At 42.3% G+C, this 57,671-nt stretch carries 55 protein-coding genes and 1 other annotated feature (2 of these 56 running past the window's edge); of the genes, 51 read left to right on the top strand and 4 right to left on the bottom strand.

All coding sequences use genetic code 11. From position 1 onward, the window contains the following. The 42 genes from ACGLYD_RS12985 to ACGLYD_RS12780 all read left to right on the top strand — a co-directional run. A protein-coding gene (locus tag ACGLYD_RS12985; RefSeq protein ID WP_354312422.1) for a penicillin-binding protein crosses the window boundary here: on the top strand, positions 1-1,300 show its 3' portion. It extends 902 nt beyond the left edge of the window; 1,300 of the gene's 2,202 nt are visible here — the last part of the coding sequence; its start codon lies beyond the left edge, outside the window; its stop codon occupies positions 1,298-1,300. A 132-nt stretch (positions 1,301-1,432) separates the two neighbouring features. Then, complete coding sequence (locus ACGLYD_RS12980; RefSeq protein ID WP_082786648.1) at positions 1,433-3,271, top strand: penicillin-binding transpeptidase domain-containing protein; 1,839 nt, start codon at positions 1,433-1,435, stop codon at positions 3,269-3,271. 70 nt (positions 3,272-3,341) lie between these two features. Continuing rightward, positions 3,342-4,313, top strand: a complete 972-nt coding sequence (mraY, locus tag ACGLYD_RS12975) for a phospho-N-acetylmuramoyl-pentapeptide-transferase (RefSeq protein WP_067211472.1) — start codon at positions 3,342-3,344, stop codon at positions 4,311-4,313. Next, on the top strand, positions 4,314-5,663 hold the full coding sequence (gene murD, locus ACGLYD_RS12970; RefSeq protein WP_082786646.1) for a UDP-N-acetylmuramoyl-L-alanine--D-glutamate ligase: 1,350 nt from the start codon (positions 4,314-4,316) through the stop codon (positions 5,661-5,663). A 199-nt stretch (positions 5,664-5,862) separates the two neighbouring features. Further along, positions 5,863-6,954 (top strand): putative lipid II flippase FtsW, encoded by a 1,092-nt coding sequence (gene ftsW, locus ACGLYD_RS12965; RefSeq protein ID WP_067211470.1) that lies wholly within the window; start codon positions 5,863-5,865, stop codon positions 6,952-6,954. Positions 6,955-6,969: 15 nt separating this feature from the next. After that, the gene (locus ACGLYD_RS12960) at positions 6,970-7,758 is read left to right on the top strand and encodes a cell division protein FtsQ/DivIB (RefSeq protein WP_342538789.1); all 789 of its coding nucleotides are present in this window, start codon (positions 6,970-6,972) and stop codon (positions 7,756-7,758) included. After that, positions 7,742-8,461, top strand: a complete 720-nt coding sequence (locus ACGLYD_RS12955; RefSeq protein ID WP_342538788.1) for a DUF881 domain-containing protein — start codon at positions 7,742-7,744, stop codon at positions 8,459-8,461. The genes ACGLYD_RS12960 and ACGLYD_RS12955 overlap by 17 nt, the downstream gene beginning before the upstream one ends. 24 nt (positions 8,462-8,485) lie before the next feature. Continuing rightward, on the top strand, positions 8,486-9,205 hold the full coding sequence (locus tag ACGLYD_RS12950) for a DUF881 domain-containing protein (protein WP_067211465.1): 720 nt from the start codon (positions 8,486-8,488) through the stop codon (positions 9,203-9,205). Positions 9,206-9,208: 3 nt separating this feature from the next. Continuing rightward, entirely contained in the window at positions 9,209-9,577 is a 369-nt protein-coding gene (locus tag ACGLYD_RS12945) for a small basic family protein (RefSeq protein ID WP_067211463.1), read from the top strand. Between the two features lie 97 nt (positions 9,578-9,674). After that, entirely contained in the window at positions 9,675-10,958 is a 1,284-nt protein-coding gene (gene ftsA, locus ACGLYD_RS12940) for a cell division protein FtsA (protein ID WP_067211461.1), read from the top strand. Positions 10,959-10,999: 41 nt separating this feature from the next. Next, positions 11,000-12,178 (top strand): cell division protein FtsZ, encoded by a 1,179-nt coding sequence (gene ftsZ / locus ACGLYD_RS12935; RefSeq protein ID WP_067211458.1) that lies wholly within the window; start codon positions 11,000-11,002, stop codon positions 12,176-12,178. A 737-nt stretch (positions 12,179-12,915) separates the two neighbouring features. After that, entirely contained in the window at positions 12,916-13,770 is an 855-nt protein-coding gene (locus tag ACGLYD_RS12930) for a sigma-E processing peptidase SpoIIGA (protein ID WP_399628302.1), read from the top strand. Next, entirely contained in the window at positions 13,760-14,470 is a 711-nt protein-coding gene (sigE, locus tag ACGLYD_RS12925) for an RNA polymerase sporulation sigma factor SigE (protein WP_082786644.1), read from the top strand. Before ACGLYD_RS12930 ends, sigE begins: the two co-directional genes overlap by 11 nt. A gap of 94 nt (positions 14,471-14,564) precedes the next feature. After that, positions 14,565-15,344, top strand: a complete 780-nt coding sequence (gene sigG, locus ACGLYD_RS12920; RefSeq protein WP_067211453.1) for an RNA polymerase sporulation sigma factor SigG — start codon at positions 14,565-14,567, stop codon at positions 15,342-15,344. A gap of 82 nt (positions 15,345-15,426) precedes the next feature. After that, positions 15,427-15,672 carry a PRC-barrel domain-containing protein gene (locus tag ACGLYD_RS12915; protein ID WP_067211451.1) on the top strand — a complete coding sequence of 82 codons (246 nt, stop codon included), beginning with the start codon at positions 15,427-15,429 and terminating at the stop codon, positions 15,670-15,672. Between the two features lie 69 nt (positions 15,673-15,741). Continuing rightward, on the top strand, positions 15,742-16,434 hold the full coding sequence (locus ACGLYD_RS12910) for a YggS family pyridoxal phosphate-dependent enzyme (protein WP_399628298.1): 693 nt from the start codon (positions 15,742-15,744) through the stop codon (positions 16,432-16,434). Further along, the gene (locus tag ACGLYD_RS12905; protein ID WP_067211448.1) at positions 16,431-16,880 is read left to right on the top strand and encodes a cell division protein SepF; all 450 of its coding nucleotides are present in this window, start codon (positions 16,431-16,433) and stop codon (positions 16,878-16,880) included. The genes ACGLYD_RS12910 and ACGLYD_RS12905 overlap by 4 nt, the downstream gene beginning before the upstream one ends. A gap of 25 nt (positions 16,881-16,905) precedes the next feature. Next, positions 16,906-17,181 carry a YggT family protein gene (locus ACGLYD_RS12900; protein ID WP_340740442.1) on the top strand — a complete coding sequence of 92 codons (276 nt, stop codon included), beginning with the start codon at positions 16,906-16,908 and terminating at the stop codon, positions 17,179-17,181. Between the two features lie 54 nt (positions 17,182-17,235). Beyond that, entirely contained in the window at positions 17,236-18,012 is a 777-nt protein-coding gene (locus tag ACGLYD_RS12895) for an RNA-binding protein (RefSeq protein WP_342538785.1), read from the top strand. A 357-nt stretch (positions 18,013-18,369) separates the two neighbouring features. After that, a complete protein-coding gene (locus ACGLYD_RS12890; RefSeq protein ID WP_067211441.1) occupies positions 18,370-18,879 on the top strand; it encodes a DivIVA domain-containing protein in 510 nt (169 codons plus the stop codon). 52 nt (positions 18,880-18,931) lie between these two features. After that, positions 18,932-19,149, top strand: a binding site (T-box leader). A gap of 129 nt (positions 19,150-19,278) precedes the next feature. Further along, positions 19,279-22,041 (top strand): isoleucine--tRNA ligase, encoded by a 2,763-nt coding sequence (ileS, locus tag ACGLYD_RS12885; RefSeq protein WP_338655803.1) that lies wholly within the window; start codon positions 19,279-19,281, stop codon positions 22,039-22,041. 368 nt (positions 22,042-22,409) lie between these two features. After that, on the top strand, positions 22,410-22,886 hold the full coding sequence (gene lspA, locus ACGLYD_RS12880) for a signal peptidase II (RefSeq protein ID WP_067211436.1): 477 nt from the start codon (positions 22,410-22,412) through the stop codon (positions 22,884-22,886). After that, positions 22,886-23,812: an RluA family pseudouridine synthase gene (locus ACGLYD_RS12875; RefSeq protein ID WP_067211434.1), complete on the top strand. Its 927-nt coding sequence runs from the start codon at positions 22,886-22,888 to the stop codon at positions 23,810-23,812. Before lspA ends, ACGLYD_RS12875 begins: the two co-directional genes overlap by 1 nt. Before the next feature lie 429 nt (positions 23,813-24,241). Further along, positions 24,242-24,784, top strand: coding sequence for a bifunctional pyr operon transcriptional regulator/uracil phosphoribosyltransferase PyrR (pyrR, locus tag ACGLYD_RS12870; protein WP_067211431.1), 543 nt, complete (start codon positions 24,242-24,244; stop codon positions 24,782-24,784). A gap of 83 nt (positions 24,785-24,867) precedes the next feature. Next, entirely contained in the window at positions 24,868-26,154 is a 1,287-nt protein-coding gene (locus ACGLYD_RS12865) for a uracil-xanthine permease family protein (RefSeq protein ID WP_399628290.1), read from the top strand. Positions 26,155-26,342: 188 nt separating this feature from the next. Next, positions 26,343-27,221, top strand: a complete 879-nt coding sequence (locus ACGLYD_RS12860) for an aspartate carbamoyltransferase catalytic subunit (RefSeq protein ID WP_342538781.1) — start codon at positions 26,343-26,345, stop codon at positions 27,219-27,221. 1 nt (position 27,222) lies between these two features. Continuing rightward, positions 27,223-28,500: a dihydroorotase gene (locus tag ACGLYD_RS12855; protein WP_342538780.1), complete on the top strand. Its 1,278-nt coding sequence runs from the start codon at positions 27,223-27,225 to the stop codon at positions 28,498-28,500. Then, a complete protein-coding gene (locus ACGLYD_RS12850; protein ID WP_067214020.1) occupies positions 28,500-29,600 on the top strand; it encodes a carbamoyl phosphate synthase small subunit in 1,101 nt (366 codons plus the stop codon). Before ACGLYD_RS12855 ends, ACGLYD_RS12850 begins: the two co-directional genes overlap by 1 nt. Then, positions 29,593-32,790, top strand: coding sequence for a carbamoyl-phosphate synthase large subunit (gene carB, locus ACGLYD_RS12845; protein WP_067211414.1), 3,198 nt, complete (start codon positions 29,593-29,595; stop codon positions 32,788-32,790). The genes ACGLYD_RS12850 and carB overlap by 8 nt, the downstream gene beginning before the upstream one ends. After that, complete coding sequence (locus tag ACGLYD_RS12840) at positions 32,787-33,563, top strand: dihydroorotate dehydrogenase electron transfer subunit (RefSeq protein WP_338655806.1); 777 nt, start codon at positions 32,787-32,789, stop codon at positions 33,561-33,563. Before carB ends, ACGLYD_RS12840 begins: the two co-directional genes overlap by 4 nt. Further along, positions 33,560-34,474: a dihydroorotate dehydrogenase gene (locus tag ACGLYD_RS12835; RefSeq protein WP_067211409.1), complete on the top strand. Its 915-nt coding sequence runs from the start codon at positions 33,560-33,562 to the stop codon at positions 34,472-34,474. Before ACGLYD_RS12840 ends, ACGLYD_RS12835 begins: the two co-directional genes overlap by 4 nt. Further along, positions 34,471-35,181 (top strand): orotidine-5'-phosphate decarboxylase, encoded by a 711-nt coding sequence (gene pyrF, locus ACGLYD_RS12830; protein ID WP_399628285.1) that lies wholly within the window; start codon positions 34,471-34,473, stop codon positions 35,179-35,181. The genes ACGLYD_RS12835 and pyrF overlap by 4 nt, the downstream gene beginning before the upstream one ends. 2 nt (positions 35,182-35,183) lie before the next feature. Beyond that, positions 35,184-35,813, top strand: coding sequence for an orotate phosphoribosyltransferase (gene pyrE, locus ACGLYD_RS12825; RefSeq protein WP_399628282.1), 630 nt, complete (start codon positions 35,184-35,186; stop codon positions 35,811-35,813). 807 nt (positions 35,814-36,620) lie between these two features. Then, positions 36,621-38,339: a BglG family transcription antiterminator gene (locus ACGLYD_RS12820; protein WP_399628279.1), complete on the top strand. Its 1,719-nt coding sequence runs from the start codon at positions 36,621-36,623 to the stop codon at positions 38,337-38,339. Between the two features lie 14 nt (positions 38,340-38,353). After that, a complete protein-coding gene (locus ACGLYD_RS12815) occupies positions 38,354-39,508 on the top strand; it encodes an amidohydrolase/deacetylase family metallohydrolase (RefSeq protein ID WP_399628276.1) in 1,155 nt (384 codons plus the stop codon). After that, the gene (locus ACGLYD_RS12810; protein WP_399628273.1) at positions 39,465-39,803 is read left to right on the top strand and encodes a PRD domain-containing protein; all 339 of its coding nucleotides are present in this window, start codon (positions 39,465-39,467) and stop codon (positions 39,801-39,803) included. Before ACGLYD_RS12815 ends, ACGLYD_RS12810 begins: the two co-directional genes overlap by 44 nt. Before the next feature lie 18 nt (positions 39,804-39,821). Then, positions 39,822-40,181 carry an SFCGS family glycine-rich protein gene (locus tag ACGLYD_RS12805; RefSeq protein ID WP_067211393.1) on the top strand — a complete coding sequence of 120 codons (360 nt, stop codon included), beginning with the start codon at positions 39,822-39,824 and terminating at the stop codon, positions 40,179-40,181. Positions 40,182-40,185: 4 nt separating this feature from the next. Beyond that, the gene (locus tag ACGLYD_RS12800; protein ID WP_082786640.1) at positions 40,186-40,536 is read left to right on the top strand and encodes a DUF4312 family protein; all 351 of its coding nucleotides are present in this window, start codon (positions 40,186-40,188) and stop codon (positions 40,534-40,536) included. A gap of 13 nt (positions 40,537-40,549) precedes the next feature. After that, positions 40,550-41,335, top strand: coding sequence for a DUF4311 domain-containing protein (locus tag ACGLYD_RS12795; protein WP_067211390.1), 786 nt, complete (start codon positions 40,550-40,552; stop codon positions 41,333-41,335). 24 nt (positions 41,336-41,359) lie between these two features. Next, complete coding sequence (locus ACGLYD_RS12790) at positions 41,360-41,995, top strand: DUF4310 family protein (RefSeq protein WP_067214019.1); 636 nt, start codon at positions 41,360-41,362, stop codon at positions 41,993-41,995. Positions 41,996-42,005: 10 nt separating this feature from the next. Next, on the top strand, positions 42,006-43,115 hold the full coding sequence (locus tag ACGLYD_RS12785) for a DgaE family pyridoxal phosphate-dependent ammonia lyase (RefSeq protein ID WP_067211387.1): 1,110 nt from the start codon (positions 42,006-42,008) through the stop codon (positions 43,113-43,115). Then, positions 43,115-43,834 (top strand): KDGP aldolase, encoded by a 720-nt coding sequence (locus tag ACGLYD_RS12780; protein ID WP_067211384.1) that lies wholly within the window; start codon positions 43,115-43,117, stop codon positions 43,832-43,834. Before ACGLYD_RS12785 ends, ACGLYD_RS12780 begins: the two co-directional genes overlap by 1 nt. A gap of 705 nt (positions 43,835-44,539) precedes the next feature. Here the strand turns inward: ACGLYD_RS12780 and ACGLYD_RS12775 are convergent. Both ACGLYD_RS12775 and ACGLYD_RS12770 read right to left on the bottom strand, forming a co-directional pair. Beyond that, positions 44,540-45,217, bottom strand: a complete 678-nt coding sequence (locus ACGLYD_RS12775; RefSeq protein ID WP_399628267.1) for an MOSC domain-containing protein — start codon at positions 45,215-45,217, stop codon at positions 44,540-44,542. Between the two features lie 144 nt (positions 45,218-45,361). Next, positions 45,362-46,276: a glycine betaine ABC transporter substrate-binding protein gene (locus ACGLYD_RS12770; protein ID WP_187045430.1), complete on the bottom strand. Its 915-nt coding sequence runs from the start codon at positions 46,274-46,276 to the stop codon at positions 45,362-45,364. A gap of 609 nt (positions 46,277-46,885) precedes the next feature. Between ACGLYD_RS12770 and ACGLYD_RS12765 the strand changes: the two genes are divergently transcribed. Continuing rightward, positions 46,886-47,116: a hypothetical protein gene (locus ACGLYD_RS12765; protein ID WP_067211375.1), complete on the top strand. Its 231-nt coding sequence runs from the start codon at positions 46,886-46,888 to the stop codon at positions 47,114-47,116. A 725-nt stretch (positions 47,117-47,841) separates the two neighbouring features. Here the strand turns inward: ACGLYD_RS12765 and ACGLYD_RS12760 are convergent. Further along, positions 47,842-48,102: a helix-turn-helix transcriptional regulator gene (locus ACGLYD_RS12760; protein WP_067211370.1), complete on the bottom strand. Its 261-nt coding sequence runs from the start codon at positions 48,100-48,102 to the stop codon at positions 47,842-47,844. Positions 48,103-48,258: 156 nt separating this feature from the next. On the opposite strand from ACGLYD_RS12760, the gene ACGLYD_RS12755 reads away from it, so the two are divergent. Beyond that, the gene (locus ACGLYD_RS12755) at positions 48,259-48,912 is read left to right on the top strand and encodes an XRE family transcriptional regulator (protein ID WP_399628262.1); all 654 of its coding nucleotides are present in this window, start codon (positions 48,259-48,261) and stop codon (positions 48,910-48,912) included. 636 nt (positions 48,913-49,548) lie between these two features. On the opposite strand, the gene ACGLYD_RS12750 is transcribed toward ACGLYD_RS12755, so the two are convergent. After that, complete coding sequence (locus tag ACGLYD_RS12750) at positions 49,549-51,240, bottom strand: NFACT family protein (protein WP_067211365.1); 1,692 nt, start codon at positions 51,238-51,240, stop codon at positions 49,549-49,551. A gap of 157 nt (positions 51,241-51,397) precedes the next feature. Between ACGLYD_RS12750 and gmk the strand changes: the two genes are divergently transcribed. From gmk to rsmB, 7 genes are all read left to right on the top strand, one after another. Beyond that, a complete protein-coding gene (gmk, locus tag ACGLYD_RS12745) occupies positions 51,398-52,015 on the top strand; it encodes a guanylate kinase (protein WP_067211363.1) in 618 nt (205 codons plus the stop codon). Between the two features lie 3 nt (positions 52,016-52,018). After that, positions 52,019-52,243, top strand: coding sequence for a DNA-directed RNA polymerase subunit omega (rpoZ, locus tag ACGLYD_RS12740; protein ID WP_067211360.1), 225 nt, complete (start codon positions 52,019-52,021; stop codon positions 52,241-52,243). A gap of 114 nt (positions 52,244-52,357) precedes the next feature. Then, positions 52,358-53,575, top strand: coding sequence for a bifunctional phosphopantothenoylcysteine decarboxylase/phosphopantothenate--cysteine ligase CoaBC (gene coaBC, locus ACGLYD_RS12735; protein ID WP_399628258.1), 1,218 nt, complete (start codon positions 52,358-52,360; stop codon positions 53,573-53,575). Further along, positions 53,565-55,976 carry a primosomal protein N' gene (gene priA, locus ACGLYD_RS12730; RefSeq protein WP_354312444.1) on the top strand — a complete coding sequence of 804 codons (2,412 nt, stop codon included), beginning with the start codon at positions 53,565-53,567 and terminating at the stop codon, positions 55,974-55,976. Before coaBC ends, priA begins: the two co-directional genes overlap by 11 nt. 104 nt (positions 55,977-56,080) lie before the next feature. After that, entirely contained in the window at positions 56,081-56,602 is a 522-nt protein-coding gene (def, locus tag ACGLYD_RS12725; RefSeq protein ID WP_067211352.1) for a peptide deformylase, read from the top strand. Beyond that, entirely contained in the window at positions 56,599-57,540 is a 942-nt protein-coding gene (gene fmt / locus ACGLYD_RS12720) for a methionyl-tRNA formyltransferase (RefSeq protein WP_187045425.1), read from the top strand. Before def ends, fmt begins: the two co-directional genes overlap by 4 nt. Next, a protein-coding gene (gene rsmB / locus ACGLYD_RS12715; RefSeq protein WP_399628253.1) for a 16S rRNA (cytosine(967)-C(5))-methyltransferase RsmB crosses the window boundary here: on the top strand, positions 57,537-57,671 show its 5' portion. The gene runs 1,230 nt beyond the window's last position; only the first 135 of its 1,365 coding nucleotides appear in the window; its start codon is at positions 57,537-57,539; the stop codon falls past the right edge of the window. The genes fmt and rsmB overlap by 4 nt, the downstream gene beginning before the upstream one ends.

Genomic DNA, 57,671 nt, shown 5'->3' with positions numbered 1-57,671 from the left:
GAACTGGTTGAATCAGGCTGTAGAAACGACAATCGAACCGGGCTCTACGACTAAAATGTTTACAGTTGCTGCGGCGATTGAAGAAAAAAAGTGGGTTCCAACCGACTTCTTTAAATCGGGACAGTATACACTTTATGATCGAACAATACGCGACCATAATATTACAGGCTGGGGCTACATTTCATTCCTTGAAGGTTTCCAAAGGTCTTCGAACGTCTCGATGGCTTATTTACTGGAACGGATGGGTGATAAAACATATATTGAGTATTTACGGAAGTTTGGATTTGGAGAAAAGACTGGAATTGATTTACCGAATGAAGCACCAGGAAGAATTTTAGATACGTATCCAATCGAAAGATTGACAACTGCTTTTGGCCAAGGATCAACGGTCACGCTAATGCAGATGATGCAAGCAGCAACAGCAATCGCTAATGATGGTGTCATGATGAAACCTTATGTGATCGATAAAATTACCGATCCGAATACGGGGAAAATCATAAAAGATCAGAAGCCGGAGGAACAAGGAAGACCAGTTTCAGCCAAAACAGCAAAAGAAGTAAGGGAATTACTTGCTTCGACAGTTACCTCTAAGTATGGAACCGGTAAAAAATTTGCTCTTAATGGCTATACAGTAGGCGGTAAAACAGGTACTGCCGAAATTCCGAATCCATCGGGTAATGGCTATTTAGCTGGACACGGAAATTATTTGTACTCATTTCTCGGTATGGCACCTGCAGAAGATCCCCAGTTACTAACATATGTGATTGTCCAGCAGCCGAAGCTGAAAGCAGGAGAAATCGGTTCTGATCCGGTTTCGAAACTGTTCACCTCTATTATGGATAACAGTTTGCGCTATATGAATATTGTGCCGAGTGGAGAAGACATAGTTGAGCCGACTGTCATTAGTGACTACACAGGGAAAGATTCGGCAGATGCAATTGTAAAATTGCAAGAAGACGGCTTTGTCCCTGAAATCATTGGTGAGGGTGGGGAAATCGATATACAATATCCATATGCCGGTACGAAACTCGTAGAAGGCTCGGTCGTCCTATTGCATACAAAAGGTGTAACCGCATTGCCTGACTTTACTGGATGGTCGAAAAAAATGGTGCTTTCGTATAAAATGTTATCTGGGCTTGATTTACGGCTTAACGGAGATGGCTATGTAACTGAGCAAAGCCTGTCAAAAGGGTCTGTAATCGGGCTAGAAGAGCCAGTTGTCATTAAGTTGCAGTCGCCATCAGAAATCTATAAACCCGTAGAGGAAGACACCGAGGAAGAGGACGTTGTAGGTGGCTAACGAATAGCCGTCCATGTCACATCATACGTTGATAGAAAAACGAGAGGTGTGTAACCGCTGCGGACGTTTATACAATTGCAATCTAAAAAAAGGTTACGAGCAGTATTTGTCATATTTCTAATCTGTCTAGGGATGGTCGTTGCAAAGTTATTCCATGTACAAATCATTGACCATGAATTGCTGAAAGGTCGCGCGGAAGCGAACTGGGATCGTGAAATCCCATTCGGTGGAGTACGCGGGGATATTGTTGATCGAAATGGGGATTTGATTGTCGGCAATAGATTGGCGCCGACACTTTATTTCATGCCATCTCAAAATCGAGAAGTGAAAAGTGCAGCGACTGCGCTTGCAAGTATTCTAAATGTAGATGCAGCCAAGCTAGAAGAGAAAATGGCAAAAAGAGAAGTTATGGTTAAAATAGCGCCTGAAGGAAAAAATATTACCAAAGAGCAGGCGGATGAAATAGCCCTCCTGCAAATAGATGGATTATATACAGGCGTTGATTTCGCAAGGCATTATCCGAACGGAGAGCTACTATCAAGATTGGTAGGTTTTACGGGTTATGATGGTAATGGATTGGCAGGCATTGAATACGCATACGATGAAATTCTAAAAGGAACGGGCGATAGGATTCGATTATATACGGATGCTAAAGGAATTCCGCTTCCGCATGTGGACGACGGTTTTAAAACCGGGGACAAAGGTGCGTCTGTTGAGTTGACAATCGATTTACGTATGCAGGAGATTGTTGAGCGTGAAATGTTGCAGGCGATGGAAAAGTATGATGCCACTCAAGCACTGGCGATTGTCATGAACCCTAAAACAGGCGAATTGCTGTCGATTGCCTCCGCACCGACTTTTCACCCTGCGGAATATCAAAACGTAGACCCAAGCATTTACAATCGTAACTTACCTGTTTGGATGACTTTCGAGCCGGGTTCGACATTCAAAATTCTAACGCTTGCCGCGGGACTTGAAGAAAAGGTCATTGATCTTCATAAAGAGCATTTTTATGATCCAGGTTATGTAATGATTGGAAAAGCTAGATTACGTTGTTGGAAAAGAGAAGGACATAAGGATCAGACTTTTCTCGAAGTCGTTGAAAATTCATGCAACCCGGGATTTGTTGAAATCGGGCAGCGATTAGGGCCGAAAAAGTTAAGCAAATATATCAAGGACTTCGGTTTTGGAGAATCAACAGGATCAGGAATTGCAGGCGAATCAAAAGGGATTCTTTTTTCTGAAAAAAACTTTGGACCTGTCGAACAAGCGACAACCGCATTTGGTCAAGGGATTTCAGTGACACCGATTCAGCAAGTTCAAGCAGTTGCAGCAGCGATAAATGGCGGTTATCTTTATCGTCCGTATATCGTGAAGGAAATTACAGATGATAAGGGAAAGACACTTCAATCATTTGGTCCGGAAATGCAGCGACAGGTAATCAGTGAGGAAACATCTAAGCAAGTAAGGGAAGCGCTAGAATCGGTTGTTGCAAATGGTTCGGGCCGTAATGCGTTTACAGATGGACTGCGTGTTGGCGGAAAGACTGGTACCGCACAAAAGGTTGTCGATGGTGTTTATAAAGACGGTGATTATATCGTTTCGTTTATCGGGTTTGCACCAGCAGATGATCCCGAGTTACTCGTCTATATTGCAATTGATAGTCCGAAAAACTCCATTCAGTTCGGAGGCGTCATAGCAGCGCCTATAGTAGGTCGAATCATTGAAGAAATTGCCCCGCTAGCTGGCATTACGAGTAGGGAAGGGCAAATTGAAAAAGAATATAGATGGGGCGATTCATTAACACATCGGGTCCCGGATCTGACAGGAATGACAAAAGGGAAAATCACTAGCCAATTGTATACGTATCGTATCGAATGGCACGGTTCCGGGGAACAAGTGAAATACCAGTTACCTGTAGCTGAAACATTAATCACGGTTGATGATGTTATTCACGTTTACACTGAATAACCATTTAAATGCAAAGTCTGGTACAGCGCAAATAAGTTGCTGCATCAGAAGTTAGAAGGAGAAAAATATTATGACACTTGTCACTACATTGACGGCCATTGTGGTCGCGTTTATCATTTCAACATTATTGGGATTTGTTATTATTCCAGCCCTTAGGAGATTGAAGTTTGGGCAGAGTATCCGTGAGGAAGGTCCCAAAGCCCATCAGAAAAAGGCAGGTACACCTACGATGGGCGGGCTTATTTTCATCGGTTCAATTATCATTTCGACGCTTGCCCTTTCGTACATATATGACGTGCTGACGACACAGACGATTGTCTTGTTACTCGTTCTTGTAGGTTTTGGCATCATCGGTTTTCTAGATGATTTTATAATCGTCGTCTTGAAAAGGAATCTTGGGCTGACATCTATTCAAAAGCTGATTGGCCAAATTATCGTTGCGGTTGCTGCATTCTTCCTTTTGAAGTTAGGACCGTTCGATACTGCGGTACAAATTCCTTTCACAGAATTTGAAATTGAGCTTGGTGTATTCTATGTTGCATTCCTCGTTTTTTGGCTTGTCGGATTTTCCAATGCAGTAAATCTATCTGATGGATTGGATGGACTTGTTGCGGGGACATCATCTATCGCTTTTGCCGCATTTGGAGTTCATGCTCTTATATACGGACAACATGATATTGCGGTCTTTGCCTTTGTAGTTACAGGAGCAATGCTTGGTTTTTTAGTTTTCAATGTCAAGCCTGCAAAAGTTTTCATGGGGGATACAGGATCCTTAGCACTAGGTGGGGCACTCGCGATGATTTCGGTTTTGATTAAACAAGAATTCCTACTTGTCATCATTGGAATTGTTTATGTCATTGAAACGCTTTCTGTTATTATCCAAGTCATTAGTTTCAAAACGACGGGTAAACGGGTATTTAAAATGAGTCCGATTCACCATCATTTTGAATTATCGGGTTGGTCCGAGTGGAAAATTGTTATTGTTTTTTGGGGAGTCGCGTTTTTGGCGGCAATAGTCCCTGTCTTGTTGGAGGTGTTGTAAGTGAAAAATGCCAATCAGTTTAACGGAATGAAAATACTTGTTCTGGGTCTGGCGAAGAGTGGCTGCGCTGCATCATCGCTATTACATGCATCTGGTGCTCATGTAACGGTTAATGATGCATCACCTGAAGCAGGTAATGAAGAAGCGGCAGAGCTTCGCTCGAAAGGTATCCGTGTTATATGTGGTGGTCATCCTGCTGATATTCTTGACGCTGGATATGACATCGTTGTGAAAAATCCAGGCATCCCCTACAGTAATTCAGTTATTGTGGAAGCAATCGGCAAAGGAATTCCGGTGTGGACAGAAATTGAACTTGCTTCTAGGATAAGTGAAGCACCAATTGTAGGGATTACAGGATCGAACGGTAAAACAACAACAACAACGTTGCTGTACCATATGCTTAATATTGGCAATAAGCACCCACTAATCGCGGGAAATATTGGGACGGTCTCTTGTACTGTTGCCGAAAAAGCTACGCAAGACAACATCATCGTCCTTGAGGCCTCGTCCTTTCAACTAATGGGGATCGATACGTTCCAACCTAAAATAGCCATTTGGACGAATTTGTATGATGCACATCTCGATTATCATGGAACTTCTGAAGCGTACGCGGTGGCAAAATATGGCATCACAAAAAATCAAACAGCAGAAGATTACTTTATATATAACGATGATCAGCCGAAACTTCGAAAGTATGCTGCTCGTTCATCTGCTGTGAAAGTTCCTTTTTCTTTGACTGGAATGAAAGAAAACGGTATATCGGCTGATGATGAGCAAATATACTGGAATGGGAAACCTTATGTATTGCGATCCGTCATAAAGTTGCCGGGACAACATAATCTTGAAAACATTCTTGCTGCAACTGCGGCAGCAATTCTTTTAGGTTGTGACAAAAAAGCAATTGAGAGCGTGTTAAGTTCCTTTACTGGTGTTCGGCACCGGATGCAATTCGTTAAGGAATTACAAGGCCGGAAGTTTTACAATGACTCAAAAGCAACGAATACGCTAGCTACGAAAAGTGCATTAGCTGCGTTTGATGTACCGACTATTCTAATTGCTGGTGGATTGGATCGAGGCCAGTCATTTGAAGAGTTGCGCCCCTACATGAGTGATGTAAAAGCAGTCGTCGCTGTGGGAGAAACAGCCGGGAAGTTTGCGGAATTTGCAGCGTCATGCGGTATCGAAATCATTATGATGGCAGAAGATGTACAGGACGCTGTGCGAAAAGCTTATCCGCTTACTGTAGCGGGAGATATTATCCTGCTTTCACCCGCCTGTGCCAGTTGGGATCAGTACCCAAGTTTCGAAGCCAGGGGCGATCAGTTTATAGAAGCGGTTATGGAACTATAAGTCTCACCGGTGTTCGTTAAATACGGTATATAAACTAGCTTAGGCGCCTTACAGGGGGAGTCGAAGCAATAAGACTGACAGTGATTTTCGCTCCGGCTTATTGTGGGAGGCATCCCCTAGCGCCAAGCGTTGTAGGTAGGATTCTTGATATCAATATATCTATATAGTTATTTAGTTGATTCAGCAAATTTGCGGAAGGATGCGTTCACTGGAAGCTAAGTTGAAAACGTCATTTATCGTTTCTGCCGTAGCGCTATCATTCATCGGGTTGGCTTTTGTCCATTCCGCCGGTTCGTATTGGGGGGCTGTCCATTATGCCGACTCCTCTCCGTTCATCGTGAAACAAGCAATTTATATGGCGGTATCAATCGGAATTGCACTTGTAATTATGAAAAGCCCTCTGACATCGAGTCCGAAAACATGGACATTTGTATATTGGATGACAATCTTGTTACTCGTTGCTGTCCTTATTCCGGGGGTTGGCGCAATGCGGAACGGATCACAAAGCTGGATTGCACTTGGCCCGTTCAGTATTCAACCAGCCGAGTTCGTCAAAGTTGCACTTATTGGGAAACTGGCGTGCAGCTTGGACAAAATTCAAGGAAAAGGTATTTTTCAGTTTAGCCACTTTGGACTGATTCTGCTACCTGCTGCTCTTATCATGTTGCAACCCGATCTTGGTTCCGCTGTTATTATGATTGTCTCTGCGTTCGTTATTCTATTCATTGCAGGATACCCACTAAAATTTTTCGCATTTCTTGGTTTTGCTGGAATAGGTGCTTTTGTTGCACTAATTGCCGCGGCGCCTTACAGATTGGATCGCATCAAATCGTATATCGACCCATGGAGTGATCCTCTTGGTAAGGGCTTCCAAGGAATTCAGTCGTTGTTTGCGATTGCGCCCGGAGGATTGGTGGGTCATGGTTACGGCAATAGCCGTCAGAAGTATCTCTATTTGCCCGAACCACAAAATGACTTTATTTTTTCGATTATCGCGGAAGAATCAGGATTCATTGGGGCGACGTTGGTATTGTTGCTGTTTACCGTTTTATTGGCATCAACTTTCGGAATTGCAATCAGAACGAAAGGACGATATGCATTTCTGATGGTTGCAGGCATGGGTTCAATGATCATTTTTCAAACGTTTTTGAATGTCGGTGTGGTATCAGGGCTTTTGCCTGTAACGGGTGTCACATTGCCTTTTATAAGCTATGGCGGCTCATCTTTGATGACGACGTGGATAGCGGCAGGGACCATCATGCATTTTACAGTGGGCAAAAAAACGAGTTGATAGAGGAGGGGCAAAATGGACAAAGTCATTGACATCGAAGAGCGAATTCCATCCTTGCGGGAAAAGCGTCGCAGAAAAACAAATAAAAAATTCCTGTTCATGTTGACTGTGTTTGTTGTTGCACTCCTAGCTATCCTTTATTTTCAATCACCCCTTAGTAAGCTAGAGACGATTAAGGTTAGTGGTGCCGTTCTACATGAGCAGGCATTTTATGAAGAAAAAAGTGGTTTAACAATAGACAACTCTCTTTGGAGCTTCAGTACCGGTGACATCGAAGAATCTATGGAGAAAATTGAAGGCGTACAAAAGGTATCGGTGTCACGGGAATGGTTTAGGAATATTGAAATCGTAATTACCGAATGGAAGACGATTGCCTACCTTGAAGACGGGGGACAATATAGTTTACTGTTAGAAAGTGGGGAAACGTTCCCAACCGGTATGTTGTTGCCTGAGGCTGAATCGCCTGTCTTAAATAATTTCAAAAACCCTGATACACTGAAGCGGATAACAGCACAGTTGCTGAAACTGGACGACACTGTCTATCACCTGATTTCAGAAATTATTGTTACAGGGGATGAAAAGGATTCGGATAGTATTACGGTCTATATGGACGATGGATTCGAGGTCCGCGCATTCATCTCAACGTTTGCTGAAAAAATGGCCTATTATCCAGATGTAACAGCCCAATTGAACAGTTATGAAAAAGGTGTAATAGATATGGAAGTTGGGACGTTTTTCACTCCTTTTAGTAAGGTATACGGGTTAGTAGAGGAGGAAGAGCCGATCGATGAAGAAGGTGAATGATGCATACAAAAAGAGGGGCAGAAGTATTCTTTTTTCAGTTGTATTTCTTGTGCTGGGTTTCATCCTCGCGTTTTCATATCGAACCCTCGGCATAAACCAGGAGAACGATAGTACCCAGTCGCCTGCATTTTACAAGGAAGAGGATTACCGAGAAGGACTAATCAGTCAGCAGGAACGAAATAAGGAACTGACCGATGAAATCGCCGCCAAGCAGGAAGAGATACGTGAGTATGAACGTTCTTTCTCCATGGGGGAGAAGGATCATGCCAGTCTCGTTGATGAGGCGAAAAATCTTCGCTTGCTGCTTGGTGCAATCCCTGCTATCGGACAAGGTCTCAAAGTTACTTTGAAAGATGCCGATTATGATCCTGTTGAACAGAACCCGAACGATTATATTGTTCATGAAAGTCATATACTTCGGGTCGTCAATGAATTAAGGATTTCAGGAGCGCAAGGATTAGCGATAAATGGACAACGAATTACATCAAACTCTTATATAAAATGCACAGGACCAGTCATTACGGTTGATGGAAGAACTTATCCGGCGCCATTTGTTATAGAGGCGATTGGTGATATGAACGTTCTTTCTTCAGCCTTACATTTAAAAGGTGGTGTGATCGACAGCCTGATCAGGGATAATATCGTGGTCACTACAGAACAATCAAAGGATATTAGGCTGTCGGCTTTGCGCAATGAGAGTTGAGTAATGGTGTAGGGGGTTGGACGGGTGAGAAAAACAATACATTGGAGATTCACGCTGATCTTGCTCCTTGTCGGGTTTATGACTGCCATCCAATTCAATTCGATGAAAAACCCAGAAGAACGAGATACGAGGGACATTTGGGCAATCCGTCAAGACTTGGCAAGTGAAAAGCAGTTCCACTCTGAATTGCTTTCTGAAATTCGGGAGTTGGACAAGACAATACTCACATACAAATCGTTAAATATAGAAAACACTGGGAGGGCGCTAACCCAAACAGTGGACAAGCTCTATCGGCAAGCGGGTGTTACTGACGTTGAAGGACCGGGCATTATTATCAAAGTTCGGCCAGCTGCTGAAAGTGTGGCCTTCGGTGTACCAATCACCGGAATATCTCCAGATCTACTCACTCGTTTTGTCAATGAGTTGAATCGTTTTAAAGGCCTCATTTTTGAAATTGATGGCAAACGATATACGATACTGAGCTCCATCAGAGATATTAATGGAATGACCACTGTGAATGGGTTGAATGTTTCAACACCGCCCTTTTCCATGAAAATCATTTCTCCGACCTTTGCAGACAGTGAAAAAGTATACAATTATTTAGTAGCCTCGGCGATTCACGATGACTTTTATCTGGATGATTTAATCCTTGAAGTTGGAAAACCAGAAATGGCGGTGGAAATCCGCGGTTATCCAGAAAGGCTGGAAAATCAGTTTTTAGAGGAATTGCCGAAAGGGGAATGACTTATGTGGTTACCATTACTTGGTCTTGTACTCGGAATTTCGATGGGTCTATTATCAGACATTCAAATTCCACAGGTATATGAAAATTACTTATCAATTGCTGTACTGGCTGCCCTTGATACGCTATTCGGGGGCATCAGGGCTCATTTACAGCAAGTATACGATGATAAGGTGTTTGTATCTGGATTCTTCTTTAACATAGTACTGGCGGCCGCACTGGCATTTTTAGGAGTGCATCTAGGAGTCGATTTATATCTTGCGGCAATTTTTGCATTCGGTGTAAGGTTATTCCAAAATATCGCCGTTATTAGAAGGATTTTGCTTGTTAAATGGGCAGAGCGAGGGAAAGTTACCAACACAAATGCACATTAATGAAGGGGTTTGAATAAGAGATGTCGAAAATATTTAGACAATGCACTCCCAATGCAATAGAATGGGAGTTAAGAGTTGATTTGGGAGGTGCCAGTAATTGAGCCAATCAGAATTATATGTATCACTTGATATAGGTTCTTCGTCAGTTAAGGTGTTAGTAGGTGAAGTGGATGGCGGATCCTTGCACGTTATCGGAGTTGGCAATGTTCAATCTGCGGGAATTCGGAAAGGGACAATCATCGATATTGATGCAACTGTCCAATCTATCCGAAAAGCGGTTGACCAGGCCGAAAGAATGATAGGGATGCAAATCCGTGAAGTCATTCTGGGCATTCCTGCAAATGGCGTTTCGTTACAGGACGTCAAAGGAGTTGTTGCAGTTAACTCGGAAAATCGTGAAATTACTGATGACGACCTCGATCGGGTTATGAAATCAGCGCAGGTCATGTCAGTTCCACCTGATCGGGAAATCGTTAACATCATTCCGAAACAATTTATTGTTGACGATTATGATGAAATAACGGATCCAAGGGGAATGATCGGTGTCCGGCTTGAAATGGACGGAACGCTTATTACTACATCAAAAACACTTATTCATAATATACTACGCTGCGTGGAACGAGCAGGTCTTGTAATCCAAGAAATCTACTTGCAACCGCTTGCTGCCGGTACGTTTGCTCTGACGAATGATGAAAAGAATCACGGCAGTGCATTTATTGATATCGGTGGTGGTTCTACCACAGTCTCCATTTTTGGCGAAAACCGATTCATGGCGACAGCAGTCATACCAGTTGGCGGGGATCATATTACAAAAGATCTTTCAATTATTTTGAAAACGCCAACTGAACAGGCAAGAAAAATTAAGCATCAGTATGGACATGCTTTCTCAGATGATGCATCGGATGATGAATTGTTTGAAGTACCTGTCATTGGTGCTGATTCAAAAGATCAGTACAGCCAAAGATACATATCGGAAATTATCGGTGTTCGGCTTGAAGAACTTTTTGATCTCGTTCTGGAAGAGCTGTACCGCATGGGCGTACATGATTTACCAGGTGGAGTCGTATTGACCGGTGGTATAACGAAGATGGATGGTATCCTACAATTAGCAAGACATGTGTTGAAAACAAGGGTCCGTATTCATACACCAGAGTATATCGGGGTAAGAGAACCGATGTATGCAACTGCGGTAGGACTTATACGCTATGCACATATGCAAGATTCTTATTTTGGTCATGTCCCTGAGTCAGCGACAGTTTCGGCTTCTGATAATCATACGCCGGCTCCGGTCAACAAGAAAAAGTCAGTAGACCGGAACAAAGAAAAGAAACCTGGTATTTTAGATAAAGCAAAGAAAGTCTTTGACAATTTCTTCGAATGATTCAATGAACAACTGTATGAAATGGACTAGGAGGAGAGACGATGCTAGAATTCGATACGAATGTTGACGCGTTAGCAGTCATCAAAGTAATTGGTGTAGGCGGTGGCGGTAATAATGCTGTAAATAGAATGATTGAACATGGTGTGCAAGGTGTGGAATTTATCGCAGTTAATACAGATGCTCAGGCACTAAACCTTTCGACTGCTGAAGTGAAGTTACAAATAGGTGGCAAATTGACACGCGGACTTGGGGCAGGTGCGAATCCGGAAGTTGGTAAAAAAGCTGCCGAAGAAAGCAGAGAACAAATCGAAGAAGCATTGCGCGGATCGGATATGGTGTTCGTTACTGCAGGTATGGGCGGTGGAACAGGTACTGGGGCTGCTCCAGTCATCGCACAAATTGCGAAAGATTTGGGTGCACTGACTGTTGGTGTTGTTACTAGGCCGTTCACTTTTGAAGGACGAAAACGCCAGACACAGGCAATCGGCGGTATAACATCTATGAAAGAATCTGTGGATACACTAATCGTCATACCAAATGATAAATTGCTTGAAATTGTAGATAAAAATACGCCAATGCTCGAAGCTTTCCGTGAAGCCGATAATGTGCTACGTCAAGGGGTTCAAGGTATTTCCGACTTGATCGCTGTACCTGGACTTATCAACTTAGACTTTGCAGACGTTAAGACAATCATGTCCAATAAAGGCTCTGCTCTTATGGGAATCGGGATGTCTACGGGAGAAAATCGTGCGGCTGAAGCGGCGAAAAAAGCCATTTCAAGCCCACTACTCGAAACGTCAATCGACGGTGCAAAAGGTGTACTTATGAATATCACAGGCGGTTCAAACTTGAGCCTATTCGAAGTACAGGAGGCTGCAGATATCGTTGCTTCAGCTTCAGATGAAGATGTGAATATGATTTTCGGTTCTGTCATCAATGACAACTTGAAGGATGAAATTATCGTAACAGTCATTGCAACAGGCTTCAGCGAAGAGCAGCTTACCGTATCTCGTCCTGCAAGAAGCCCGGGCTTCGGTGCAAGTCGTACACAACCGCCAACGCGTGAGCAGCAACCGCCAACTCAACAGCCACCAACACGTGAGCGTAGCAGAGAGGAAGCGCCACAGTTCCAACAACCGGAACCAACACGCCAACCTCAAGGTAATCAACAAGATGACACGCTCGATATTCCGACGTTTTTACGCAATCGTCGTCGTTAATAATGATGGAAGACCAAAAGCTTTCCAGAAAGTGCAACCGCACTTTCTGGAAAGCTTTTTTTACGTTTAGTTAGCTATGAAGTGGATTAGGTGATGTCTGATGCTGCCCGATCATATTACGTGCGAAGCGATCAAAAAGCATGACTGCCCGATCATGTAACGAGACGAGCAATCAAAAAGCGTGGCCGACCGATCATATAACAGGTCAAGCAATCAAAAAGCATGTCTAACCGATCATATAACGGGCCAACCAATCAAAAAGCATGTCCCACCGATCGTATACCGTGCCAAGCAATCAAAAAGCATGACTGCCCGATCATATAACAGGTCAAGCAAACAAAAAGCATGTCTAGCCGATCATATAACGGGCCAAGCGATCATAAAACATGCTGACCGATCATATAACAGGCCAAGCAATCAAAAAGCATGTCCCACCGATCATATACCGTGCCGAGCAATCAAAAAAATGCTAACCGATCATATAACGAGCCAAGCGATTATAAAACATGCTGCCCGATCATATATCGTGCCAACCAATCAAAAAGCATGTCTAACCAATCATATAACGAGCCAAGCAATCATATACCCCGATCAACCGATCATATCTCTTCATTCAACTAACTAAAACGCTCGATATCTAAAATCGAATCCTGTCGATTTCTTTTTTTTGTCTGCCCCTAGTTCCGACAAACATTTTACGCCATAGGTGCTATCGTTGTTGTCAGGGAGGGCGGCTTATGTATGGGGAACTAATTGTAGGAGTGAATATGCTATTCAATTATGCAATTCTTTCATTCGCCAACAAAGTAGGAAACGTACAAGCCGCCCGCGGACGATTATTGTTCGCCTCTTTTGCGGGTGCGATGCCTGTCGTTATTTTTCCATCATCGGTGAGTGTTTTGGTTTTATCTTTTATTTGCATGACTGTTTGCGCTTTTGGAAAGGCTTTTGAGCTGTGGAAAAAATCTGCGACAATGGTTTTGATAGGGGCGGTATTTGCTGGTGGTTTACTAACGGCTTTTCAATATCGCATCCATATGTCCAGTTCAGCGTTTACAGTTCTTGCCTATGCAGTTGTCGTATACATTTCTCTTTATTTCATGAGGAAAAAATGGCTTGATGTCAGAACTGTACGCCATGTTTCCGAGCTTCGTGCTTCTTCAGTTCTCTCTATTTGGGATGCTGAAGTAGAGGTTGATGTATTCGTCGATTCGGGTAACGGTTGCACGGAGCCATTGTCTGGTTCTCCAGTCCATTTTGTTTCGTTAAAGGTGCTGGAAAAGCATATACCGGAAGATTTGATGAAGCCTTTGCTTGCTTGGAATCCTCAAGGAACACCTTCAATGTCGGAGTTTCCTGAGGGCTATCACAAACAAATAAGGCTGATTCGGTTAGTAACGGTGCAAGGACAGTCTTGGGCAGTTGGTTTTCGATTCAAGCAATGGGTTTTAGGAGAAGGGAACGTGCTGCAACCTGGTTATATTGTAGTGACAAAGAATGATCGTCGTTATCCGGACGGTGCGGGAGCAATCTTGCATGTATCCGCAATGGAGTCATTAAACGGGGAGAGGGGAACTGCTTATGCTGTATAAATTTAGAAAATGGATGTCGATAATCACTAGCTTTTTTAAAAGGAAAAGCGGCACATACTATATCGGAGGTCATGAGTCCCTTCCAAAGCCGTTGACCCGGGAAGAAGAAGCAATAACAATCCAAGCATTTATGGAAGGCGATATGAACGCGCGTGACAGACTAATTGAAAAAAACCTTCGTCTTGTTGTTTACATTGCACGTCGTTTTGATAACACAAATACACATATTGAAGATCTTATCAGTATAGGTGCAATCGGACTTATAAAGGCAATCGAAACTTTTAAGACCGACAAAAACATCAAGTTAGCCACATATGCATCCCGCTGTATTGAAAATGAGATTCTGATGCATCTTCGAAAAACAAACAAAACACGATCTGAGATTTCTTTTGATGAACCGTTAAATTCAGATGCGGACGGTAATGAATTACTATTATCGGATATTCTTGGCACAGATGAGCATATTATCATTGATGATGTCGAAAGAAAAATCGAGCGCCAGCATATGATTGAAGCAATTACGAGTCTCGATGAACGAGAGCGTTATATTATGGAATGCCGTTTCGGTTTGACGGGACAAGAGGAAATGACACAGAAAGAAGTAGCAGAACTGCTTGGGATTTCTCAATCCTATATTTCACGGCTCGAAAAAAAAATCATCTCGGAACTGCGTGAAAGCTTGAATCATCCGATTGCATAATGGGTGAAATTGGCGATGCGAATTTCCGCATATTCTGGACGACTGCGGACAGACTATCTTGTACAGTCATCTACAGAATGCGGAGGAAAAGCTAATGGTGCGTACAAGAGTTGAAATTTGTGGAATCGATACGTCCGAATTGCCGTTACTCACAAACGACGTGATGAAAGCAACGTTTATCAGGTTACAGAGCGGAGATCATGCAGCAAGGGAAGAGCTCGTCATTGGCAATTTGCGTCTCGTCCTAAGTCTGGTCCAAAGATTCGCATACAGGGGGGAACAAGCGGATGATTTATTTCAAGTCGGATGTATCGGCTTGCTTAAATCAATTGACAACTTCGATTTGAAACATAATGTCAGATTTTCAACATACGCAGTCCCGATGATTATTGGAGAAATTAAAAGACATCTACGTGATCATCATTCAATACGAGTATCAAGATCACTTCGAGATACCGCTTATAAGGCAATAAGAGCGAAAGAGCAGTTCATTAATGATAATCAAAGAGAACCGAGAATATCGGATTTGTCTGAAGCAACAGGTATACCCGCCGATGATATTCTCTTTGCCCTTGATGCAATTCAAGATCCAATGTCCCTTCATGAGCCTATGAACGGTGACGGCGGTGATCCAGTATTTATGATGGATCAAATACAGGACAAAACGGTTTCAGAAGAACGGTGGCTGACGTATGTATCTGTTAAAGAAACTGTATCTAGTATGGATGAAAGACAACAATCAATTCTTTCAAAACGTTTTTATTTGGGACAAACGCAGACCGAAATCGCTAAGGAACTAGGCATTTCACAAGCCCAGATTTCCCGATTGGAGAAGAGTGCAGTTCAAACCATTCGGGAAGGGATGGAACAATAATGATAAATGTAACGCAATGTGCTAACTGCATTGCGTTTTTTCTCGTGCCTATGTGCATATATTCATTGTAAGGAGGGATTTTATGAGGTTTTCAGAAATACAAAAAAAAGAAGTTATCGACGCTACTAAGGGAACGTTCCTTGGATTCGTCCAGGATGCAACAATTGACACTGTAACTGGAAAAGTTGAATCCTTGCACGTAGGTGGTGGAGAACGGAACAGTTTTTTTGATACAAAAGACAAGGATACGAAAAAGGTCAATCTTAAAGAGATTACAACAATCGGTAAAGATATTGTGCTTGTGGGCAAAAAGAATGCAGAAAAATGATTCATTATTGATATGTTCAGCCTAGGTTGGTACAATGAAGTGAAAGATTGAGGAAAAGTAGTGATTATAATGGGAAATCTACAGCAACGAATACAAAAAATCGAACAAGATATACAAGCAACTTGTGACCGAGTAGGTCGAAACAGATTTGAAATTACGGTCGTTGCTGTTACGAAGGAAGTTTCGACAGCAAGAACATCTGCGGTGCTGGAAGAAAACATCCGACATCTTGGCGAAAATCGACCTGAAGGCCTACTAGGGAAACAGGAAACGATACAAAGTGGTGCCATCTGGCATTTCATCGGTAATGTTCAAAGCAGAAAAGTGAAAGAAATCATCAATCGAATTGACTATTTACATTCTGTTGATCGAATGAGTTTGGTTAAGGAAATTCATAAGCGTTCCAATCATGTTGTTGATTGTTTCATTCAAGTGAATGTTTCTGGTGAATCAAGTAAATCAGGTGTAACACCAGCTGAACTTGATAGCTTTATTGAAGATGTGGCGGCTTATGATAAAATTCGAATTATAGGTTTAATGACAATGGCTCCTTTCACAAAGGATATGGATGAGATTCGTTCCGTATTCCGCTCGTTAAGGGAGCTTCGAGACGGCATCTCGGCAAAAAAATTGCCACATGCACCTTGTACTCAATTGTCCATGGGAATGTCAAATGATTTCATTATCGCTATTGAAGAAGGTGCAACTCATGTAAGAATCGGGACTGCACTTGTCGGAGCAGAAAGCGAGGGAGACGTATGAGCATTAAAAACAAGTTTGAGAAATGGTTTTACCTAGACGATGAAGAAAAAGAAGTACAAGAACAGCCACGCCGGGAAGAACAGCGTCCTGCGCAGGAGCAGCCACGCAGCAGAGCACCAATGAGGAAGCAAGTAGCAGGCGAACCACAACAGTCAGCAACGGTTGTCAGCTTGCAAAGTGTCCAAAAGTCTTCCAAAGTTATTCTTATTGAGCCCCGTGTCTATGCGGAGGCGCAAGACATTTCTGAACACTTGAAAAATAAGCGTGCAGTTGTTGTGAATTTACAGCGAATTGAGCGTGATCAAGGAATTCGAATTGTCGATTTCCTAAGCGGTACTGTTTATGCGCTTGGAGGAGACATCCAGCGAATAGGAACTGATATTTTCCTTTGCGTACCGGAGAATGTGGAAGTTGCTGGTGCAATCTCCGATTATTTTGAACGATAGAAATTGAATGAGGTGTACCAACAGAATGGAAAATATTTTAGGGTTAATTTATCAAGGAATAACAGGAGCAATATCGATTTACTCAATACTTCTTATTATCTATATACTAATGTCATGGATACCTGCTTCTCGTGAAACTAAGTTTGGTATAATACTTGGGAAGATTACCGAGCCTTATTTAGGGTTTTTCAGAAAATTCATTCCACCTCTTGGAATGATTGATATTTCACCAATCGTTGGTATATTTGCGTTGAGGTTTATCTCTGATGGCGTTGAAGCAATATTTATGATGTTGTTATAAAATGATTACGTCGTCCTCACTTATGTGAGGATTTTTCTATAAGGAGCCGGAGAAATGGAAACTATACTACAGCATTTCAGAAAAGATGAACAGCCTTTCATCGAAATGGCGATTGGCTGGATACGTGAAGTGGAAGATACTTATTCACCAAAACTAACAGGATTCTTGGATCCTAGGCAGCAGCGCATTGTAGAATCTCTTGCGGGCAGTTCGATGCTATTGGTCGGATTGTACGGAGCTTTTCCGGAAGCGGAAAGACGAAGAGTTCTTATCTATCCAGATTATTATGTACCAGAACCAGTCGATTATCGAATAGCTATTTTTGATGTGAAGTATGCTTCTAAGTTTTTGCAACTTGATCACAAGGACATCCTGGGCTCGATGATGTCATTAGGCATCGACCGTTCGAAATTCGGGGACATCCGAGTGGTTGGTGATCAAGTCCAGTTTGCGGTCGCAGATGAGTTAAAGGATTATATGACGGCTAATTTTTTATCGATTGGGAAAGCGAAAGTGACGGTTGAAGAAAGTAATCGTCCGGAAGACTGGATTGTCACGACAGATACATGGACAGAGGAAATGCATATCGTTAGTTCATTACGACTCGATGTAGTAACAGCGGCATTAGTAACTATTCCACGCCAAAAAGCGGCGACGCTTGTGCATGGGGAAAAAGTGAAAGTGAATTGGGCTGTTAGGGATCAGCCTGCATTTGAACTTCAAGAGTCAGATATGATATCAATTAGAGGTTCTGGCCGTTTTAAAGTGATCGCAATTGAAGGAAGAACGCGTAAAGATAAAATTCGTCTCATTGTTGGGAAATTAGAATGACTTGTCCCGCATTAACGGGCAGGCCGACTAAAATCGCCACGTCCTGTGGCAACGTCGGCATTAGTACATCCTGTACGTCATAAGCCCCCAATTTTAAGACTTATCCTTAGCGCGGAAGCGTAAGTGGGGGCAACTGCCCGTAAAAGCCCGATTGGTTCGGGCCAACAGGATGTTGGTCACTCAGATGTTGCCGCAGGACGCGGCGTTCGTAATCTGAGTTCCTTAACAATCAATGGAATGGAACTTCTCCATTGATTGAAGTTTCACTTTATCAGATTATAGTTTGAAAAAGAACTGTTATCTGATGCCTTAACATGTATAATAGAGAATGAATAAGTTAAAGGGGAGATGCTTTAAATGGCTTTATCACCACTTGATATACATAATAAAGAATTTGCCAATAAGTTTCGTGGATATGATGAAGATGAAGTAAATGAGTTTTTGGAACAAATCATGAAAGATTTTGAAAATATACTTGAAGAAAACAAAACATTGAAAAGCAATTTGAAACAATCAGAAGAACAGGTCTCCCATTTTAACTCAATCGAGCAAACGCTACAAAAATCGATTCTTATCGCTCAGGAAGCTGCGGAAGACGTTCGTCGCAACTCTATGAAAGAATCGAAATTGATTGTCAAGGAAGCAGAAAAAAATGCGGATCGAATTGTCAATGAGGCACTTTCCCGCGCGCGTAGAATTTCTGTGGAAATTGAAGATCTTAAGAAACAGTCGAAGGTTTTCCGTACACGTTTTAAAATGCTCATTGAAGCGCAACTTGATCTGATTCAGTCAGATGATTGGGACGTTTTACTTGAGTATGAAATCGATGCGGAGCGTTTAGAAATGGCAGCCGACCTGGATTCATAAGGAAACTTGACTTTAGTCTTAATTCACACATATACTTATAGGCATATATTTAGAACAGGCGTTGAAAGAGAAAGTACCTTCCAAATCTGAGAATAGCGAGCCGGGGGCGGTGGAAGCCCGGTCAACGGATTGGAAATGAAAATCACTCTCGAGCTGGATTGCGGAATAATTTACGTGATCCCGGAAACACCCCGTTATGGTGTCTGAGTGGTAGCAAATTCGTTTGCTACAAGTAGGGTGGTAACGCGAGAATAATTCTTCGTCCCTTTTTAGGGGTGGGGATTTTTTTATTTTTGCCTGTGCCTTGTGTCTACAGGATGTAGGTATGGGGTCTTAGCCACAGGACGTGGCTAAGGCTGCGATCCTTTTGCGCTTTTCTATTTTAAAGGAGGAAAAAACATGGAGTACAAAGATACATTACTTATGCCGAAAACAGAATTCCCGATGAGAGGTAACTTACCTAACAAAGAGCCATTACTGCAAGAAAAATGGGCAGAGATGGACATTTATAAAAAAGTACAGGAACGAACTGCGGGTCGCCCGTTCTTCGTATTACACGATGGTCCTCCATATGCGAATGGTGATCTTCATATGGGTCACGCCATGAACAAAGTATTGAAAGATATGATTGTCCGCCACAAATCAATGACAGGTTTCCACGCGCCATACGTTCCAGGCTGGGATACACATGGACTGCCGATTGAACAGGCATTAGTGAACAAAGGCGTAAAAAGAAAAGAAATGTCAGTAGCAGAATTCCGTAAAATGTGTGAGGAATATGCGCTTGGCCAGATTGACAATCAGCGTAGCCAGTTCAAACGGATTGGTGTACGTGGCGATTGGGATAATCCATATATCACGCTAAAACCAGCTTTTGAGGCGCGTCAAATTCAAGTGTTTGGTGAAATGGCTAAAAAAGGATATATCTATAAAGGATTGAAACCAGTTTATTGGTCACCATCAAGTGAATCTGCACTTGCTGAGGCGGAAATCGAGTACCAGGATAAGAAATCACCATCTATCTATGTTAGTTTCCCTGTGAAAGATGGACTTGGCGTAATTGATGAAGATGTTAACTTCTTAATCTGGACGACAACTCCATGGACGATTCCTGCAAACCTTGGGATTTCTGTCCATCCGGAATTTGAATACGTTATTGTTAAAGCGGGAGAAGAGAAATTCCTTATCGCTAAAGATTTACTTACGTTTGTCGCAGAAGAACTTGGCTGGGAAGACCATGTTGTTGAGCGTGAACTGAAAGGTTCTGAACTCGACCGTGTTGTAGCGAAGCACCCATTGTATGACCGCGATTCGCTTGTTATGCTCGGTGATCATGTTACAGCCGAAGCGGGTACTGGATGTGTCCATACAGCTCCAGGCCACGGGGAAGACGACTTCTACGTGTCTAAATCATATGGTATTGATGCCCTTTCTCCTATCGATGATCGCGGTGTTATGACTGATGAAGCGCCAGGCTTCGAAGGTCTGTTTTATGAAGATGCAAATAAAGCAGTTACAGAGGCACTCGACAAAGTGGGCGCGCTTAAGAAATTATCATTCATCACCCACTCGTATCCACACGATTGGCGCACGAAAAAACCGGTTATTTACCGCGCGACTGCACAATGGTTCGCTTCAATTGAATCGTTCCGTACCGAATTACTTGATGCTATCAAAAATACGAAATTCACACCTTCATGGGGCGAAACAAGATTGTATAACATGGTTCGAGACCGTGGTGACTGGTGTATTTCACGTCAGCGTGTATGGGGTGTTCCAATTCCAGTGTTTTACGCTGAAAACGGTGAACCAATCATTACAGATGAAACAATTGCCAACGTTTCGGAATTGTTCCGTGAAAACGGATCGAATGTCTGGTTCGAACGAGAAGCAAAAGATTTACTGCCAGAAGGTTTCACCCACGAAGGCAGTCCGAACGGAGAGTTTACAAAAGAGACGGACATCATGGACGTTTGGTTCGATTCAGGCTCAACACACCAAGGTGTGCTAGTAGAACGGGATGATCTCGTTTACCCGGCGGACCTGTATCTTGAAGGATCTGACCAATACCGTGGATGGTTTAACTCATCACTCACGACAAGCGTTGCCATCAATGGCCATGCACCATATAAAGGCTTGCTAAGCCATGGTTTCACTCTTGACGGAGAAGGACGTAAAATGAGTAAATCAATCGGGAACGTAATCATTCCCGCAAAAGTAATGAACCAGCTTGGTGCAGACATTCTTCGCCTGTGGGTATCATCTGTTGATTACACAGCGGATGTACGGGTTTCTGATTCTAACTTCAAGCAAGTTTCTGAAGTATATAGAAAAATTCGTAACACACTGCGTTTCCTACACGGCAATACATCAGATTTCAATCCGGCTACAGATGCTGTGGCATTTGAAAATCTGCGTACAGTAGACAAATTTGTCTATGTGAGACTACAGGATTTGATCAAAGAAGTGCGTGAAGCTTATGAAAACTACGAATTCGCTGGTGTTTATCATGCAGTGAATAACTTCTGTACAGGTGAATTGAGCTCGTTCTACCTAGATATCGCCAAAGACGTTGTCTACATCGAAGGTGCAGATCATCCACATCGTCGTGCGATGCAAACAGTGATGTATGAAACGCTGATTGCGCTGTTGAAATTGTTAACACCTATTGTGCCGCATACGACAGATGAAATGTGGGCATTTATCGAGCACAAGACCGAAGAAAGTATTCAGCTGACAGATATGCCAGAAGCACAAGATCTTGGACAAGAAGCACAGGCATTGCGTGAGCGTTTCGCAACATTGATGCTTGTTCGTGACGATGTTTTGAAGGCACTGGAAGAAGCGCGTAATAGTAAAATTATCGGGAAATCGCTTGAAGCGAAAGTAACGGTTGCTGTCCCTGAAAAACTGGCAGATGTATTCGCAGCGGATGATATTGACTTCGCACAATTCTTTATCGTATCGAAGTTTGCTGAAGGAGATATCGCTAACATGCCGGAAGGTACTTTGAAACTGGATGCTGTAAGTGTTCTTGTTGAAAATGCAGATGGCGAAAAATGTGAGCGTTGCTGGACGATTTCTGAAACAATCGGCTCAGACGAAACACACCCTACTCTATGTACACGTTGTGCAGAAGTTGTAAAAGTGCATTATTCGTAAAATCATCAAACTGTAAGCCGCTGCTGCTGTCTTTATATAAGACTGGTTGCAGCGGTTTTTTAAAAGGTAAGAAAGCATAAGTTTTTTTACATGGATCGGTGTCTAGACTCCAGACGCCAGCCCCTGGGCCCCCACGAAGGGGGTCATGCAGTCTTTGCGACAGGAAGTCGCGACTTTAGACTGCCTTCCTTTCGCTTCATTCTTGCTGAAAAGGCATAGTACGCCTTTATCATCAAGACTTCCAGCGCTTGTCGGGGCTAAACGGCGCCTTGCGCTTTTCTTATATTACTCATTTAGCGTTGAAACGCGCTCATATAGGTGTCGATGTGGTAAAATGGAACGTAATCTGTCGGACGGGGGTATTTGGATTGTTCATTTATTACGGATTAGCGGCATTCGTCATTATTTTGGATCAGTTTACGAAATGGCTAGTCGTTAAAAACATGGAGCTCGGCGAAAAAATTAGCATTGCAGATCCTTATTTAGGGCTTCTTTCTCATCGCAACAAGGGAGCCGCTTGGGGTATGCTTGAAGGACAAATGTGGTTATTTTATATTGTCACAGTTGCCGTTGCAATTGGTATTATTTATTTCTTCCATAAAGAAGCGAAAGGGCAACCGCTCTTTGGATTCAGTTTAATGTTTCTTCTTGGTGGTGCGATTGGTAATTTTATCGATCGTCTGTGGCGCAAGGAAGTTGTCGATTTTGTCGATGTCACAATCCCGGTTATCAACTACGATTTTCCAATCTTTAATGTTGCAGATGCAGCGTTAACGGTCGGTGTGATTATGATCATCATTCATATTATTATGGATGAAAAAAAGAACAAGAAAAAGGTGTCGTAATGGAAAAAATAGAAATTGAAATAACTGAAGAACACAAAGGAAGCCGAATAGACAAAGCTTTGTCTGCAGTCAATCCTGAATGGTCACGTACGCAAATTCAATCATGGCTGAAAGACAGCCTTGTTCTAGTAAGCGGAATTCAAGTGAAACCTAATTATAAAGTAAGACTGGGAGATATAGTGACGGTGGAAGAACCTGAACTGGAAGTGCTTGACATGGTTGCTGAGGAATTAAATCTCGATATCGTCTATGAAGATAAGGACGTACTCGTTGTCAATAAAGCGCGTGGCATGGTTGTTCATCCTGCGCCAGGTCATCCATCAGGAACGGTCGTAAATGGTCTTATGCACCACTGCACGGACCTTTCAGGTATTAACGGAGTGGTGCGCCCAGGGATTGTCCATCGTATTGATAAAGATACGTCAGGGCTTTTGATGGTCGCGAAAAATGATAAGGCACATGTATCGTTAGTAGACCAGCTTGTGAACAGGTCAGTAACGCGTGTTTATACTGCACTTGTCCATGGCCATATACCACATGATAATGGAACAATTGACGCGCCAATCGGCCGTGATCAACGGGAACGACAAAATATGGCTATCGTTGATAAAGGAAGGCATGCGGTAACGCACTTCAAAGTAATCGAACGGTTCGGGGATTATACGCTTGTCGAATGCAGATTAGAAACAGGCAGAACGCATCAAATTCGGGTGCATATGAAATATATTGGTTATCCACTTGTTGGAGATCCGAAATATGGACCGAAAAAAACACTTCAATTTAATGGACAAGTATTGCATGCAGGTACGCTCGGTTTTGATCATCCCGTAACAGGTGAGTACTTGGAATTCAACAGTCCTCTACCTGAAGACTTTAAAGACTTGGTTGATGAAGTTAGGAAAAGCGTTGACAAAACAGAAGAGTAAATTGTATACTGAACGAAGCAATTGAATAGCGATACCTTTAACATCAGTCCAGAGAGGCTGGGAAGGTTGCACGGAAGTACAGTCAAACTGCTGCGCGCAGTTTCTATGTACATTTATTTCTGCACGTATACCCTCCCGCCATCCTAGGCCGGGAGGGTTTTTTATGTCTAGCAACAGGCGCCAGACTCTCGGGTCATAAGTCAGACCAGCTACACGGCAAAGAACGCCGCTTCGCCGATCCGTCTTATGCCTGTCGCGGGCCTACAGGATGTAGGTCACGCAGACGTTGCCACACGATGTGGCGAACTTAGGCTGTGTTCACTTGACGGCGCCTTACGCTTTTCATATAGGAGAATATCCAAGCCAATCGGCTCCTGGAAGGCATTTGACCGAAAGACAGAAGTAAACAAGGAAATGGAGGATGTTGAAATGACGGAAAAAGCAAATATTCTAGATGAACAGGCAATTGGCAGGGCGGTTACCCGAATTGCACACGAAATAATTGAACGCAACAAAGGAATTGACGCTTGTATTCTTGTCGGCATCAAAACACGCGGTGCTTTCTTAGCGAAAAGACTTGCTGAAAAGATTGAACTTATCGAAGGAAAACCGATTAAAGCCGGTGAACTTGATATCACACTATATAGGGATGACCTCACGTTGAAACATAGTAACAATGAACCGCTTGTTCAGCAGGTAGACATCAAGCATGACGTGACAGATATGAAAGTAATTTTGGTAGACGACGTTCTCTATACAGGTAGAACAGTTCGGGCAGCGATGGATGCAGTTATGGACCTTGGAAGACCAGCATCAATCCAACTAGCAGTACTTGTTGACCGTGGTCACCGTGAATTGCCAATACGACCAGACTTCGTCGGTAAAAACATCCCAACTTCAAGTGATGAGCGAGTCGTCGTGAGTGTAGAAGAAACAGATGGCAAAGATAGCGTGTCGATTCATTCTAAATAGTAGCGAAGGTGCCTTATAAGGGGATTCTTTATCTCAACATAATATGAATACAAAATAAAGTAATCCGCACGGGGGTATTGGCAATGGATGAAAAAGTGTTAGATGTGCATGAAAAACCGGCACCAGCTAGGTGGATTATCCTTAGTTTACAACATATGTTTGCCATGTTTGGAGCAACAATATTAGTACCTCAGCTCGTCGGATTAAGTCCGGCAATCGCCCTTCTGACAAGTGGTATTGCAACAATCGTCTTTATCCTTGTTACACGATTCCAAGTGCCGGCGTACTTAGGCTCATCTTTCGCCTTCATTATCCCGATACAAGTCGCAACTCAAACGGGTGGAATTGGCAGTGCGATGATAGGAAGCATGTTTGTGGCACTTGTCTACGGAATTATTTCATTGCTCATTTGGAAAACGGGCTACAATTGGATCATGAAAGTTTTGCCACCGATTGTTGTAGCGCCTGTCATCATCGTAATTGGACTGGCACTTTCACCAACTGCAATCAGCATGGCAAGTACCATCCAAGTTGGAGATGAAAAGGTATATAACCTGCTTCATTTCTCGGCTGCACTTGTTACGCTAGCAGCTGCTATCATCTGCCTCATGTTTTTCAAGGGAATCATTAGCTTAATGCCAATCCTAATCGGCATCATCGTCGGTTACATTTACTCGGCTTTCATCGGGATCTTAGATTTTACAAAAGTTACGGAAGCAAAGTGGTTTGAATTTCCGGAAATGTTAATTCCAGGTGTGGATTATGATTTCGTCATTACACCTACACTGCTCTTTCTTATGGTGCCAATAGCAATTGTCACAATATCGGAGCATATCGGCCATCAACTTGTCCTTGGACGAATCGTTGGAAGAGATTACATAAAAAATCCAGGATTGAACCGCTCATTACTAGGTGATGGACTTGGAACACTCATAAGTGGTCTTGTAGGAGGTCCACCTAAAACGACATACGGTGAAAATATCGGTGTTCTTGCGCTTACTCGAGTTTACAGTGTCTATGTCATTTTAGGAGCTGCTGTTTTCGCCATAGCCTTCTCCTTCTTAGGAAAAGTGATGGCATTGATTGCGACGATTCCGACGGCAGTGCTCGGCGGGGTTTCAATTCTCTTGTTCGGAATTATTGCTTCATCTGGTTTGCGCATGCTCGTGGATCACAAAATTGATTTTGGCAGCCAGCGTAATCTTGTCATCGCCTCAGTCATTCTAGTCATTGGAATCGGGGGGGCGAGCATCGAATTTAGTGATACTTTCCAAATTGAAGGAATGGCCCTAGCGGCAATTATCGGTGTGATACTCAACTTGGTCCTGCCGGGGAGAACAAATGAAAGTCTAGTTGACGAAAAAGAATAGAAAACCTTTTAACACTGTTCCGAGAGTCAGGGAAAGGTTCGTTTGACACCCATTCTGCACAATAAGTGTAGGGTTTGGATTGTCATACCTAACGAGCCTTTCCGTTTATCGGGAAGGCTCGTTTTTCAATATGTCTAGGCTTCAGCACCCAGGCCATTAAGCTTTTCAATAAAAGGAGGACAAACCAGATGCAGCATCTTGTTTCGATGAAACACCTGACTGAAGAAGAAATTATGGCAATCCTTGATCGTGCTGATACATTCAAAAAACGTGGAGTCCGAGAATTGCCCGGGAAATATAGTGTCAGTAACTTATTTTTTGAACCGAGCACACGAACAAAAATGAGTTTTGAAATGGCACAACGGAAACTCGGACTTGATGTATTGCCATTCGAATCCAGCTTCTCTAGTACATTAAAAGGAGAAACGCTTTATGACACAGTCAAAACGCTCGAAGCAATAGGTGTCGATGCACTTGTTATCCGTCATCCCGAAGATGGTTACTATGAGCAGTTGATTGGTAGAACGTCAGTTTCTATCATTAATGGAGGAGACGGTTCAGGTCAGCATCCGACTCAATCACTGCTGGATTTATTCACAATTAAAGAAGAGTTTGGTTCATTTCAAGGATTGAACGTACTGATTACAGGGGATATCACACATAGCCGAGTTGCACGGTCCAATGCCGATGCTCTGACGAAGCTTGGCGCAAACGTGACATTCCTTTGCCCGGCTGAATGGGCAGGCGAATTCAACAGTGTGGATTCGTGGGATGAAGTGATTAAAAACAGTGATGTGGTTATGCTGCTACGGGTTCAACATGAAAGACACGAGGCAGAAATAACTTTTGCTGGTGAAAGTTATCATGAAAGATACGGCCTGACAGAAGCCCGCGAGCAGCTAATGAAAGAAAATGCAATCATCATGCATCCCGGACCATTTAACCGAGGTGTGGAAATAGCAGATACCTTAATCGAATGTCCGAAATCACGGATTTTCAAACAAATGGAAAATGGTGTATACATACGGATGGCCGTATTAGAAACAGTATTGAAAGGGAGGAATTGACATGCAGAAACTAATTCAAGGGGTTCAGATGCTAAACGGTGATGGGGAACTTGTCACAGCAGATGTAAAAGTAACGGGTGATAAAATTACGGAAATCGGTAAGCAGTTACCAGTAGAACACGCTGAAGTAATCGACGGCAAAGGACTTTTACTAGCACCGGGCTTCATAGATGTCCACGTGCATCTTCGTGAACCGGGCGGAGAGCATAAAGAGACAATCGAAAGCGGAACATTGGCAGCAGCAAAAGGCGGTTACACAACTATCTGTGCAATGCCAAATACACGGCCTGTACCGGATACAAAAGAAAATCTGACATTTGTCAATGACTTAATCGCACAGAAGTCCTTAATCCGTGTCCTTCCATACGCATCTATTACAATTCGGGAAGCCGGTAAAGAACGGACGAATCTCGCAGAACTAAAAGAACACGGAGCTTTCGCATTTACGGATGATGGTGTTGGTATACAACAGGCTGGAATGATGTATGAAGCAATGCAGGAAGCAGCTAAAATCGGTATGCCGATTGTAGCACACTGTGAAGATAATACGCTTATCTACGGTGGTGCTATGCATGAAGGCAAACGTAATAAGGAACTGGGACTTCCAGGAATTCCTTCTATAGCAGAATCGGTCCATATCGCTCGGGATATTTTATTAGCTGAAGCGGCAGGCGCTCATTATCATGTTTGCCACGTCAGCACGAAAGAGTCGGTTCGGGTGATTCGTGACGCGAAGAAAGCGGGGGTCCATGTGACTGCTGAAGTAAGTCCGCATCATCTTCTACTGTCGGAAGATGATATTCCAGGCGATGATGCCGATTGGAAAATGAATCCGCCACTTCGCGGAACAGAAGATCTCGCAGCACTACGCGAAGGATTGCTCGACGGCACACTGGATTTCATAGCAACAGATCACGCACCGCATACTGCGGAAGAGAAGGCAGTCGGTTTTGCAAAAGCACCATTCGGCATTACTGGTTTTGAAACAGCATTCCCGCTTCTTTATACGAACTTTGTTAAAAAAGGAACATGGACATTGCAGCAACTCATCGATTGGATGACGAAAAAACCAGCGGATGTATTCGGCTTACCATACGGTAAAATTGAAGTTGGAGCCACTGCGGATTTAGTATTACTTGATTTGAACAAAGAAGCAAAAATAGATCGCACAACATTTGTATCTAAAGGTAAGAACACACCATTTGACGGTTTGACATGCACAGGATGGCCAGTTAAAACGATTTTCGGTGGAAAAGTAGTTTGGGAGGATGGACAATGATGAAAAAAAGAATGCTTATTTTAGAAGACGGCACAATTTTTGAAGGAATCGCTTTTGGTTCCGACGAGGCTTCAATCGGTGAAACAGTATTCACAACTGGGATGACGGGCTATCAGGAAACCATTTCCAATCCTTCGGGAGCTGGACAAATCATTGTGATGACCTACCCGCTTATCGGTAACTATGGCATTAACCGAGACGATTACGAATCAATTGAACCAGCAGCAAGCGGCTTAGTCGTTCGTGAACTAGCGGACGAGCCATCGAACTTCCGAAGCGGCATGACGCTTTGCGAACTGTTGACGATGAAGGGCATTCCTGGAATTCAAGGAATCGATACACGTAAACTAACACGGTTGCTACGCGACAAAGGGGCACTAAAAGGGATTTTGACTGCTGCAGGAGAAGAAGTAAACGTGCAAGAAACGGTTGCGCATGTCGCTTCTTACGTCTTACCGACAGATCTTGTTGCACGCGTTTCGACACAAAAACCTTATCCAAGTCCAGGTCGCGGAGAGCGAATCATCCTTATCGACTATGGTATGAAACATGGTATTTTACGTGAATTAAATGAGAGAGATTGTGACGTTATCGTCGTTCCATATAATACAACAACGAAAGAAATTCTTTCTTTATCACCAGATGGCATTGTGTTGTCAAATGGACCGGGCAATCCGATGGATGTTGAAGGTACAGTTGAAGTGATTAAAGAGTTGCTAGGAAAAGCCCCAATGTTCGGGATAGGGCTTGGCCATCAGCTGTTTGCCCTTGCTTGTGGAGCACGCACAGTGAAATTGAAAAATAGTCATATGGGTGGCAATCATCCCGTAAAAGATTTGGCTACAGGTAGGACGGAATTAACTTCACAATGCCATGGCTACTCAGTAGATGAAGAATCACTTGCAGGTACAAATCTTGAAGTGACACACAAAGCACTTAATGACGGCTCAGTTGAAGGTGTGAAAAGCACGAAATACGAAGCTTTTTCTGTACAGTTTCATCCGGAAGCATCACCAGGACCAGAAGATTCGAAACATCTGTTTGACCGATTCATGGATATAATGAAAACAAGCAGCCGAGAGGGGAATTTCAATGCCTAAACGTACAGATATTGAAACTATATTAGTTATCGGGTCAGGCCCGATTGTCATTGGCCAGGCGGCAGAGTTCGACTATGCCGGAACACAAGCGTGTCTTTCGTTGAGAGAAGAAGGCTATCGCGTCATTCTCATTAACTCCAACCCAGCAACCATTATGACGGATACGGAAATTGCAGACAAAGTATACATTGAACCACTTACACTCGAGTTTATTAGCCGCATTATCCGAAAAGAGCGCCCGGATGCACTCCTTCCTACACTGGGTGGTCAAACGGGTCTGAACATGGCGATTGAACTGCACGAATCAGGTATTTTGGATGAACTTGGCGTTGAAATTCTTGGAACAAAGCTCAATGCAATTCACCAAGCGGAAGACCGTGACCTATTTCGCACGCTGATGAATGAACTAGGTGAACCTGTTCCAGATAGCGATATTATCCACAACCTTGAAGAGGCCTATACACTTGTCGAAAGAATCGGTTACCCAGTTATCGTTCGTCCTGCATTTACAATGGGTGGAACTGGCGGAGGAATTTGCTATAACGATAAAGACCTTGATGAAATCGTCACAGGTGGCTTGAAATACAGCCCCGTCACACAATGTCTGTTAGAAAAGTCGATTGCTGGCTACAAGGAAATTGAATATGAAGTGATACGAGATTCAGCGGACAACGCAATTATAGTTTGTAATATGGAAAACGTTGATGCTGTTGGAATCCATACAGGTGATTCAATCGTCGCGGCCCCATGTCAAACGATGACAGACCGAGAAAATCAGATGCTGAGGAATGTGTCATTGAAAATTGTTCGTGCACTGAAAATCGAAGGCGGATGTAATGTCCAACTTGCGCTCGATCCATACAGCTTTAACTATTACATCATTGAAGTGAATCCACGTGTGAGTCGGTCATCTGCACTTGCGTCGAAAGCGACGGGATATCCAATTGCAAAAATCGCTGCAAAAATAGCGGTCGGACTCACGCTTGATGAAATGATGAACCCGGTCACAGGTACAACATATGCTTGTTTCGAACCGACACTCGATTACATCGTGACGAAAATCCCGCGCTGGCCATTTGATAAATTCGAATCTGCTAAACGGAACTTGGGTACACAAATGAAAGCGACAGGCGAAGTAATGGCAATCGGTCGTACATTTGAAGAGTCCATTTTGAAAGCAGTTCGCTCACTTGAAACAGGACAATTTGGCTTATCGTTGAAAAATGGTTCGACAATGACAGACGAATGGATTGAAAAACGTATCCGTCGTGCAGGCGATGAGCGTTTGTTCTTCATCGGCGAAGCATTCCGTAGAGGCGCGACAGTTGAGACGATTCACGAATGGAGTCAAATCGACGCCTTTTTCTTACGCAAGTTCCAGAAAATCGTTCAGTTTGAACTAGTCTTAAAAGCGAATCCGTTTGACTATGAAACGTTGCGCACTGCAAAACGTATGGGCTTCTCTGACGTAACAGTTGCAGAACTATGGAGTACAGATGAGCGTGTGATTTACGATTGGCGAAAAGAGCATGGCCTTATTCCAGTCTATAAAAAGGTGGATACATGTGCAGGCGAATTTGAATCGGATACACCGTACTTTTACGGCACGTATGAAGATGAAAATGAATCCATTAAAACAGAGAAGAAAAGTGTTATCGTTCTAGGTTCTGGCCCGATTCGTATCGGACAGGGCGTCGAGTTCGACTATGCGACGGTCCACTCTGTATGGGCAATTCAAGAAGCTGGTTACGAAGCGATCATCATCAACAACAACCCTGAAACGGTGTCAACAGACTTCTCGATTTCGGACAAATTATACTTTGAACCTCTGACAATCGAAGATGTTATGCACATTGTTGACCTAGAACAGCCTGAAGGCGTTATCGTTCAATTCGGTGGACAAACAGCCATCAACCTAGCGGCTGGCCTCGAAGCGCGCGGCGTGAAAATTTTAGGAACATCTCTAGAAGATATTGACCGTGCGGAAAACCGTAATAAGTTTGAAAGTGCATTGCGTGAAATCGGAATTCCTCAGCCTTTAGGAAAAACAGCTGTTTCAGTACCAGAAGCTGTCGCGATTGCCAATGAAATCGGTTATCCTGTACTCGTTAGACCTTCTTATGTACTTGGTGGACGTGCGATGGAAATTGTCTACCATGAAGAAGAACTTCTTTATTACATGGAGCACGCAGTTGAAGCAAGCCCAGATCATCCTATACTTGTCGATCGCTACCTGACAGGAACTGAAATCGAAGTCGATGGCATATGCGATGGAGAAAATGTATTGATCCCAGGCATTATGGAACATATTGAACGTGCAGGCGTTCACTCGGGTGACTCGATTGCCGTGTTCCCTCCACAAAATTTATCGGCTTCTCAGATGGAAACAATCGCTGATTATACGACACGCCTTGCAAAAGGACTTGGAATTGTAGGTCTTCTCAATATCCAGTTCGTCATTTCAGAAGGGCAAGTCTACGTCATCGAAGTAAATCCACGATCAAGTCGTACGGTACCATTCTTAAGTAAAATCACGAACATTCCGATGGCAAACATAGCGACAAAAGCCATTCTAGGTCAATCAATTATCGAACAAGGGTATAAAAATGGACTTGCTCAGGCTCCATCAGGCGTCTACGTTAAAGTACCAGTCTTCTCATTTGCGAAATTGCGTCGAGTAGATATAACGCTTGGACCTGAAATGAAATCGACAGGAGAAGTAATGGGGAAAGATACTACGCTCGAAAAAGCATTGTATAAAGGCCTTGTTGCAGCGGGTATGGAAATAAAAGAATACGGTTCTGTGATAATGACTGTTTCTGACAAAGATAAAGAAGAGATGGTCAGCATCGCTAAACGCTTTACAGCTATTGGTTACCGCATTTTAGCGACTGGAGGCACGGCTTCTGTTCTAGAGGACGCAGGTATCCGCGTGAAGACAATCGGTAAAATTGGTTCTGAAGGGCCAACGCTTCTGGATGTTATTCAAAAAGGGGAAGCACAAATTGTTATCAATACACTGACAAAAGGAAAACAACCTGAACGTGACGGCTTTAGAATCCGCCGCGAATCAGTTGAAAATGGCATTCCTTGCTTCACTTCCCTTGATACGGCAGATGCAATGCTACGCGTTATCGAATCAATGACATTCCAAACTGAGGAAATGGGGAAAGTGGAGGAAACTATATGATCATCCAAGATCGAATGACGGTTACTTCACAACAGCAAATTGCCCATAATATTTTCGAAATGAAGTTAAACGGTAAATTGGTCGGGGAAATTACTTCCCCAGGCCAGTTTGTCCATATTCGTGTGTCAGACTCGTTTGAACCACTATTAAGACGTCCAATTTCAATCGCTTCGATTGATCAAGAGGCTGGCGAAATGACCATTATTTATCGCGCGGAAGGTCGGGGGACTACCATCCTTTCACAGAAACGTGCGGGCGATGAAGTTGATGTACTTGGTCCGCTAGGGAATGGTTTTCCTGTTGAAGAAACGGCAACTGGAGAAACGGCCATTTTAATTGGCGGAGGAATCGGTGTACCACCATTGTATGAGCTGTCGAAGCAATTGACGGCGAAGGGCGTGAAATGCACGCATGTCTTAGGATTCCAATCAAAGGATGTCGTGTTTTACGAAGAAGAGTTCAGTAAACTCGGTGAAACACATATCGTAACTGTTGACGGCTCGCGGGGAACGGCAGGTTTCGTGACTACTGTCATGGCGGAACTTGGCAATGACTTTGCAGCGTATTACAGCTGCGGTCCAATGCCTATGCTTGAAGCGATTGAAAAAATGTACGCAGGGAAAAAAGGCTTTCTGTCATTCGAACAACGGATGGGCTGCGGTATTGGCGCTTGTTTCGCATGTGTTTGTCAAACAACGGAAGGATCGGAAAAAGCCTATATTAAAGTATGCTCAGATGGTCCAGTATTCCCAGCAGGGGTGGTGGCAATATGAATAGACTATCGATTGAATTACCAGGTTTATCATTAAAAAACCCAATTATGCCTGCGTCCGGTTGTTTCGGATTTGGTAAAGAATATGGCCAACTGTATGATTTGTCACTGCTTGGCGCAATTATGATCAAAGCGACAACACTTGAAACGAGGCTCGGCAATCCGACACCGCGTGTTGCAGAAACGGCATCCGGTATGCTAAATGCAATTGGCCTGCAAAATCCGGGTCTAAAAGGCGTATTGGAAGGCGAGTTGCCTTGGCTTGAACAGTTTGATGTGCCAATCATTGCAAACGTTGCTGGTACTGAAACAGCTGACTACGTGGAAGTGGCGAAAGCCGTATCTCAAGCACCAAATGTTAAAGCACTTGAGCTGAATATTTCTTGTCCGAACGTCAAAGCGGGAGGCATTACTTTTGGAACAGATCCTGAAATCGCCAAAGAGCTGACGAGAGCGGTAAAAGAAGTGTCTTCAGTTCCGGTGTATGTCAAACTATCTCCAAATGTCACTGACATCGTGGCAATTGCACAGGCGGTTGAAGCAGGCGGAGCAGATGGCATAACGATGATAAACACACTGATTGGTATGCGTCTTGATCAGAAAACCGGCCGACCCGTTATTGCAAATGGGACAGGCGGCTTGTCTGGTCCTGCTGTTAAACCAGTTGCGATTCGGATGGTCTATGAAGTAAGTAAAGCGGTCAATATTCCGATTATTGGAATGGGTGGCGTGACAGAAACGGCTGACATTATCGACTTTATATCTGCGGGTGCAAGTGCTGTCGCGGTAGGAACAGCGAACTTCGTCAATCCATTTATTTGTCCGCAAATCATTGAACAATTGCCAGCTAAGTTGGACGAGCTTGGCATTCATCATATTTCTGAACTGATAGGGAGGAGTCATCGTCTATGAAAACATCCCCGATTATAGCACTCGATTTTGATTCGGCTGAAAAGACATTCGACTTCCTGCGTGCTTTTGATGGAGACGTCAATGTCAAAGTGGGCATGCAACTTTATTATAAAGCAGGGCCCGCGATTGTGGCTCGGTTAAAAGAACAAGGTTATGATGTATTCCTAGATTTGAAATTGCATGATATTCCAAACACAGTGAAATCTGCGATGGAAGTGCTTGCGGGATTCGGTGTTGACCTTGTGAATGTTCATGCAGCTGGAGGAAAGACAATGATGGAGGCGGCTCTTGAAGGATTGGATAAAGGGACACCAACCGGATTATCACGGCCGTCACTCATCGGTGTTACACAACTGACGTCTACAGACGAGCGTCAAGTTCGTGAAGAGCAGTTGATCGGTGTTGGGCTACAAGAATCTGTCCTTCATTATGCTAAGCTGACGAAAGAAGCGGGTCTTGATGGTGTCGTTTGTTCTGTCCATGAAGCAACTGCGATCGCAGATGTTTGCGGAAAACCCTTCTTCAAAGTGACACCTGGTATACGCCTTGCAGATGGCGGAGCACATGATCAGAAACGGATTGCAACACCTGAAGAAGCGCGTCTAGCAGGTTCGACACATATCGTAGTCGGGCGAGCAATTACGGGGGCAACGGATCCGCGAGCAGCGTACGAACACATTCATGCACGTTGGAAGGGGACGGAATAACAATGGTGAAAAAAGAAGTTGCTGAAATCCTGTTACATGTTGGTGCAGTTGAATTAAGTCCTGAAGAACCGTTTACATGGGCATCAGGCATTGAGTCCCCTATCTACTGCGATAACCGATTGACGATGTCAGATCCGGTTGGACGGAAGAAGATTGCGGAAGGCCTAGCAGGATTGATTCGTGAAAATTATCCTGAAACAACGGTCATAGCTGGTACTGCTACAGCTGGAATTCCCCATGCAGCTTGGGTTGCGGACATTCTTGGGTTACCGATGGTGTATATCCGTTCAAAAGCAAAAGGCCACGGTCGAAGCCGTCAAATCGAGGGGAAAATACTTGATACTGATAAAGCGGTAATTATCGAAGATTTGATCTCAACGGGCGGTAGTAGCTTGAATGCGGCAGAAGCACTGCGTTCTGAAGGAATTGACGTGACTGGTATTGTTTCTATCTTTACATATGAACTGCAAAGTGCAGATGAAACATTCGCGTCTGCAGGACTGACTTACAAAAGCCTGACTGATTTCGGTGCACTTGCTGAAGTCGCACAAGAAAAAGGGGCTATCAATGAAGAGTCAATGGCTAGTTTACTTGAGTGGCACGGGAAATTGAAGGCTGGTTTGTTGAAATAAACTACAAAAGGGCAAGCGTCTGTTATAAATGAATGCTGCCTAAATGCGGCACTTCCTGTGGCAACAAGGAGGGATGAAGTCCAATCCCTCCCGAACTGCATGACCCATATCCTGTCGACCCCGAGCCTCTAGGCGCTGGAGTTTGGATGTGAAATCTCTATGTTGCAGTTTACTCACAATGCATGATTAAATAGTTTCCTAAGCCAACAAAAAAGCTATTCCACGGTGAAATCCATGTGGAATAGCTTTTTTTAATTATCGTACCCATTAACATTTAACGCGATTAGAACAGCTTGTCGCGAATAGCGCAAACTACAGAAATCATTTATATTTGTTACGGATGAGGAGATTTTGACGTTTAGCAGCTAGTATTGTGTAGGTTGGAGGTGCATGACTTACTAAGGCTCCAAAATCCTTCCCTATTTAGGTGGAAAGGATTTTGTCTTTATCTGAATTGATAAAAAGTTTAAAGTTGGATTAGTAAAGAATTATTGATTCAAGACCCTCTCCGGAGTCGGATCAAACGAAATTATTTTGTGTCTGGTTAGAGAGCTATAAAGTCTTGCGCTGTGGAAACCCTTTAAAAGAAGCGATTCCTCGTCTAGACTTCAGCGCTTTTGTTTCATTGTCGGTTTCTGTATTAGAAAAACCTAAATGCTCCGGAGATACAGAAGAAACCCGAACAACTATAGGGTGGTGTTGGGATTGCTTAACATAAGAGCGTTTCGGTTATTGGTGAAGCTTCTAGAAACTAGTGGTTCTGTCTATCTAAAGGATTTGTCAGAAGAATTTAATGTGAGTACACGAATGATTAAATATGACCTAGAAGATGTGAAAGGTTGGCTCAATACCCGGGAGATAGAGTTATTTTCACAGTCAAATAAAGGGATTTGGATTGATTGTAGTGAGGAAAAACGATTGGCCATCATCCATACCCTGCCGGAAATTGAGAGAAATGATGTCTATCTGAATCAGGAGGCTAGAGTAGGAAAAATGATTTTATATATGCTGGTGAACACTGACTACATAACTGCATCTACTTTTTCCGAGCGGCTTGATGTAAGTAGAAATACATCTTTGAATGATATTAAACAAATAGATGAATTGCTCCAACCTTGGAAAATAGAATTAGAAAGAAAGCACGGAACGGGTTATAAATTAATAGGAGACGAACTATCGCTAAGGTTGCTATTTGAGCATTTGATCCATGCTGATTTGACAAATAATGAAATCTATAAAATTATGAGTGGCGTAACCTGTCGAGATTTATTAATTGAAGGACCTATGCTATTTGCCGACATACTTCCTTTGTATAAAGTCGTTGAGAAGCAGATGGCTCGGTTATTTGCTTCACAACCTAAACACGTACTTCATGAATCAGATGTACTAAGGATTTTGTTTAGAATGACAATCTCGATTACTCGAATGAACGCTGGATTTACGATGAAAGACTATCGGATTATAAAGAAAGCTGATTATCCTAATTTAACGGTTCAGCTAATGGAGAAGGTGTATGAACAAATGCAGTATCCTTTGTTTGAAGAGGAATACCGCTATATTACAGGAGATAGGGTTAACGCGCTTAATCAAATCGACATCGTCAAGGTCACAAAAGAAATAATCCAATATGTCAGTGATATACAAGGGATTCATTATCATAAGGATCCAAAACTATATAATAATCTTTTTGCTCACCTTTCTCTACGTTTTCAAAAAGGGGAAATCAATTTCACAGAAATTAATCCATTCACCAAAGAATTAAAGAAAAACTATTCAGTTCTATTCTCAACTATCAGAAAAGCGTGCCAAATATACCTTGCGCCTCTAAAAATTTCAGTGCCGGATTCGTTTGTATCGTTAATCGTGCTCCATTTCATTGTCTCTTTTGAAAAGAAGTTTAATCAAAAAGGTAAAATTCGTACTTTATATGTATGTTCTACTGGAAGAGGCGTGGCGCGTCTTATTAAAAATCGAGTCGAAAGAGAAATTTATGATATTGAAATCGTTAAAAATTGTTCGATTATGGAAGTGGATGAAATTTGCATCCAGCAAAAAGTCGATTTGATTATTAGTGTCTTTCCAATTGAAACTGATCTTCCATTAGTAATTGTGGATCCGCTGCCAAGTAAAAGGGATATCGAAACCATCAAACGTAAGGTGCAGGAGTTACTGCGTTATAAAAACTTTCAATTTAATAACTTGTTGGAAAGTACCGAGGAAACAATCGGTAGTCAAGATACTGAATTCATCAGTCAAGAAATAATCTTAAAGGGTTTTGAGATTAATCAAGAAATCCAGTTAGCTTTTACCGATGAAATAGGAGCTACCAAGAAGCAGGCACTCATGCTGCATATTTTTTTAATGGTTCATCGCTTTTATTTCGATAAACAATACGACAATTATTCAAGTTCTAGCAATCATGCTTATGACAAAGAGGATATTCAAAAGATCAAAGAAATTTTAGATGTGCATGATTTGCAAACACACAAAGCTGAAATCATTGCAATCCTGCATTATTTAAAATAGCTGGGGGTGTTTTTGTGCCAGAAGAAATCATCATAAAAAATGGTTATGTCATTGATCCTCAACAAGACACGATTGAAATAAAGGAAATTGCAGTACGAAATGGATTACTCGGAGTTCCACAACACAGTAGTTCTGCAAATGTAACATATATCGATGCAGAAGGATGCTATGTTTCACCAGGCTTCATCGATATGCATGTTCATATTTTTACTGGACACACCGAACTTGGAATCGATGCTGATTTAGTGGGCATTGAGCAAGGCGTTACAACAGTAGTCGATGCAGGTAGTGCCGGATATTCAGATTATGCGGCTTTTAAGGAGAAGGTGGTTGAACCTAGTCAAACGAAGGTTCTCTCATTCCTTAATATTGCGAGAAAGGGCTTAACTAGCGGTCTTGCTGAACTTGCAAATATGGAGGATTTAATGAGTATAGAAGAAGCAGAAGAAATTTTTGAAAAGGAACCAAGCATTGTTGGATTGAAGGCAAGAATGAGTGGGAGTGTTGTTAAAAATAGTGGAATTAAACCTCTTCAACATGCGCGTATGCTAGCGGACCGTTTAAGTGTTCCAATCATGGTCCACATTGGGAACCCACCTCCCCATTTACAAGACATTTTCCCTCTCTTAAGTAAAGGAGACATCGTGACACATGCATTTCATGGAAAAAAACATGGGATTATGAATGCAGAAGGTGAACTAATTCCAGAAGCGTTGGATGCTTTAAAGAGGGGCGTATTATTCGATGTCGGACATGGTACCTCTAGCTTTAGCTATGAAACTTTAATGAAATTCAGAGAGCAATATGACGATTCGTTTACGACCAGTACCGATATATATATTAAAAACTATCAAAGCCCCGTTTGTAGCTTGATGACTACGATGACCAAGCTATTGGAACTTGGAATCCCCTTAATTGAGGTAGTGAAGTCGGTCACGTTGGGAGCAGCAAATGCACTTGGGGCAAGTGATATAGGTACGCTAGCACTAGGAACCAAAGCCGATATTACGATTTTCAAGATTATTGAACAACGAACGATTTTAATAGATTCAGAGGGAGTAGAACTAGAAGCAAAGCAAATACTTAAACCATATATGGTGTTGAGAAATGGGAAGGTAGTGTACCATGATGAATCAACAAATTCCAAAAGAGCGCGAGATAATCAGTAAAAGCGGGAATTCAGAATTATGTATAGAAGTATTAAATTATTCAAAAAAAGTTTTAACGACTAAAAAAATTATTATGACAGAAACGCAGTGGCTTTCATTTGTTTCACACATTTCCGGTATGGTTTATCGCTCAATAAATATGGAAGCGATTCCAGCGCTTGAAAAAGAAATATTTAATGAGGTTTCACAAGATTCCATTGGAATGGCAGATGACATTTGCAAACAACTTAGCAATTTGCATGATGATGAAAAGTATCTTTTATCAATCCACTTTGAATCTGCAAAATTAAATTGAAAATAGGGGGAATAAGTTATGAGTGAAATTATTGTTGTGATTGGCGATCGTTTAGGAAAAGGGCAAAATGTAGGAAAAGGCGTGGAGGCAGCAGGGGGCAAGGCAATCGTTATTAGTGGAATGGCTGCCGATATGAAACTGGGCGATATGATGAATGAAGTGAAGGCGGATATGGGTATCTCTTTTTGTGGTAGTGGGGGAGCAGGGGCTATTACGGCACAGTCAAAATATGGATATTCAGCACGCTATGGCATGCGTTCTGTTGAAGAAGGACTAACAGCGTTAAGAGAGGGAAAGACAGTTCTTGGTTTTGGCTTTAATGATTCGGAAGAATTGGGAAGAAGACTTACAGAAGAATTCATAAAACTAAGGAGCTGATTTTATGAAAAAAATTATTGAAACAAAGGTCCGTATTGAGGGCAAAGGGGATTCGAAAGAAAGAGCACTGAATACGGCACTAGGGAATATTCAGAAAAAAGTAATGAAAGACTATAAGGGAAATATGATTATTCGGATTGAGCCTGTAAATGTTGATGTAGTAGAAGCGATGGAAACGTCGTATATTGAGCGCTTTTTATTCGTTTTTGCACCACGAAAAAGAAGTAAATACAGGGTTGTGCTAGATGTAGATGTGGAATTATTCCTGTTGGATGTAGAAGAAATTCGATTTGAAACAGTTGAACAAGGAAACAGTTTGAAGGGTCAAATCATGGGTAATAATTTCTTGAAATAAAGGGGGATAAACTATGGAATTACTTACGATTATTTTTAAGTCTATCATCATTGGAGGATTTGTAGGTTTCGGCGTAGGCGCCGGTGCGGCTCGGATGTTTCACGCTCCCAAATCACAAGGAATGGGTGCATTTCGAACGTTGGGAGAGTTAAATGCTTGTGCAGGGGACGCAGCATCACACTTTTCATTCGGTTTAGGATTCTTCTTTAATGCATGGGCATCTTCTGTAGGCGCTGGTGCATTCACGCAAGACGTCGACCACCGGATTATTCCAAACTGGGCGGCAGCTGTGTTAATGAGAAAAGGAAAACGTCCAGAGGATACACTGCATAATCCAAAGAAAATGGCAATTGCGGGAGCAATTATCGGGGTACTTGTTGTAACATTCTTGAATTCGACGGCCTCTGCAATTCCAGAGTCATTGCAAGCAATTGCGTTAAAAGTATTGGTTCCAGCAGCAAATTTGCTCATCAATCCTGTCATGCCGGTTATCTTCTGGTTGGCAGCTTTGGATTCTGGTAAGCGATCAGGAATCTGGGGAACGATTTTCGGCGGAGCTGCACATATGGTCATGGGAAATGCCGTGCCTGGTGTCGTGCTGGGAATTTTAATCGGAAAAGGCGTAGATGACGGTGGTTGGAATAAAGTTACAAAGACACTTATGGTTTCTGTAATTTTATTGTTTATATTTAGTGGGTTTTTCCGTGGATTCGATATTCAGTTCCTTCAAGGATTTAATCTTGAAGCGCCTGAATGGTTAATCAATCTACACAAACTAATTGGATATGAGGTGAAGTAAGTGGGGGATAACAATGAAATTAATATGAAAAGTTTTTGGTATGCCGATTGGTCATTTCCGATTTTTGTAGCCCTATTGTCATCCGGAGTATTTGCGGGCACCCATATGTACTACGTTTATAAAATTGGGGCGTTTAATGATGTTGCGATTGTTGCGATGCTTGAAGTAGGAATGCAAGGTGGTGGCTATGGTGTAGCGGCAGCATTTGGGGCAAGTTTTCTATTTGCACGCATTTTGGAGGGTTCGCTTGTTGGGATTTTAGATATAGGTGGTGCAATTCAAACGGGACTTGGAATTGGTGTACCTGCATTACTTCTGGCTTCCGGAATTACCGCACCAATTGAAAATTTTGGGTTAGCTTTGCTTACTGGCGCTATTTTAGGGCTTGCAATCGGGTATGTTGTCATTATGGTTCGTAAACTTACAGTAGGGCAATCTAACTCCACTTTTGGAGCAGATGTCATGATGGGAGCGGGGAATGCTTCAGGAAGATTCTTAGGACCATTGATTATCATTTCCGCTGCATCTGCATCTATTCCAATTGGTGTTGGTGCCGTTGTTGGAGCAGCAATTTTTTACGCGGGAAAGAAGCCTATTGTAGGCGGAGCAATTTTAGGAGCAATGCTTTTAGGGGCATTTTTCCCAATACCATTAGACTGAGGTGAACAAGATGAGTGTTTTTAAGCGATTAGGATTAAAACAAGTTATTAATGCAAGCGGAAAAATGACAGCTCTTGGTGCATCAGCTGTAAGTGAGGAAGTTGCGCAAACACTTAAAGAAGCCTCTCAAGATTATGTAGACATTGATGAAATCATGGAGCTTACAGGGACTGTTATTGCTGAAGTAACAGGTGCTGAGGATGGCTGTCCAACGAGCGGTGCAGCGGCTGGGATTGCGATTAGTACTGCAGCCGTTATCGCGGGTAAAAATCTGACACATATTGAAAGACTACCAAATTCAGATGGGTTGAAAAACCAAGTCATCGTTCAAAAAGGACAGCAAATTCATTTTGGGGCCAGCATTGCACAAATGATCAGTTTGGGCGGCGGGCAGGTGGTTGAAGTCGGTCAAGCAAACAAAGTGGAAGCACAGCATATTGAGGAAGCAATCAATGAAAATACTGCTGCACTGATGTACATTAAATCTCATCATGCTATTCAAAAAGGGATGCAACCAATTGAAACTATGATAGAAATTGCGAAGAAGCATCACATTCCATTTATTATCGATGCTGCAGCTGAAGAGGATTTCAAACTATATATTGCGATGGGTGCAGACATCGTGATATATAGTGGTGGTAAAGCATTGGAAGGGCCAACATCAGGATTCATTTGTGGGAGAAAAGAATTAATGGAAGCATGCCGGAAGCAATATAAAGGAATTGGTCGTCCGATGAAAATTGGAAAAGAAGGAATGGCCGGTTTGATCGTAGCACTTAAGCAATATGCCGATAAAGCTACAGATGTAGAGGGGCAGCTTAGTAGAATGAAGAAACTCTGTAATGATTTAAATGGTGTTTCTGGATTGACATGCTCAGTCAAACAGGATGAAGCAGGCAGGGATATTTACCGTGCAACTATTGAAGTGGATAGTAAAGAAGCGGGCATGGATGCAGAGGATTTGCTACACGCACTCGAGTCAGGAAATCCGGCTATTTTTTTACGCCATCATTATGTGAACATCGGAATATTATCTGTCGATCCAAGACCCTTGCTTAAAGGGCAAGAAGATATCATAGTAAAAACAATCAAACTAGTTCTAGCTCAAGGAGTGGAATAATGTCATTTAAACATCAAGTCGTTTTTAACGTGCTAGCCAAGGATTTGAATAATGCACTGGAGCTTGTGGAAATTGCGGGTGATCGCGTATTAGTAGGAGTCATGGTCAAGAACTTCCCGACAGAAGAGGCTGCTATCGAGTTAGTAAAAGAATTCAAGGATAATAATATCCGTGTTTCAGTGGGATTAGGTGCGGGTGATCCTAATATGTGGAGAAAAGTTGCGAATGTATCTGTGGCAACTTTACCAGATCATATTAACCAAGTATTCCCGGCATCGGGTTATACGCTTGGAAGAATGGAACAAACTACAGAAAATGTTCCCGTGATCAACTCTTTGGTCGAACCAACTGGCATGCCTGGTCAAGTGTATATTTCCACGGGTCCAGCTAGTTCGGCATACCGAGAGAAGGTATCATGTGAACTTGTGGCAGCTATGATTGCTGAGCTCGGGATTCCTTCTATCAAATTATATCCAATCGAAGGTGAAAAGGGTCTTGAGGAATTAGCAGCAATGACGCAAGCAGCAGTAAAAGCGGGCATTAAAATCATTGAACCAACAGGTGGTATTACGTTAGACAACGTCCATGTAATCGTACAAACATGTCTGGACAATGGTGCAGAAACCGTAATTCCACATTTATACACATCTATAATCGATAAAGAAACTGGCGATACCAAACCTTCTGCGATGAAGCAATTGATTGAGATGACTTGGTGACAATGCCGGCATCAATCCGAGTCTCTCTACTAGACTGGTCGAGAACACTGAAGAAGCAATCAGAAAATTATTTGATTGACATGGAGAATTAAGAGTTGGATTAATGAAATGAAAAACAGCTATTCCACGTTGGTGAAATCCAAGTGGAATAGCTGTTTTGCTAGTAACCTATATAAGAATATGCAAAAAATTTTAGACTATATATATTGAATTAAAGAATCCCACTAAATTTACTGTGGCGCTCAATAAGGAGAGAGTATTAATTCGGGGGGTGGATTGTAGAACGCTTAGCGCTTTGGGAATGCCTTACAGCTTCGGCGACCCCTTTTCCGCGCTTGCGCTAGGTTGTTTCATTATCGAGAGAAATGTGATTTTGAGATGTATATGCAGAGATTATAATGTGATTACTTTTTGATACTAATTCTATTCAAGAAAGACACACTCTAGGTTGCAGATTTCATCGTAGATAATGAAAAGCTCTTTCTCACATAGACAATCTAGCGCAGGCGCGTCTTCGTGGTAGCCGGAGCGATAAGAACAAGGAGAGATACAGTTCAATCCCTCCCAAGTGGTCTTCTTTCTGGCTTATCGCGGGAGGCATCCACAAAGCGTCGAAGCGGTATTAGTGGGAGTCCTAATTTATTCCAATTACAAGGGCTTTTTCAGTGGCCTTTCAAAAGCCCTTGTAAAGCGCATACGCCGTATTCATTTGTTCAACATATATGGATTTGTTAATTGCTCCAATCGTTTGGTCAATCGCTCACGCCAATCGTGTGCCAATTCTTGAACGTCCAACACTTTTTTGATGCCTTCAATATCCTTTGGATGATGAAAAAAAATCTGGTTCGCAAAAAGGATGGACACTTGTTTTGGATGAGATTCTACTAATGTAATTGTCGAATCTTTTCGTACAGAGCCTTCTTCTAAAACACGACATAAATAACCTGTGAACCCGGTTTCCACCATTCTTTTAAGAAGGGGAGGCATATCGGTTCTCTTTGTAATCGTGCTACATGGAATTCTGCCTTGCGTTATTTGAATAACAGCATCTCCGAGACGGAAAATGTCACCAATATGAACGTTTTGCTCCAACATATTGGTGACTGTTATATTCTCCCCGAAAGCCGAACTTGGTAGGGGCTTGTTAAACTCCTGTTCCCAGAGCGAATAATGCTCATGCGGATAGACACAAACTGCGCGGTCAAGCCCCCCATGATGTCGAAGGTCTGCTACACCATCTCCTCTAAAGCCATCTTTTGTTAAAAAGACCTCCTCAATCGTTTCTTTGCAGATGCCAGTATCCATTTCTTTATCAGTACCATATTTCATTTTTTTCGGTAATCCGATTGATAAGTTTTTTAATTCAGCACTAAAAGTTGTCATTTAGGTATATACCTACTTTCTACAAGGAGTGAAAACAAGTTTAATTGCCCATCTATTCTACAATCAAACCACAGCAAAAATCAGTTGTCAAAACATTTTATGAAAACAGCCCATCGCTAAAAGCAATGGGCTGTTTTTCTGGAATTATTTCTTTAAATCATCAATGGAATTGATATCTTCCATATAGGTTGGTACAGCTAGTCCCTGTTTGACGTTCACCATATTAATACCAACATCTTCGAATTTACCATCAAATTTATCTAGATAGGTTTTGTGGGTGATAGGTAACCAAGCAGCGAATGTTGCATCTGCACTTCCATCAGCGATAGCTGAGAACATTGGACCTGGTTCTACCATCGATAATTCGACTTTATAACCCTTATCTTCAAGAACAAGTTTCATCATATTATGACTTGCGATTTCACTATCCCAGGGCGCATAGACGAGCTTGAGGGTATCTCCATCCACGTTAGCCACGCCATCTGTCCACTCTGCTACTTTGTCTTGATTGTCGTCAATCCATGTTTGGGCTGCTTCTTCAGGCTTTACCCCATCTTCAATCGCGACCATAATTTCGCTCATATCCTCTATGTCCCAGTTGAAGCGTTGGAAAATCGTGTAAGCTTCAGGGAAGTCATCTTTCATTCCCATTCGAGTAATTGAATGAATTTCTTCAGAATCACCATAGACTAGTTTAGGATCCTCTAAATATTTTAAGTCGAATTTTAGAAACATCCAGTGCGGACTCCAAGCTGTTATGATAATTGGTTCTTCTTTATCATAAGCTCTTTTCAAAGCAGCTGTCATCGCGGCACCAGAGCCCGAAGTGAGATTCCAATCTGTCAGATCATATTCTTTAAGTGCTCTCGCCGTTAATTCCATATGTCCTGAACCGGGATCAATCCCTGTAATTGTGTGGTCAACAGAGTCACCGGCCGTTGTTTTTGTTCCTGATGTTTGCTCATCGTCGTTTTTTGCATCATCACTGTTGCATGCTGCAAGTCCGAATGCCAAAAGTGCAGCTGTTCCAAATCCAGTTATCTTTTTTAAAAGTGTCATGTTCTTAGTTCCTCCTCAATTTTTCCGATTATCCGGATTAAAAATGAATAGGGCATAAATAAGCACAATGGATATATGTATGAATAGCCAGAAGTGGGGGGCGTTACGCCCTCATTAAAGAAGAATGACAGAGAAAGCAATTCTTTATAAAAGCATAGGATAAAGAATTCGCTAGTATATGGGGAATTTTACTAGAGTCTGATGATGTTTGCTTCATTCAATTTAATTACTGTCATATAAGCCCGCATTTCATGTCCGATAAATCTATAACTCCTCTCATATCAGGCAGTTTATACTGCTTTGTAATAGGTCTATTTATAGTAAGTGATAACCCTCCCCGAAAAATAGAAATATGTATAGACCGCAGATAAACGTAAGTGCTGACCTTCCCTAATGATCTGGATTGTTTATCATCAGCCATTTAGTACCCAAATTAAGTGTAACATAGTTTTGTGTACACTTTTTTGAAGATTGCCTTTCTGAGGTTGAAGAATAGGTGCGAAAGGAAATGGATAGGCTGAGTTTTTAGAATGAAAGGAGAATATTAACGGAAGAATGATGTGGCCATTAGAGAACTAGAGCGCTTACGCATTTCAGGAGGTTTATGGCATGAAAGAATTCAAAATAACTTACTTTTTTGATGAAGAGCATTATATCAGAAGGTTTATTTATATGGAGTCCCAAGAAAGAGCAGAAGAACTAATCCAAAGCGAGCGAGATCGCTACATTTCGTTCCGGGATAGCAGAGGGATTTACCACGAGTTGAATACCCGCGATGTTCGAGTGATTCAACTGTCTGATTACAACCGAATCGATAAAAGTAAAAAAGCACCAGAGTAAATTGGTGGGAGTTCTTATGGGGGATTACCCCAGAAAAAATATGTGTTGATTAACCAAAGTTAGCCTGAAATGTACAAGTGCAAATTTAGATTGGTATGTTTTTCTTACAGGTGCTTCGTGTAAGAAAATGGTTAATCAATAGTCGTGCCGAAAAGTAGTCGTCTATAATGTAAAAGATGCTATTCCGTGATGGATGTCACCATCGTGGAATAGCATCTTTTACATAGGTCTATAACTAAGACATCATCTGGATTAATTAAAAGCATTGTTCTATTTTGATAGCAAGTCTTGGCAATTCAAGACTTACTTATACGTATATTATTTGCGTTTATATCTTTCGCAAGTAGGACAATATTAATTAAGGATTTAGTACGTTGGTTGAATTCTCGTCTATGAATTTTCTTTTCTTTATGTAATTTTTCTAATACATAATAAATAGAGGAGACATTTTTCAGAATAGAATCTTCTAATTTATCTTCATTTAATAACGTCTGGAAATCCTTTAAAGTCGTTTGAAACGACTTTGATTGGTCGGACGAAATTTTTGAAATGACTAACTCAATGTCAAGTGTAGAATCTAAATTGGTCATCCTATCAGAACAACACCTCTCTGAAATGTGTAACGATTTTTGTATTCAATGAAAACTAGTATAAAGTAACTTCTTTTACAGTTATCTTTGAACATAGGACAATGGAATATGTTACAGTTGGTAATATAATTTGCTTTACTTTCTATTCGTTCTTTCAGGATTACTTAAAGTTATATCTTTACCGAAATAAATATACTTCGAGGGCATTTGAAATACTTCTTCTAGCTTCAACATATGATTAAACGAGATGGCAGAAGAATCTTTTTCCCACTCTTCGTATGTAGTTAGGCTGACTCCTATTCTTTCGGCGAGATCAATAGAATTCATCCCATATTTCAATCGTAAAGAATGAAGTGTTTGGATGAGGTAAAATGGCACTCCATTTTCAGATATCACATAATTCACCCCTTATTCACATAATTATATATTACTAAAAGTGATATAACAAGAGAACTTGCATGGGGATAGTTACCACATGCTTTTTTTGTATTAAAACAGATTACTTCCGAAATGATGTACAATCAGTATGAGAAGTAAATGGAGGTTCTATTCATGACCAATCTGGTACAAGGCTTATTTTCCAGACGTTTGAAGCGATTGAGGGAAAGAAATAAAATAACGATGGTGGAACTTGCCGAAGCGATTGGGATGAGCCAAGCAACAATCTCAGAATGGGAAAAGGGAAATAAATTTCCAAGGGCTGGGGCTTTACAACAATTGGCGCATTACTTTGATGTCCCAATGGAATATTTCTTTAAAGAAAACGCTTATCCTATTGCAGAGACGGTAAATATTCCGTGCTTACCAAGCATTTCGGCAGGTGTTCTCTCACTTACAGATGGTATCGAATGTGATGAGATTGAATTTATAAAGCTACCTGTCAGTTTCTTAGGGGAGCACTCGAAAGACGAAGATCTAATAGCATTTAAAGTAAATGGAGAAAGTATGAATTTGTTATTTCCTGATGGGTCTCCCATCGTTGCTTTACAAATTGGACGAGATAAACTGGAAAATGGTGATATAGCCGTTTACTGTTTTGGGAATGAATATGCCGTCAGGCGCTATAGAAGAATTGAACAGCAAAAAGTGATTGTATTAAGTCCAGAATCAACAAATAAAAACTTTCATGATTGTATAGTCCCGTTCAATGCGGAGAGTGGCTTAGAGATAATTGCTAAAATAATTTGGTATGGTGTATCCGTTTAGTGTGGATGCAATTTTTTAAAAGAATACTAGAAAAGTGCTGGAGACTAGAAAATACATAATGTTGAAAAACGTATACTTACTTAATTTGGGTATAATAAAAAGTTGAAATAACTTTCTTGAAACAAAAAAATGCTATTCCACAATTATGATATCCATGTGGAATAGCATTTTATATTAGAGGGGCATCTACCTGGATAAAAGCCGCCAAAGATACAATTTTGGCGGCTGAAACATTCTTTAGGGTTTCTCTTTTTACTAGTAAAGAAGTGCCGCTTTCTATAAGGTATCACATGATTACATGTATACTCTTTGCTAAAGGTAAGCAAGGAGCGCATTGTACAAAGTACTAGAGTGCCCGAAATTGCATCTTCGGGCACTTACACTCTCTATAGAAAGTCATCTATTCGTTTCTTTCAAGCATAACCGCATTTTTCGCTCGAACTATTGTAGGGACGCGACAGGCAACTAGCCACACATGTCTCTCGTTAAGAGTGTCGTGATTAGTTCGCCGAAATCGAACTGAAAATGATCCAGTGAAAACGGGTTTTCCAAAGCCTTACTCACCCATATTTCATGTGAATAAATGGTTAATCAACAGAAGTCAGCTGGATTTTAAGCAAGAGACGCCGTTAGAAGTTATTTTCGTAGTTTCATAACAATATCCTCATCTGGTGTAACTAATATAGTCCTTTGTTCAAAATAAATAACAAATCCAGGCTTAGATCCGTTCGGCTTTTTCACATGCCTGACTTCTGTGTAGTCAACAGGTACTGCTGATGATCCGCGGGCTTTGCTGAAATAAGCAGAAAGGATAGCCGCTTCACGAATTGTCTCTTCGTCTGGATCCGCCTCGTGTATGACAACGTGTGATCCAGGGATATCCTTAGTATGGAGCCAAGTTTGTTCCCGGGATGCAATTTTAAATGTTAAATAGTCATTTTGCTTATTGTTCTTGCCCACTGAAATTTTCACACCAGTAGATGATACATATGTTTCAGGTACTGGTTTTTTCGGTTTCAGTTTCTTTTTCGACTTGCGGGCCTTCAGAAAACCAAGTTCCGCCAACTCTTCACGTATTTCTGCGATGTCTATAGGGGATGCTTGTAACACTTGCTGTTTAATCATTTCAAAGTAGGCGATATCTTCTGCCGTTTTTTCAAGCTGTTCAGCAATCATGATAAGTGCTGTTTTCGCTTTGGAATACCTAGAATAAAACCGTTGCGCGTTATCAATTGGTGATTTTCTAGGATCAAGCGGTATGGTTACAGTTGTCCCTTCCTCGTAATAGTTGGCGACAATTGCTTCCGTTGCACCTTTTTCAATGGCATAACTATTGGCAGTAAGTAATTCTCCATAAAGTTGGAATGTATCTAGCTTTCCAGCGGCTTCTCTTTCTTTTACGAGTTTCTTTACTTTCAAATTCAGTTTAGCAACTTCATTGTCGAGCCAACGCTCTAAGTCCGCGGCTTGTGACTTCACACGTTCTCTTTCAGCACGAGCGAAATACACTTTATCCAGCAAATCACCCAGCGTCTTGTATTCCGCAATCGTCTTATCGGAATGTGTTAGCGCTGTCGCTGAAAATACGGTTTTTGTACCAATTTCCGAAATATTTGGTGTGCTAGCTATTCCTTTGAATGATCCAAGGAGTGATGTGAAAACGATGAATTTATTCGCTTCTGGAGCATTTTTTAAGCGGTATAATAATTCCTCCGCATTAACTGGTGAAAAGCCTGAAAATCGTTGGACGACTTCACGGGCACTTTCTAACTCTGGTAGCAACCCGTTAAATTGTTCTTCAGTTACCGCAAATGGATCTGTTTTATCCTGCGGAGGAGCTGGTATGAAAGGTTGACCCGGTAATATTGTTCGGTAACTATTTACCGATGGTGGCAAGTGTTTCATACTATCAACGATGATGTCGCGGTCGGGATCTACAAGCAGCAAGTTACTGTGCCTGCCCATGATTTCGACATACAATCGTCTGTTAATATCATCACCAATTTCATTTTTCGCCTTCACGTCAATCGTGATAATCCTATCCGTCCCGAATTGGCCGATGGAAGTAATCGACCCACCTTCTAAGTGTTTACGAAGAACCATGCAAAACATAGGCGGTTCAGAAGGATTTGTAATCGCTTCTTCTGTCAACTGAATACGTGAATACGCCGAGTGAATTGAAATAAGTAGTTTTTGATTTTTACCGTCTGCACGGATTAGAAATACGACTTCTTGTGCGTTCGGCTGATGGATTTTGGAGATACGTCCATTTTTCAAGACTTGTAGCTCCTGCACCATAGCCGTTGTGAATAAACCATCAAATGCCATTAGGATTCCTCTTTCAAATCGTTTTTCCCTATTTTAGCACTACAACAAGCATATATGGTATAATATGAACAGATTGTTTCGATCAATAACGATCGGAGCCGGCATGATTGTGCTGAAGCTCCACTGTAAAATTAGATTAGATAAGAAGAGGGATTGCATGTACAAACAACGTGGGCTTCTAATTGTTCTATCTGGACCTTCGGGTGTGGGCAAAGGGACGGTTCGAAAAGAGCTTTTTACACAACCTGATACGAATTATGAATACTCGATTTCAATGACGACGAGAAGTCCACGCGAAGGTGAAGTGGATGGCTCCGATTATTTTTTCAAATCGCGGGCTGAATTCGAACAGTTGGTTGAAGAAGATAGACTTCTTGAATATGCTGAATACGTAGGCAATTATTACGGTACTCCGCTTGATTATGTTAATGCAACGCTTGACGCTGGGAGAGACGTATTCCTCGAAATCGAGGTTGTCGGAGCGGCACAAGTGCGTGCCAAAGTTCCAGACGGATTATTCATTTTCCTTGCACCGCCAAGTTTATCTGAACTCGAAGACAGACTTGTAGGAAGAGGTACTGAAGAAGCGGATGTCATTGCAACACGTATTTTGAAAGCGCGTGAAGAACTTGAAATGATGAACTTGTACGATTATGTCGTAGAAAACGACGAAGTGACAAACGCTTGCGATCGCATCAATGCCATTGTCACTGCCGAACATTGCCGCAGAGAACGTGTAGAAAAAATCTATCTAGGTATGCTGAAAGGGGAATAATCAATGTTAACTCCATCAATCGATTCTCTAAAAGAAAAAATCGACTCGAAATACACACTTGTAACACTCGCTTCAAAACGTGCGCGTCAAATGCAAGAAGAGGGCAATAAGCTTCTTACTTCTTATGTCTCTAACAAGAATGTCGGTAAAGCACTTGAAGAAGTGGCAGCCGGTGTACTTTCTAAAAAGAAATCGGACGATTCAATCGTCTACGAAGACGAAGTTTAATAAGGCTTCATTTTGTGGAGCTTATTTTAAATTATCATCATAATAAATAAACGTGATACTCCCTTAGAAACGAGTTTTTCTTTGGGAGTTTGTCATTTTAGAAGGGATGAGATCATGTTGTTGAATAAAAAAATCCTCCTTTGTGTAACTGGCGGAATCGCGGTCTATAAAGCTGTTGCACTTGTAAGTAAGTTGTCTCAGGCAGGAGCGGACGTAAAGGTCATAATGACTGAATCAGCAAAGGAATTTGTCACACCACTTACATTTCAGGCGATGTCACGAAACGATGTTTTTTTCGATACGTTCGATGAAAAAAAATCCAGTGTGATTGCACATATTGATTTGGCAGATTGGGCTGATCTTGTCGTAGTTGCTCCAGCCACAGCAAATGTAATTGGTAAACTCGCGAATGGGATTGCTGACGATATGGTAACGACTACACTCTTAGCTACTCAGGCTGAGGTCTGGATTGCACCTGCAATGAATGTCCATATGTATGAGAATAAAGCAGTTATACGAAATGTTACTACGCTGCACGAAGATGGCTATAAATTCATCGAGCCCTCTGAAGGCTTTTTGGCATGCGGTTATGTAGGAAAAGGTCGATTGGAAGAACCCGAAAAGATTGTAGAACTGATAACAGAACGGTTCACAACGTCCAAATATCTTCCGCTTTCAGGAAAGAAAGTTGTGATCACGGCAGGTCCGACACGTGAACGGATTGATCCGGTACGATATGTATCGAATTTTTCAAGTGGCAAGATGGGCTATGCGATGGCAGAAGCAGCAGTTAAACTCGGCGCTGAGACTGTCCTTATTTCGGGACCTGTTGGATTGGACAAGCCAGCGGGAGTAACAGTCATTGATATTGAAAGTGCGGCAGAGATGTTTGAAGCCGTCCGAACACAATTCGATGATGCGGCAATCGTTATCAAAGCAGCTGCTGTAGCGGATTATCGCCCGAGAGAGATTCAGCCCCAAAAGATGAAGAAACAAGTAGGGGACTCTGTTATTGAACTTGAACGAACAACTGATATCTTGAAAACAATCGGTTCAATGAAAACGAAACAAATCCTTGTTGGCTTTGCTGCTGAAACTGAAAATGCAGTTGGTTATGGCATAGGCAAACTAGAAAGTAAAAACCTTGATTATATTATCGTCAATGACGTGACTGATCCGGATGCTGGATTCGGGAAGGATACAAACGTTGTCACACTTCTTTCGAAAAACGGAACACATAAGCCATTCCGAGCAATGCCGAAAAAAGAACTCGCCATTCTATTGCTGGAAACAATTATTAAAGAAGAAAGTGATCAACTAAATGATCGCTGAAGTCATTGTAGATGTAGCGGCTTATCCAATCGACAGGCCGTTTGATTACCTCGTTCCAGAAGCATTGGAATCTGTGATTGAGCCTGGAACCAGAGTGAAAGTTCCGTTTGGACCCAGGAAAGTGCTTGGTTACGTAACAATGTTGAAGGACGAAAGTGAGCTTGCACTCGGCAAAATTAAACCGATTGATGAACTTATTGATTTGGATCCGGTCATTTCTAGTGAACTGCTCGAATTATCGCGCTGGCTCGCGGTTGAGACGTTGTCATATGAAATTGATGCCCTCCAAGTGATGTTACCTGCTGCGATGCGTGCAAAATATGAAAAGTTCATCATTGTCGAAGAACCGGAACGAATTGAAGACGCTGATTTTAAAGCTTTTCTTGCGGGCAGGAAACGGATTCAGTTGAAAGAAGTAGATTCAGCAGAATTGATGAAAATGTTAAAAAAGTATGTTTCAGAAGGAATTGTCACGGTCGATACGGCCGTAGGGCAGCAAACTGCTGTGAAAAAAGTGCGGATGATTCGAATGGCAGATGAGGTAACACTGCAAACTTTGCTTGACTCCAGTCACTCCAATGCGAAAAAACAAGCTGAATTACTTCGCTGGATGTTGGAGTATGCAGGGAAAACGATCAGTGCAAAACAACTGATGGAACAGTCGGGAATTCAACCGGCTGTGCTGAAAACTGTCATTGAAAGAGGCGCAGCCTTCGAAGAACTTGCTGAAGTGTACCGTGAACCTGATGCGCCTCAATTGAAAGATACAGCGATACCCGAAATCTTGACAGACGAACAGCAAATTGCACTTGATCATATAGCAACATCCGAAGACAATCAAAAAGCAGAAACATTCCTACTTCATGGCGTTACAGGAAGTGGAAAAACAGAAGTGTATTTACGTGCCATTAAACGCGTTTTGGATAAAGGCAAAGAAGCAATCGTCCTTGTCCCAGAGATATCATTAACCCCGCAAATGACGTCGCGCTTCAAAGAGCGTTTTGGTTCGCTCGTTGCAGTTATGCACAGCGCCTTGTCTGCCGGTGAGAAATACGATGAATGGCGGAAGATAAAACGGGGGGAAGTAAAAGTCGTCATTGGTGCAAGGTCGGCGATATTTGCCCCGTTTGAAAATATTGGTATTATCATTCTCGATGAAGAGCATGAATCGACGTACAAGCAAGATGATACACCGCGCTATCATGCAAGGGACGTTGCGATTAAACGCGCGGAGTATTACAATTGTCCTGTTATTTTAGGAAGTGCAACGCCGTCACTGGAATCATATGCACGTGCATCAAAAGGTGTATATACCATGCTTACACTAACGAAACGACCAAAAGATCAGGCCCTGCCAACAGTAACAGTCGTTGATATGCGAGAGGAATTGAAAACCGGAAATCGTTCGATGTTTTCATTGCCGCTTGCGGAAGCGGTCCGTATCCGATTGGAAAAAAGAGAGCAAATCGTGCTGTTTCTGAATAAGCGAGGCTTTTCATCTTTTGTACTCTGCCGGGATTGCGGTACTGTCGTTGAATGCCCAAATTGTGATATTTCGTTGACCTATCATCGTGCACACGAACAGTTAAAATGCCATTATTGCGGTCATGAAGAACGAGTGCCGCTCGTTTGTCCGGAATGTAAAAGTGAACATATCCGGTTTTTCGGAACAGGGACCCAAAAAGCGCAAGAAGAAATTGCGAAACTGTTTCCTACAGCACGTGTCCTTCGAATGGATGTCGATACAACGAGGCAAAAAGGTTCACACGAGCGGCTTCTTAGACAGTTCAGTGAAGGACAGGCGGATATCCTACTCGGGACGCAAATGATTGCAAAAGGGCTAGATTTCCCGAATATTACACTTGTCGGTGTGCTTGCCGCAGATACAACACTCCATTTAGCTGATTTCCGTGCCGCTGAAAAAACCTTTCAACTAATGACGCAAGTAAGTGGACGAGCTGGACGTCACGAATTGCCTGGAGAGGTTTTCATCCAGACTTATTCCCCTGAACATTACGCAATCGAATTAGCGAAAGCACAGCATTATGAGCCTTTTTATACGATGGAAATGGCGGCCAGAAGACAATATGGCTATCCACCCTTCTATTTCGTCACGCTTGTTCAGTTTACGCACGAGGATTTATTGAAAGTAGCTGACTTTGCAGAAAAGGGAGCACGCTACTTAAAACAGAACTTATCTGCAGGCACAGTCGTCATCGGACCAACTGCTTCCGCTATCAGTCGAGTGAACAATAGATATCGCTACCAATGTTTGATAAAATACAAAAAAGAGCCGAAGTTGACAGAAACGCTGCAGCAGCTCATTAAGTATTACCGGACGGACTGGATTAAATCAGGACTGATAATGACCGTTGATGTAGAACCGGCGTCAATATACTAAACAAAAGCGCTGGAGTCTGGACGTGAAATATCCATGTCAGCCCCCAATCCGCAGTACAAGGTTAAATTACATCTTAGATAACAAGACAGAAAAGAGGAATAGATTTGGCAATACGTGAAATTGTGAAGCATCCGGCTCCGGTTCTTCAACAACAATGTAAAGAAGTAGTGAAATTTGATAAGAAGCTTTCAAAACTGCTAGATGATATGTACGACACAATGGTGGCGGCGGATGGCATAGGAATCGCTGCACCACAAATTGGCGAAGCAGTGCGTGTCGCGATTGTCGATATGGGCGAAGGGCAAGACGTTATTGAGATGGTCAATCCTGTTGTAACAGCAACCGGAGGATCCGAAATAGAAGTAGAAGGTTGTCTAAGTTTTCCAGATTTATTCGGCGAAGTAGAAAGACCATTTTTCGTACGCATTGAAGCGCAAGAACGCAATGGCGCACTTTATGAATTAGAAGCAGAAGATTATGAAGCACGTGCGATTCTTCATGAAATCGATCATTTAAATGGCGTATTATTTGATTCGAAAATCATTCGTGTTGTTGATCCGTCTGAATTAGAAGAAACAGAAGAAGCAGAGATAGTAGGGGAAAGCGGTGGAGGTGAGCTGAAATGACGAAGATTGTCTTTATGGGAACACCAGAGTTTTCGGTATCTGTCCTAACAATGCTCTTTGATGAAGGGCATACTATCGTGGCAGTTGTCACTCAGCCGGACAGACCAGTCGGGCGAAAGAGGGTCTTAACACCACCTCCAGTAAAAGTTGAAGCACTACGGCTTGGACTGCCGATTATTCAACCTGAAAAACTGAGAGGTTCTGCTGAACTTGAGGAAATTATTGCGCTTAAACCAGATTTAATCGTGACTGCAGCATTTGGCCAGATTTTACCGAAGGAACTGCTAGAAGTCCCTCGGCTCGGTTGCATTAATGTACACGCATCCTTACTACCTAAATATCGCGGTGGTGCGCCGATTCACCAGGCAATCATGGATGGCGAAACAGAAACGGGCGTCACAATCATGTATATGGTCGAAAAACTTGATGCAGGCGATATTATTTCACAAGTGATTGTGCCTATTTCTGATACGGATCACACAGGAAGTATGTTCACTGCATTATCTGTGGCAGGGACGGCACTACTGAAAGAGACATTGCCTTCTATTTTAAACGAAACAAATAAACAAACAGTTCAAGACGAATCACTCGTGACGTTCGCGCGTAACATCTCCCGTGAACAAGAACGGATTGACTGGTCTAAAGGTGGAAAGGCAATCTACGATAAAATCCGTGGACTTCATCCTTGGCCAGTTGCATACACCGCATTCCAAGGTGAAAACGTCAAGATTTGGTGGAGTGAGAAAATCCATACAACTGACAGTGCGTTACCAGGAACGATTATTGCAATCGATAGTGATCGTATTATTGTAAAAGCGGGCGATGACATCGCTGTTGCACTTACGGATCTTCAACCAGCCGGGAAAAAACGGATGCCGGCGGGTGAATTTATTCGCGGAACCGGATCTAAATGGAGTAAGGGGGACCGTTTTGAATGAATATAAATACTAGACCGAAAAAGAAAATATGGAATGGCAACGTCCGAGACGCTGCTCTTTCAATATTGATGGAAATAAATGATCATCAAGCTTATAGCAATCTATTGCTGCATAGAACAATTGAAAAGTAT

Source organism: Sporosarcina sp. SG10008 (assembly GCF_044569405.1).
Classification (GTDB): Bacteria; Bacillota; Bacilli; order Bacillales_A; family Planococcaceae; genus Sporosarcina; species Sporosarcina psychrophila.
This window is presented reverse-complemented; position numbering and strand designations above follow the sequence as displayed.

Bases quoted from the DNA above. Each gene is read 5' to 3' on its own strand.
- ACGLYD_RS12915 (WP_067211451.1), top strand. From the start codon at position 15,427: ATGAGGTTTTCAGAAATACAAAAAAAAGAAGTTATCGACGCTACTAAG.
- fmt (WP_187045425.1), top strand. From the start codon at position 56,599: ATGACGAAGATTGTCTTTATGGGAACACCAGAGTTTTCGGTATCTGTC.
- ACGLYD_RS12955 (WP_342538788.1), top strand. From the start codon at position 7,742: ATGAAGAAGGTGAATGATGCATACAAAAAGAGGGGCAGAAGTATTCTT.
- ACGLYD_RS12800 (WP_082786640.1), top strand. From the start codon at position 40,186: ATGAAAAAAATTATTGAAACAAAGGTCCGTATTGAGGGCAAAGGGGAT.
- pyrF (WP_399628285.1), top strand. From the start codon at position 34,471: ATGAAAACATCCCCGATTATAGCACTCGATTTTGATTCGGCTGAAAAG.
- ACGLYD_RS12875 (WP_067211434.1), top strand. From the start codon at position 22,886: ATGGAAAAAATAGAAATTGAAATAACTGAAGAACACAAAGGAAGCCGA.
- ACGLYD_RS12755 (WP_399628262.1), top strand. From the start codon at position 48,259: ATGACCAATCTGGTACAAGGCTTATTTTCCAGACGTTTGAAGCGATTG.
- mraY (WP_067211472.1), top strand. From the start codon at position 3,342: ATGACACTTGTCACTACATTGACGGCCATTGTGGTCGCGTTTATCATT.
- ACGLYD_RS12770 (WP_187045430.1), bottom strand. From the start codon at position 46,276: ATGACACTTTTAAAAAAGATAACTGGATTTGGAACAGCTGCACTTTTG.
- ACGLYD_RS12865 (WP_399628290.1), top strand. From the start codon at position 24,868: ATGGATGAAAAAGTGTTAGATGTGCATGAAAAACCGGCACCAGCTAGG.
- ACGLYD_RS12855 (WP_342538780.1), top strand. From the start codon at position 27,223: ATGCAGAAACTAATTCAAGGGGTTCAGATGCTAAACGGTGATGGGGAA.
- ACGLYD_RS12900 (WP_340740442.1), top strand. From the start codon at position 16,906: ATGGAAAATATTTTAGGGTTAATTTATCAAGGAATAACAGGAGCAATA.
- gmk (WP_067211363.1), top strand. From the start codon at position 51,398: ATGTACAAACAACGTGGGCTTCTAATTGTTCTATCTGGACCTTCGGGT.
- ACGLYD_RS12795 (WP_067211390.1), top strand. From the start codon at position 40,550: ATGGAATTACTTACGATTATTTTTAAGTCTATCATCATTGGAGGATTT.
- ftsZ (WP_067211458.1), top strand. From the start codon at position 11,000: ATGCTAGAATTCGATACGAATGTTGACGCGTTAGCAGTCATCAAAGTA.
- ACGLYD_RS12785 (WP_067211387.1), top strand. From the start codon at position 42,006: ATGAGTGTTTTTAAGCGATTAGGATTAAAACAAGTTATTAATGCAAGC.
- ACGLYD_RS12930 (WP_399628302.1), top strand. From the start codon at position 12,916: ATGTATGGGGAACTAATTGTAGGAGTGAATATGCTATTCAATTATGCA.
- ACGLYD_RS12945 (WP_067211463.1), top strand. From the start codon at position 9,209: ATGTGGTTACCATTACTTGGTCTTGTACTCGGAATTTCGATGGGTCTA.
- pyrR (WP_067211431.1), top strand. From the start codon at position 24,242: ATGACGGAAAAAGCAAATATTCTAGATGAACAGGCAATTGGCAGGGCG.
- pyrE (WP_399628282.1), top strand. From the start codon at position 35,184: ATGGTGAAAAAAGAAGTTGCTGAAATCCTGTTACATGTTGGTGCAGTT.
- ileS (WP_338655803.1), top strand. From the start codon at position 19,279: ATGGAGTACAAAGATACATTACTTATGCCGAAAACAGAATTCCCGATG.
- carB (WP_067211414.1), top strand. From the start codon at position 29,593: ATGCCTAAACGTACAGATATTGAAACTATATTAGTTATCGGGTCAGGC.
- ACGLYD_RS12775 (WP_399628267.1), bottom strand. From the start codon at position 45,217: ATGACAACTTTTAGTGCTGAATTAAAAAACTTATCAATCGGATTACCG.
- ACGLYD_RS12790 (WP_067214019.1), top strand. From the start codon at position 41,360: ATGAAAAGTTTTTGGTATGCCGATTGGTCATTTCCGATTTTTGTAGCC.
- coaBC (WP_399628258.1), top strand. From the start codon at position 52,358: ATGTTGTTGAATAAAAAAATCCTCCTTTGTGTAACTGGCGGAATCGCG.
- rpoZ (WP_067211360.1), top strand. From the start codon at position 52,019: ATGTTAACTCCATCAATCGATTCTCTAAAAGAAAAAATCGACTCGAAA.
- ACGLYD_RS12960 (WP_342538789.1), top strand. From the start codon at position 6,970: ATGGACAAAGTCATTGACATCGAAGAGCGAATTCCATCCTTGCGGGAA.
- ftsW (WP_067211470.1), top strand. From the start codon at position 5,863: ATGCGTTCACTGGAAGCTAAGTTGAAAACGTCATTTATCGTTTCTGCC.
- ACGLYD_RS12895 (WP_342538785.1), top strand. From the start codon at position 17,236: ATGGAAACTATACTACAGCATTTCAGAAAAGATGAACAGCCTTTCATC.
- priA (WP_354312444.1), top strand. From the start codon at position 53,565: ATGATCGCTGAAGTCATTGTAGATGTAGCGGCTTATCCAATCGACAGG.
- ACGLYD_RS12820 (WP_399628279.1), top strand. From the start codon at position 36,621: ATGATTAAATATGACCTAGAAGATGTGAAAGGTTGGCTCAATACCCGG.
- ACGLYD_RS12910 (WP_399628298.1), top strand. From the start codon at position 15,742: ATGGGAAATCTACAGCAACGAATACAAAAAATCGAACAAGATATACAA.
- ACGLYD_RS12890 (WP_067211441.1), top strand. From the start codon at position 18,370: ATGGCTTTATCACCACTTGATATACATAATAAAGAATTTGCCAATAAG.
- ACGLYD_RS12850 (WP_067214020.1), top strand. From the start codon at position 28,500: ATGAAAAAAAGAATGCTTATTTTAGAAGACGGCACAATTTTTGAAGGA.
- ACGLYD_RS12840 (WP_338655806.1), top strand. From the start codon at position 32,787: ATGATCATCCAAGATCGAATGACGGTTACTTCACAACAGCAAATTGCC.
- ACGLYD_RS12980 (WP_082786648.1), top strand. From the start codon at position 1,433: ATGGTCGTTGCAAAGTTATTCCATGTACAAATCATTGACCATGAATTG.
- ACGLYD_RS12750 (WP_067211365.1), bottom strand. From the start codon at position 51,240: ATGGCATTTGATGGTTTATTCACAACGGCTATGGTGCAGGAGCTACAA.
- ACGLYD_RS12860 (WP_342538781.1), top strand. From the start codon at position 26,343: ATGCAGCATCTTGTTTCGATGAAACACCTGACTGAAGAAGAAATTATG.
- ACGLYD_RS12805 (WP_067211393.1), top strand. From the start codon at position 39,822: ATGAGTGAAATTATTGTTGTGATTGGCGATCGTTTAGGAAAAGGGCAA.
- sigE (WP_082786644.1), top strand. From the start codon at position 13,760: ATGCTGTATAAATTTAGAAAATGGATGTCGATAATCACTAGCTTTTTT.
- sigG (WP_067211453.1), top strand. From the start codon at position 14,565: ATGGTGCGTACAAGAGTTGAAATTTGTGGAATCGATACGTCCGAATTG.
- ACGLYD_RS12765 (WP_067211375.1), top strand. From the start codon at position 46,886: ATGAAAGAATTCAAAATAACTTACTTTTTTGATGAAGAGCATTATATC.
- ACGLYD_RS12835 (WP_067211409.1), top strand. From the start codon at position 33,560: ATGAATAGACTATCGATTGAATTACCAGGTTTATCATTAAAAAACCCA.
- ACGLYD_RS12905 (WP_067211448.1), top strand. From the start codon at position 16,431: ATGAGCATTAAAAACAAGTTTGAGAAATGGTTTTACCTAGACGATGAA.
- ACGLYD_RS12810 (WP_399628273.1), top strand. From the start codon at position 39,465: ATGATGAATCAACAAATTCCAAAAGAGCGCGAGATAATCAGTAAAAGC.
- ACGLYD_RS12780 (WP_067211384.1), top strand. From the start codon at position 43,115: ATGTCATTTAAACATCAAGTCGTTTTTAACGTGCTAGCCAAGGATTTG.